Consider the following 57,671-nt stretch of genomic DNA (forward strand, 5'->3'; position numbering starts at 1 on the left):
GACTCTCAACCAAATTCCGGTACAGGTGATGGACAAGACGATCAAACCATGGTCAGTATTCGTACAGTTGACCAGAGTGATAGCATCTATAGTTCGCCCAATCCCGATCAGGTTCCATTGCCGCCCGTTGCCTCCAGCCAACCTGCGCCCGATCCTGACAAAGCGGATCTTTCTTTATCCATAGCTGGCAGCAATCTCGTATCGAAACCGGGGATACCAGTAAGCTTTACCATCTGTGTTGGCAATGCGGGTGGATTAGCGGCATCGAATGTTGTTGTTCGTGATACGTTGCGCGGTATGACGTTCAATGCGTCACCTACCGGAATGAGCGTAGTAAGCAGTGGGAGCGGTTATTCAATTATTGAAGGAACAATTGCCTCACTGGCTAGCAACAACGTAGCACGGCTAATTTTTACGGCTACGGCCACCGCACCAGGCTATATTAGTAACGCTGTACAACTATGGGCGACAGATACGCCTGATCCTGATTCAAAGCCGGGTAACGTAACGCCGACTGCTAATAATCTGAATGGCGAAGACGATGTTGCCTGGATTGGCATTCGGGTAATACCATAAAACAGGCGAATCTAAACGTGCTTTATAGATTCAAATGGCCATTGTTTTCTAATCGCTGCCGACGCTACAAACGCGCCAATACCGAGGCCAATCACAACAAGGCCAGACAGCATAAAGGGTGTACCTGTTGAAAAGAAGACGAACAACCAAACGCTGATTGCCAACAGCACAGGCAATGGGTACAAAGGCATTTGGAACGGAAAGGCGTCAGCCGACCGCCGGCGATGAAGCAATAGCAAGCCAATTGCCTGTCCTACAAACTGCACAACAATTCGCATGGCCAAAATCGCCGTAATTACGTCGCCCAGTCGGAATAATAAACTGAATACAAATCCCAGGCCGCCCAGGAACAGGAGTGATACGTAGGGGAATTGCCGGGTCGGGTGCAACCGGGCGAAGATTCGAAAGAATTGTCCATCTACAGCTGCTGCGTAAGGTACGCGCGAATAGCCTAACAGGACGGCAAATAGCGAGGAGAACGCCACCAGTAAAATTAGAATGGTAGCCAGCTTTGCCGCCTGCGGACCGTAAAGCGTTTCAACGAATGTGCTGACAATGAACTCGCTGTTTTGAGCGATCTGCCAGGGGACTACGCTCACTACGCTGATATTCATCAACAGGTACAGCCCGGCAATGCCTACGATGGAAATAAACATGCTGGCGGGAATGTTACGTGTCGGTTGTTTTATTTCACCGCCCAAGTGACAGACATTATAATAGCCCAGATAGCAATAAATCGTTTTAACCGATGCCTGCCCTAAACTGGCCGCTACGAGTCCACTACCCGCCGAGTTGACTGACTGAATTGTTTCTGTTATTGGAATCCGGGCATTGCTTAATCCGCCGATAATAATCCAGCCTAAGGTTAGTAGTACGGCTCCCCACATTAGCAGGCCAATCTTCCCTATAGAATCAATTTTTCTATACAGTAACGCAATGATTATCAGAACCACTCCTCCCGATATGGCTTTCCGTTGCCATTCTTCCAAAGGCATTAGGTACGAAGCGTACTGGGCAAACCCAATAGCACCGGAGGCCATCACTAAAGGTGCCTGAATAAGCGTTTGCCAAACATACAGGAAGGATAATAATCTACCCCAGCGTTGTTCGCCGTACGAGATTTTCAGAAAGTTATAGCTACCTCCTGCCTGCGGGAAAGCGGCTCCCAGCTCTGCCCATATGAATGCATCAATCAGTGATACGACGGCACCAAGTATCCAGGCCCACAGAAATTGCCCTCCGCCCAAGGTTTTGATGACCAACGGTAGCACAACAAACGGCCCAATACCGACCATATCGATCATGTTCAGCGCAGTACCTTGCAAAAGCGTCAGTTGCCGGGGAAGAGCAGTTGACGACGTATCGGTAAGGTGATCAGAAGAGGGCTTGGTGCTCAATGGCGTACGGGAAAGGCGCGCAAGGCGTAAACTAATTATTTCTCAAAGGTTAGAAATAGTTTAAAAGTTCGGTTTCAAATGCGTATTAGACAATAAAACCCCAGCTTTTACAGAGAAAGCTGGGGTTTTACGCGCATTCGATACGTAGTGATTAGTTCATTAACTGATCGAATGTCAGGCTAACGTAATACATGGAGCCAACACTCGGATTACCCCACGACTGCGTATAAAGTTTACCGAGCAGGTTTGTCCCACCAATTTTAAGAATAGACTTTATCCCTGAAAGTTTTTTACTGACTTGTGCGTCGAGCGTACTATAGGCTGGAATAATGGTCTGCTGCCGCGCTGTAGCTTCCGTATTGGCAAAACTGGCTTCCCACAAGAAGGAATCCTGAGCGCGATAAACGACGTTGAACCCAAAACCTGACCGTGCTACGTTGCGGCTTCCAAACGTAATATTGTACCGATATTTGGGTGTGTTGAAGAACGTAACAAAACCCGCTGGAAGCTGATCCCGGTCGATCAGGTAATTCGATGATACGTTAGCGCCGACGGAAAAATTACCAGGAAGCAAATAATCAAGCCCAACTGCCCAACCTGCGTTTTTTACCTGTGCCGTAGAATTGACCGGGTAAGAAAAGACAGTACGTGTTGAACCGCTCACCAACTGAAGTGCCGATACAGGGTTACTGAGCGACACCGGCGAAGCTCCCTGAACCACAACCTGGCTACCCAGAAAATTCAGGAATCGGTTATAGTAGTAATAGGCGTCGATAAATAACTTATTGCCCAACAAGCCTTTATAGCCTACTTCATAGGTCTCGACACGCTCAGGATCGTAGCCCGGATCGACGGTTGGTTTCAGGAGCGCAATTGCCTGTGGCAGAGCTGCCTGCCCGCCCTGTTGTAAAGCCGCGCCAAATGCCTGTACAGATTGCAATGTATAGGTTGGATTGGTGCTGAAATTATACCGTTGCTTGAATAAAGGCAGTCCACCAATTAAACGGGCGGTTGGCGTGTTCAGGTCAATGTACTGATCCTGCGTTGTTGGAATACGGAAACCGCGCTGAAACGAAGCCCTGAAATTATGCACTTTAGCCAGCGTTAGTACCGCCGATAAGCGTGGACTTATCTGTGCCTTGAAGTTCTGGTTCTTGTCATAACGTAACGACCCCGTCAGCTTCAATATGTCAGCAATTGTTTTCGATGCCTGGGCATACGCACCATATTCATCAACATTGAATTCTTTTCCGTTTTCATCGCGAGCAAAGAGCGTGCCTTCTGAATTCAACGCATATCGCCGGACGTTACCGCCAACGAGTAGCTCCACAATTTTGGGGTCGATCACCTTACTGAAATTATACATAGCTTCAGCATGGTAGAGATTGGTCTTATCTAAGAAACGAGCTCCAACCCCGTTCGCATTTCCCGGAATAGGGCGCCCTGCTACGTCGTTCAGTGCATTCTGAAATTCAGCTGATCCCGGCAAAAATCGCCCCTGATCAGCAACTGTGCGTGCTGCATTCAATAAATTGCTTTGCTGGCTGGTGACGAAAGCCTGAGCGGCTGCCAGCGCTGCAGCTGGTGCTTGACCAGTGCCAAGAGCCTGTAAGTAAGCACCTGCGTATCCCTGGAATGCGTTCAAACCATAATTCCCGAAAAAGGCTGGAAACCATTTGGCTGCACTACCGCTCCAGGCTTCATTGATTCCCTGTCCGAGTATGGCCGTAGCGTACGCATCGCCCGAACGTTCCTGCGTAGTGTACGCCCGCACGAAAAAGTTAGAACCACGTAGCTCAAGTTTATACTGACCTAGTTTGAACCCTTTAATGTAATAGCGGTCAGCGCCAGTATAAACGGTCGTTCCGGTTCCCCAGTTTGCCTGTAAAATAGCCTCTACGTTATCGTTTATCCGATAATGCAGTGCACCGTTCAGTTTCAGGTTTGTCGCGTCGTAGTTTACCAGATCACTCTCCTGATAACCGGTTCGGGAGATATTCAGATTGGGGATGATGTTATTGAAAATTTGCTGTGGAGTCAGCCCGGTGAGTTGGGGTAGGGTTCTGTTGCCGGCCTGTGGAATTTGCGTAGTGGCAATAGCGCCTAATAAAGCCGACGTACCGTTTGCACCAGTTCCGGGCTGCCCATTTCCGAAAAGGTTAGAATACAGATTTGCACTGGCATCGCCGTAAATATTGATACCATCGTAGCCCGGATTATTGGACCGATTGCCAGATTCAAGATTGAATCCATTCGAAAAACTCTGGTCGCGGTAATCGGTTGCCTGCCAGTCTTTAGCTGTCAGGTAAGAAACGCCAACCTTAAATGCAAAACGGTTATTAAAGGCCTTTGCATAGCGGAAAGCCGCATCGTAAAAAGGCGTAGTAGCTGTCGACCGATTACTGGCGTTCATTACTCCGGCTTTCGCATAGGCGCTCAAACCCTGGTACTGGAACGGGCTTTTCGAGGTCATAAGTAACAAGCCATTAATTGCATTAGGGCCGTACAGAGCCGATGCCGCACCCGGCAATAGTTCAACACTTTCCAGGTCCAGTTCCGAAACGCCGGCAATATTTCCTACCGAGAAATTCAGTCCCGGAGCCTGGTTGTCCATGCCATCCAGCATCTGCACGACCCGCGTATTACCATTAGATCCGAAGCCTCGAACGTTAACCGATTTGAAAGTAAGGCTCTGCGTACTTAAATCAACACCTTTGATGTTCTGCAAAGCATCGTAAAAGCTGGCGGATGGGGTTGCCTGGAAAGAGCGAATGTCCAGACGTTCAACCGATACGGGTGACTTCAGGACACTTTCTTCAACGCGCGATGCGGCCACGACAATTTCCTGACCAAGAATAGCCTGTTCTTTCAGACTTACGTTTAGATCGGTACGGTCAGCGTTGATGACAAATTCCTGCGATTGGTAACCCACCGCTGATACAGCAACCGTAAAAGGCGTTGGCGTACTGGTTGTGAACGAAAAATTACCCTGCTGATTAGTGATTGTTCCAACAACCTTGCCTTTGACGGCTATACTAATACCAGCCAGTGGTTCTTTGTTAGCTTCGTCTGTCACTTTACCAGCAATACGCGTCTGAGCTATGGCTGCTACGCTTAGCAGACAAACCAAAAGCATCGAAAACGTTAAATAGGTAGTCAGTTTGTTCATAAAGAATAAGAAAAAGTGAATAGGTTAACCTTAAACTGCTTTGACGTTAAACATACGTAGAAGTACTCTTTTTGTACAAATTTTTCTTGACATTGATAAAAATTAATTTTTGGTCTACATACATAATTTATAATTACTTGGCATAAATAGTATAATATTAGTCGTACTGACTTCTGTATCAGACAACTTTCTCCATCGATTTCTTATACATATATGACAAACGAATCAAATCAGGATCGCCGGAATTTCCTGAAAACTTCTGGCTTACTCACTGGTGGAGCTATCTTAGGTAGTCTGCCGTTTGCTTCGCAAGCTTCTAATCAACCTAGTTATGGTTACCATTTTTCGGCAAACGATACAATTAAAGTGGCACTTATCGGATGCGGTGGACGCGGTAAGGGCGCAGCTCAACAGGCGCTTAGTACGAAGCAAAATATTAAAATCGTCGCGCTGGCGGATGCTTACCGTGATCGCTTAGACGATGCCTACAAAGTCTTAACGGAGCGGGGGTTGAAAGCGGCTGATGGATCGCCAAAAGTAGATATTCCAGAAGATCACAAATTCGTTGGTTTCGATGCGTACAAACAGGCTATTGCACTGGCCGACGTAGTGATTCTAGCGTCTCCGCCGGGATTCCGCCCCAGCCATTTCGAAGAGGCCGTTCGGCAAAACAAACATGTTTTCATGGAAAAACCCGTTGCTACGGATGCCCCCGGAATTCGGCGCGTATTAGCGGCTGCGGAGGAAGCCAAAAAGAAGAAATTGAACGTAGTGGCCGGTTTACAAAGGCGTTACCAGCCTAGTTACCGCGAGATGGTCAAGCGTATTCAGGACGGCGCGCTGGGCGATATTGTTGGCGGACAGGTTTACTGGGTAAGTGGAGGAGTCTGGCATAAGCCTCGTCAGGCGAATCAGACTGAAATGGACTACCAGATGCGGAACTGGTACTATTTCAACTGGCTTTGTGGCGATCATATTACCGAGCAGCATGTACACAATATCGACGTAGCAAACTGGGTGAAAAATAGTTATCCGGTCTCCTGTCAGGGAACCGGCGGGCGTCAGGTACGTAACGGAAAAGATGATGGCGAGATTTTCGACCACCACATTGTTGATTTTGTGTATGCCGATGGTACGACCATTAACAGCCAGTGCCGCCATTACGAAGGAACGTATAGCCGCGTAGACGAGATGTTCCTGGGTACCAAAGGTAAAGTGGAAGGTATGGAGAAGAAGAGTAGTGCCTTGATGGGTTATAATGGTCAGCCTATTTTTTCCTACACAGCTAAGCCCACTGATAATCCGTATCAGATTGAACATGACGAATTATTTGCTGCGATTGCGAAAGGAGAATACAAGTTTGCCGACGCCGAGCGAACGGCGAAGAGTACTATGACATCCATAATGGGCCGTATGGCTACGTATTCTGGAAAAATGGTGAAATGGGACGAAGCATTGAATTCGCAAATCGATCTCTTCCCCGATAAACTAGCCTGGGATGCTATGCCTAAAAGTTTGCCTGATAAAGATGGCTTCTATCCAATTGCGATTCCGGGCAAGACAATAACTGTGTAAATTTCAGCCAGCTGATTTGTACTAGTAAAACGGGGCCGATTGCCATTTGTGTAATCGGCCCCGTTTGTTTTCTAAAATGAGCAATTTGTTACCCGGAAAACGATGGACCAGATGTCGGCTTTTGACCATACCGGCTATGCTGAAAACTTTCGTGAGCGCATCTGCATGGTATCCGTCCAATGCCAGTACAGTTGCCCGAACAAAGTGGCGCATACCCAAACCTGAACGTGGGTTCATAATGTGTGAGTAGCGACGGCCTTTGTATTCGAGAAAACGATACGTATCGCCCGAGGTAGTTATGGCTGCGTTCTTGAGCAGAACGGTTGTTGTATCAGCGTCGCCTGGCTGACCTGAACCAATCGCTACCCGCCAGCCAGGAGCGTTCGGAGGAGCATCTCCGGCCAGAATATCACCGCCAATATCGATAAGAGCAGAGTGGATTCCACAACGCTTTAACACACGTAATGCTTCGTCGATAGCATACCCCTGACCAATACCGCCAACATCCAGCCGCGTTCCGGACTTAAGCAAACGTACCGAATACGTTGCGCTGTCCAGTTCCATGTGTCGGTAGCCTACTGTACGTCTGGCGCTGCTACGTTCCTTGCTGGTTGGAAATTCCTTACGTCTGACAGCTCGACGCCATAATAACGACAACTGACCAATTGTTGGATCAAAGCGTCCGTTTGATAAACGGGCAATCGTTTTCGCTTTTTGTAGAACATCAAATAATTCGGGCGTAACCAGTACCCATTTCCCTGAGCCCGCTGTTGCTGATAACCGGTTTATTTCAGAGCCGTCCAGATAATCACTCATAATCTGGTTCAGGTAGTCCATCCGGGCAGAAACGGCTGCGTTGGCGCGTTGGGCAACAAGGCTATCGGGGGCGTAAAATATTACGTTAAATTGTGTACCCATCAGTCCCCGGTGGAACGAAAAACGCGACAAATTGGGTTGCGCAGGAACTGCGGTTCCTACCACAACCAGACTAAACAGAAAGCAAAAAGTCAGACGGACATTCAAGACATACGAATGGTTACTATCAAGAACAAATATATACTGCTGGCAGCCGGTTTCTGGCTATCGGGCATCGCCTTAATGGGGCTGGGTGCTTACGGAAAAAGTCATCAATGGGAAACAACGGGTACGCTGCTGTCAGTTGGCATTGCAGCCCAGGCCATTGGCTTTGGTTTTCTGGGATTTGCCATCATGCAGGCCGTTTTTAAAAAAATAAAACAAAATAGTTCGCTACGTTATCCCATTGGCAACGTAGTAGATTTGACACAGTAGCACAAGTGCGGATCGCGCAGATCAAATCCCCGAGAATTCTGCTTTTGTTTTTTCAATCTGCGATACTTTATTCCGCAAAGACATATCGGCCAGCACCAGCGCGGCCATTGCTTCAACAATCGGGACCGCGCGCGGTACTACGCAGGGATCGTGCCGACCTTTGCCCGACACGATTACAGGCTGGCCGTGAATATCGACACTATCCTGATCCTGCATAATAGTAGCGACTGGTTTGAAGGCGGTACGAAAATAAATATCTTCGCCATTGCTGATGCCGCCCTGGATACCACCCGATTGATTCGTTTTTGTACGGACACGCCCCTCTGCATCTGTATAAAATTCGTCGTTGTGCTGAGAACCGTAAAGTTCAGCCCCCGCAAAACCGCTACCGTATTCAAACCCCTTCACTGCATTGATACTTAGCATAGCTTTGCCCAGTTCAGCGTGGAGCTTATCAAATACCGGTTCGCCCCAGCCGGCAGGTACGCCCGTAATGACGCAATCAACGACACCTCCAATAGAATCACCCTGTTTACGCGTCTCGTCGATATACTGAAACATCTTTTCGGCCGTTTCCGGATCAGGGCAACGTACCGGGTTTTGTTCAGAAAGCGCCAGATTTAGTTGCTGATACGTTTTGTCAAGTTTAAGCTTTCCAACCTGCGATACATACGCCTGAATCTGAACGCCTTGTTGAGCCAGTAAAAGTTTTGCAATAGCTCCGGCAGCAACCCGGGCGGCTGTTTCACGAGCCGATGATCGCCCACCCCCCCGATAATCACGAGAACCGTATTTGCTATGATACGTGTAATCAGCGTGCGACGGCCGGAACTGCTCGGCTATATGACCGTAATCTTTGCTACGTTGGTCAGTGTTACGAATAAGCAGGGCAATGGGCGTTCCTTGTGTTTGGCCTTCAAACACCCCTGACAAAATTTCAAACTCATCTGCTTCGCGTCGCTGCGTTGTAATCCGCGACTGGCCAGGTTTACGCCGATCTAATTCGTGCTGAATAAAATCGGTATCGAACGAAAGTCCGGCTGGGCATCCGTCGATAACCACACCAATGGCCGGACCATGCGATTCGCCAAAAGTAGAAATCTTAAATAAGGTTCCGTATGTACTGCTCATGGCGCAAATTTCGCGTTTTATCCGTTATGTTCTGCGGGGATATGCGCTGATCTATTTTTTAATAAAAACAAAGATCATTCCTAATAGCATAACTACGATTAAAACGTTAGCTATGGATCGAATTAGCGTAGAAACGTTGATTGGTTGCTGGGTACTGTCAGTCGATTCAAGTCCTGCATAAAGTGAGCGACCGACCGGAGATGCGAATGAGCTTTCTTTATTAATGTCAGCTGCTTCTGTCGGTGAGAGTGCTTTATCGGTTTTGGGCTCATGTTTGCCTCCTACCTGCAATTGTAGACGTGGTCGAATCGTGTCATAACGCGCTTGATGTGGATCAAAATAGATCCATTGAAAACGGTCTGCTAACGAAATTCGTCCATTCTGTTGTGGAACGACAAAGTAGGTAAAGGACTTACGTCCAACTACCTGATTTCCAATATGGCTTAGAATATGACGCTCCTCGGGAGGAAATATATTCATTGTCGTTTCCTCATTTGTAATAGACGGAGCTGGAAGCGCAGCAATATTGCCTTCGCCCGCTATCGTAAATGTGTATCGAACACTTTGCCCTGCGCCAACACGTGACCGCTCCAGTCGCTCTTCCAGGCGGAATGAGCCGACGGGTATGCGTCCACGCAAGGCATGTGCTGGTAATGGTTTGACTGTAACTGTAAGAGGCTTACTGGTAAATACAATTTTTTCGGGTTGAGCGGACGGTGGGCCAATGATCGGACGGGATCGGTTCAGTTGTAGCGAAACCGCCGGTAAACGTAATGGCTGGTTTGCCAGTGGAAAAAAAACAGACTGGTAGATGCGGTACTCTCTAAACTTCTTACCGCTGATTACAACCGGTGTCGGCTTCAATTCGTTGATATTCAAGCTTTCTTCCCAAGCATTAGTTGGGCGGATTTTTTTTACAATCCCCTGCAGCTGCTTGTCAAGTGCTGTAAAATTGAGGACATACGGATAGTTGTCGGCGATAAAGAACGATAGCGTAATAGCTACACTTTCGCCTGTATAAATGATCGCCTTTGAGGCTTGGAGCGATAGAAAAGCGGCTCCCCCCAGTGGAACATCTGTTCTGTTTTGTACTATAGCGCCTGAGGCCGATCCTGACGGCGATGATCGAACAACGAGTGTAGTTCCTTCCGAATAAACAACTTCACCGTCAACAGTTATACTAAAAGGTGACAACCGAAAACTGCCCGGTGCCTGTGCCTGATAACTTTGCGTAATTACTTGACTGATAATCGTTTTTTCATTTACTTCGGTCTGGGTTGCACTGGTAACAATACCTTTTTTGGTGAATCCCGGAATGTCCGGAAAAGTAATAGTAGGGCGAGTTTCGCTGTTAGGAATGATTATAGAAATAGTAAAGGGCCGTTCAATCAAAAAATCACTTTGACCCAACTCGATAACTGGTGAATTATCAGGCGCTTGGGCAAACGAGGCAATTATCGCGTAAAAATATAGTACAAGAAATTTACGGAATATTTCAAGGAACATTGCTAATTTTGAGCAACAAATTTTTGAATAAGTCGTTACGGGTATAGAACGAACCAGTCAACCTCTTTCGGTATCCATATGCTTCTTTAACCCAAAATTAATTGCTATGCTCTCAATGCTCGAGTATATTAAGACCATACTTCAGAAGGTGAGTTTTGACAAAGGTTTATTCGAAAAAGAACTAACCAAAGCTATCAAATTACTCATCCCTAAAGAAATTAAACAGCTTAAACGCTGGTGTTACGCTCAATTCGGTAAAATATACCGGGTTGTCTTGAACCGCTGTTTTACACGGGTGCCTCGTTTGCGCTTTACATGACGCCATATTTTTCTTGTTTTATCAGCAGCCCCGGCCAAAAGCCGGGGTTTTGTTATCACAAGCTAAGGCTTGTCAATTGGGTACCCTAATGTATCACAAGGTTACTTTCTGCTTCATCTCCGGAATTTCGACGTGCTGAAAACCAGCCTCCTGTAAGTGGTGTCGCCAAATCACCTGTTTGTCGTATTCGCCATGAACCAGAAACACTGTTTTAACCTGCGATGGATTCTGACAGCTCAGAAAAGAAAGCATTTCGCGGTAATCGCCATGAGCGGAAAAAGAATCCATGATTTCGACCCGAGCCAGAACGGGATATCGATCCCCAAAAATTGTCACTTCCTTATCACCACGTTTTAAGGCTCCTCCCAGGCTACTGGGTGATGCGTAACCAACCAGCAAAATTGTCGTATTGGGCTTGGTAATGTTATTTTTGATATGATGTTTGATACGTCCCGCTTCGGCCATTCCCGACGGTGCAATAATGATGCAGGGCTCGTCGAGAGTATTAATGGCTTTGGAGTCGGCTACGTCCGCTACGTAGTGCAGATTCGGGAAACCAAAAGCATCGCCATCCTTTTTGATATAAGCAAGAATATCGGGGTTGAAGTCTTCCTCATGGTTGCGCATAATGGACGTCGCTTTCACCGACATAGGGCTGTCAATATAAACGGGCAACCTGGGAAGTCTGCCTTCGCTCGATAATTGATCGAGGGCGTAAATCAGCTCCTGAGTACGGTCGACGGCAAAGGCAGGTATGATAAGTTTTCCGCGGCCTTCGACACAGGTCTGCTGAACGATACGTAGCAAATGGGCTTTCATATCGGGCTCTGCTTCGTGAAGACGATCGCCATAAGTAGATTCGCAGATAATGTAATCGGCTTGTGGGAACGGATCAGGTGCACGCAAAATTTTATCATCTGGTCGCCCGATATCGCCACTAAAAAAAAGCTGTTTTTCGATTCCGTTCTCCCGGATAGTGAGACTGACGGCTGCGCTGCCAAGCAAATGGCCAGCATCGGTCAGGAGCCCGGTTACTTCGTCGGAAATAATAAACGGTTTATGATATTCAACAGGCCGCATTTGATCCAGCGCGCGTTGCACGTCAGCCTCGTCGTATAGTGTTTCGAGTTCTGGATCGCCCCGACGTTTCCGACGTTCGTTTACCCGTTCCAGATCGCGTACCTGAATCCGGGCGCTATCCATGAGCATCACTTCACATAAGTCGATGGTAGCCGATGTCGTATAGATTGGGCCTTTGAACCCTTGACGCACCAGACGGGGAAGCAGGCCTGTATGGTCGATGTGCGCATGAGAAAGTACCATGTAGTCAACCTGCGCAGGATCAAAGCCGAACTGCTGGTTTAGCTCGTCCGTGTTAATTCCCTGAAACAGACCGCAATCCAGAAGAATCTGTGTGCCGCTGGCCGTAGTGAGTAGGTGTTTGCTGCCCGTTACGGTTCGGGCCGCGCCGAAAAATTGAATCGTCATTGTTTAAATTGCACCGGCTAACCGGTAGGTTTCGTTGATTAAGGGATTTCGTTCATATACGCTTCTTTTCTGACCCTGCACTACGTCAGGAAGTCACAGAACGCATGACAATGCTTAGGCCAATATTGAGGAACGTTCATGACATCGCCAAACGGTTCTGGTCGCTACGTCTGGTGAAAACCATAGCCGTGACCTTATTGATTTTTCTAGGCCTGGATTTTTTATTTCCCTGCTCCGTAAATGTACCGTACGCCACCATAATCACAGCCCGCGATAGCTCTATTCTACACGCGTTTTTAAGCCGGGACGATAAATGGCGGATGTACGCCGAACTATCCGAAATTACGCCCACACTCCGCGAAGCCATTCTGTTTAAAGAAGATAAATATTTTCTCTATCATCCTGGGTTCAATCCGGTTGCCATGATACGTGCTGCCGCCCGCAATGTACTGACAGGCCGACGAACATCCGGCGCTTCGACCATTACGATGCAGACGGTCCGATTGCTGGAGCCACGTGAGCGGACGTATCAGAGCAAACTGATCGAACTGTTCCGGGCTATGCAACTGGAACTTCATTATTCTAAAGAAGAGATTCTGCAATTATATCTGAATCTGATTCCTTACGGTGGAAACATCGAAGGGTTGAAGTCGGCTTCACTGCTTTATTTTGGTAAACCCCCGGCGTTACTGAGTTTAGCTGAACTCACTACGTTAACAATCATTCCTAATCGTCCTTCCAGTCTGCGATTGGGTACGCAAAATACACTCGTTGTAAAGGAGCGTAATAAGTGGCTCAATCGCTTTCTAAAAAGTAAGCTGTTTGATGAGGTAGCCATTACTGATGCACTACATGAACCACTTAGAGCCTATCGGCGGGATGCGCCCCAACTGGCTCCGCATCTGTCGCGTCGGCTACGTGCCGAGATCCCAAATCAGCCCATCATTCACTCGACGCTCAATCCATCTGTACAGGCGACAGCTGAGCGTCTGGTTCAACAGTATGCTAACCGGATTCGCGCTTACAATATCCACAATGCTGCTGTGTTGATTGTGGATAACCAGTCGCACAACGTAGTGGCTTATGTTGGCTCTGCCGATTTTACCAATACATTAGACGGCGGTCAGGTCGACGGTGTCCGCGCAGTTCGGTCGCCGGGTAGTGCGCTGAAACCTCTTCTTTACGGATTGGCTTTCGATGCCGGAGTTATTACGCCCAAAACGAAGCTTAACGACGTACCAACGAACTTTAGCGGCTACGAGCCGGATAATTACGACCGAAGATTCAATGGCCCCGTTACGGCTGAATTTGCACTGGCTAACTCGCTCAATATTCCGGCGGTAGCTCTATTGAAAGAAATCAGTACCCCAACTCTTGTAGCAACACTTCGAAAGGCCGGATTTACGTCGATAAAAAAGCAGGCAAAAGAACTGGGGCTTTCTATGATTCTGGGCGGCTGTGGGGTTACGCTGGAAGAGATGACCCGGCTCTATACTAGTTTAGCCAATGCAGGACGGTTAGAGCCATTACATCTTCAAGCTATACCGGAATCTGAACGTAGCGTTGATAAAGTTAATCTTCTCTCGTCCGAAGCTACCTATCTCGTTACGCATACGCTCACACAAATTACCCGGCCTGATCTGCCTAATAATTTTGATAATAGTTATCACTTGCCACGTATCGCATGGAAAACAGGGACCTCTTATGGACGCCGTGATGCGTGGAGTATCGGGTATAATCCGCGTTATACAATTGGCGTATGGGTCGGCAACTTTTCAGGTACAGGTGCCGCCGAATTGAGCGGAGCAAACACCGCTACGCCTTTACTTTTCCAGCTGTTCAACGTACTGGATTATAATTCGTCAACGAACTGGTTTCCGAAACCCGGCTCAGACTCCAGACTTTCGATGAGGCTTATTTGCCCCGAAACAGGCGATGTTCCCGGCGAATTTTGTACGCATCCAGTGACCGATTATTGCATCATGGGCGTTTCGCGATATCATCGCTGCCAGCACCAAAAAGCCGTTTTTACGAACGTAGCAGAAACAATCTCTTACTGTGCACATTGTCGGCCAGACAGTGGAGCCGTAAGCCGGACGTATCCGAACGTAGCGCCAGAACTTATAACTTTTTATCAAAACCGTCACGTACCGTTTAAGACGGTTCCTCCTCATAATCCTGCCTGCGAACGAGTATTCGGAGGTCAGGATGCAAGCGGAACAGCTCCGCTAATAACCAGCCTGAACGACGGAAGTGAGTATTTTATCAATGCGAAACAACCTGCCGAAATGCAATTGACCTGTCAGGCAGCCAGTGACGTTCAAACAGTATTCTGGTATCTGAATGATAAACTGTATCGGCGGGCCAAAGCGAGCGACATCGTATTTTTTAAACCGAGGCCGGGCACTCTAAAAATTTCGTGTGCAGACGATAAAGGACGTAGTAAAGATATCCATCTGCTTATCAGAAATGAATAAACAGTACGCTGGTTTGCTGCAAATGACGGACCTTTGTTCGTCAAAACCATTACTTACTTCATGAAATATTTATTCACACTACTTATCGCTTTACTACTCACAACAACGGCTTTTGCTCAGCAATCAGTCGATCCTACACAGGACCCAACGGCGCTGGGCATTGCGTTTTTTAAGTCATTGCTTGATGAAGATAGTACTACGTTAGGGAAGTTGATTACCAATGATTTTAGCTTCGTTCGGGCCGATGGAGAAACGATTGACGGCGATGCACTGACGCAGGAAATGGGCGACGAATTTGTGGTCGGAACGGCCGCTGTTTCAGACATTGAAACGCGTCAGTACAATAGCGATGCTGCCGTAATGACGGGTATCTGGAAAGCGAACGGTTCCCTTCAGGGGCAGGCTTTCGACACAACAGTCGCGTTTTCGGTCGTATCGGTTAAGGTAACAGGCTCCTGGAAGATTGTTAACGTACAGTTTACTGCCGCGCAATAGTAACCGTTTAGTAAGTCGTTGGTTGAAATTCTCGCTTGCTGAGCAATTTTGAATTGATTTGTTCGTCACTCTTCGGCTTTCTCTTCCATTTCTATGCGAACCCGTGCACGTATACCTCTGGCGCTGCTTCCTTTATTTCTTGTTCAGTGTTCCCGACTGTCATTCAACGAGGTAGCGGTCGTCGGCCGCAATTTCGACGACGAGGTGCAACAAACACAAAATCTGACCTTTACGTTAAACAAGAACGTCGGACCGGCCAGTCAGCTTAACGAATGGGACTCGACGCAATACGTTCGTTTCATACCGGCGGTACGTGGAAAATTTAAGTGGACAGCCCCGAATGAATTAGTATTTTCGCCGGCACAAGCGTTTGACCCAGCCACCGACTACCGCGCCGAGCTGACAGACGATTTACTCAAGCGTTCAAATAACAAAAAGCTTAAAGTTTCGGGCGATGATATTGCTTTTCATACGCCCTATCTGCAATTAACCAGCGTTGAAGATTGGTGGACGCGCTCGCGCGAAACGGGGCAGCCCGTTGCAAAAACCCGGTTGAATTTTAACTATCCCGTTACGTCGGCCAGCGTAACAGAAAAGCTGTCCTTGTCGACAGAGGGGAAAGTCCTCACCGCGCAAACGTCGCCGAGCGAAGCCCAGAACGTTGTTACGTTAACCTTACCGAATGCGCCAGCGTTGAAGAATGAACAACCTTTGACCATAAAGATTGGAGAAGGGCTAAAAGTGCCAAACACAGCTTACATAAGTAAGGAAGCGATCGAGGAAACCAGTACGCTACCATCGCGCTATTCGATCGAAGTTACTGACGTGCAAACCAGTTTCGAAAGTAGCCGCAACGGTGGAGACGGGGCTTCCCGACCGCAGGGCGTAGTTAGGGTAGTTACTACGCAGGAGCTGCAACCCGCCGATCTGAAGACGTATTATACCATTCAGCCAGAGGTTGAAAGCACAGCTGAACTGACAGAAAATGGCTTTATCATTCGCGGGGATTTCAACGAAACGGATACGTACGTAGTGACGCTTACCGATCAAATCCGGGGCATATTGGGAACTAAGCTGCAAGAATCAGTAACGCGCGATCTGTTCTTCGGGAAAATGCCGGCGAGTATTCAGTTTGCCAGTAAAAAAGCACTTTATCTTTCCTCAAAAGGGGCGCGGAATATCGGGCTGGCTATCGTCAACGTACCAAAAGTTCAGGTTAAGATTGCGAAGGTGTACGAAAATAATATCCTGCATTACCTACGCTCGAATCGTTACGAAGAGTATAAGGAAAATGCGAATGGCGAATGGGGCCCTTCCGGTACGTTCAGCTATGGCAGCGATGAGTCGGGAGAGCTTAGCGACGTATTGGTCAACAAAACGATTGAAACGGCGGATCTGCCTAAAGTGAAAGGCGTATCGGCCTTAAATCTGGCCCTGCCGAATCAGGATAATAATTTCCGGGAGCATCCACTCCGGGGTGTCTATCTGGTCTCCGTCGATTCGAAAGACGAAGCGTATTTACAGGCTAATCAGTTAGTTTCTGTGTCGGACATTGGGTTGGTTACGCGCCAGACAAAGGACGAGGTGCTGGTTTGGGCCAATTCTATTCAGACTGCTGAGCCATTACAGGGAATTGACGTTACGTTGGTCAGCAGCAATAACCAATCGGTTTATTCGCTCAAAACAGATGGAACTGGCTTTGTGAAATTTGATAAAGTGAGAGAAAAAGCACCTGGATTCAAGATCGCTCTCGTAACAGCACGTACAGACGATGATTTTAACTTTCTTTTCCTGCCTGATACACAAGTCGAAACGTCGCGTTTTGAGGTAGAAGGTAAACGAGATAATGAATCGGGTTTTGATGCGTTTGTGTACGGCGACCGTGATATTTATCGCCCTGGTGAAACGATTCATTTTAATACCATTATCCGTTCTCAAATCGGACAGAGTGCAAGCGCATCGGCGGATCACCCGATCGAAATTCCGGTCTTGATACGTATCCTAACACCGAACGGACGCGAGTTTCGATCATTTCGCAAAACCACCAATGCGCAAGGGGCCGTAGTAACAGACGTAACACTTAATCCTGCCGCTGTAACAGGAACGTATACCATTGAAGTACTAAATGCAAATAACGTACTGCTTACGTCTCAGGCAATTAGCGTTGAGGAATTTATTCCTGATCGAATAAAAGTGGACTTATTCACGGACAAAACCAGCTACAAATCGGGCGAGACAGTTACCCTTTCGGCCACAGCTTTGAATTTATTTGGGCCGCCAGCGTCTGATCGGGCTTATGAAATGGAGCTTCAGCTAAAACGGAAAGTGTTTGCACCTAAAGGATTCAGCGATTATGATTTTTCGATTCCTTCCGGGCAAGACAAAAGTGAGCCAGGCAAACAGGGCGATGCCTTCCCGAAAGAACTCAGACAAGGACGTACTAATGCGAACGGGCAGGCAACAGAACGATTCCCGATATCGGCTCTTTACCAGGACATTGGTTTGCTGGAAGCCAAACTTTTTATAACAGTATTTGACGAAAACGGCCGTCCGGTTAATCGGCTTCGCCGGTTCGACGTACTGACGCAGAATACATTTTTCGGAATACGTTTGCCCGATCGTTACGTTGCTACAAATGCTCCTGTTGCAGTTGATTTACTAGCACTTGACCCATCAGGTACCTTACGGGCTTCCGCTTCGGCATTGGCTGAAGTTGTTCGGTATGAGTATCAAACGGTTATCGAGAAGCGCAACGATGGCGGAAATCAGCTTAAATACACGACCAGGCGACGCGAAAAACCAGTTTACAGCAATGCGTTACTCTTTAAAGATGGAAAGGCAGGTATACGCTACGTTCCAACCGTTTCGGGTGAATACGAAATTCGGGTTCGTCGGCCCAATGCAACGGGTTATTCTGCAACGGGTTTCTATGCGTATGGCTATGGGAATACGTCGGCCTCATCGTTTGAAGTGAGCCAGGAAGGACAGGTACTAATGACCCTTGATAAGCCGACGTATCAATCTGGCGACAAAGCCAAGGTACTGATTAAGGCACCCTTTGATGGCAAACTGCTCCTGACCGTCGAGCGAAACCGGGTATTGGAACATCATTGGCTCACAACAAACAATAAATCAGCGGAATGGAGTTTTTCGGTTAATGGCGAGCATTTGCCGAATGTCTACGTAACGGCGACGCTTATTCGATCTATCGACAACCGAAATGGGGAGCAAACCAACCTGCCATTAACGGTTGCGCACGGATTCGCGCCGGTACCAGTGCAGGATGCAGACACTAAACTGCCTGTTGCGATTACGGCCGTCCCGCAATCGCGTTCGAAAACGAAACAAACGATTCGGGTAAAAACAGCAGGTAACGCCCAGGTAACCATCGCGGTTGTCGATGAGGGAATTCTGCAACTTAAGAATTTTAAAACCCCTGATCCACACGGCTTTTTTTACCAAAAACGAGCCCTCGAAGTAGGAAGTCATGATTTGTATGCCCTCCTTTATCCCGAACTATCGTTAAAATCCGTCTCAAGCACTGGCGGGGACGGCTATGATCTGGAACGGCGGGTGAATCCGTTGAGCAATGGTCGGGTAAAGTTAGTGGCGCTGTGGAGTGGAATTTTGAACACAGGCTCTAATGGCGAAGCCGAATTTACGATCGATATACCGCAGTTTTCAGGTGATTTACGGATAATGGCAGTGGCTTATAAAGACAAGGCGTTTGGTTCGGCCAATAGCAATACAAAAGTGGCCGACCCGATTGTTATCAGCACTGGCGTGCCGCGTTTTCTATCACCTGGCGACCGGCTCGATCTGCCAGTTAATCTCAGCAATACAACCAGGCAGTTGGCAAACGTAACGGCTCAACTGAATCTCTCTGGCCCTTTATCGGCCGACAGTTTAACCACGCAGAAACTCACTATACAGCCTGGCCGGGAAAGTCGCGCTACGTTCCATCTGTCAGCAAAACAGGCAATTGGCGTTGGTTCTATCACCGTAACGGTCAAAGGACTAAATGAAACATTTACGGAGAAAACAGACGTAACGGTTCGTCCGGCGGCTTCGTTACAAAAAACAGTGTTGGCTGGTGCGGTGGCTGCTGGGAAAACACAAACATTACAATTGGCTGGAAACTTTCTTCCGGGTACAGCACGGGCAAGCGTTACGTTAAGTCGGTCGCCCGTGATCCAATATGGTAGGGAGTTATCCTATCTGTTAGGGTATCCACACGGATGCATAGAACAGACAATTTCGAAAGCCTTTCCGCAGATTTACTTTGCCGATTTAACGAAGCAGTTGTCGACTAATACATACTTCGTTCGCGCTGGTGAGAGTGATTTGAACCCTACTACCAACGTCCGGCAGGCGATACAGACCGTTGAAGGCTTACAGGTTCAGAACGGAGGTTTTACGATGTGGCCAGGTATGATTACAGCAGCGGCTGGCGCGAGGTCAGGCCGGTCAGATGTAGACGAATGGGCGACCGCTTATGCCGTTCATTTTTTGACGGAAGCGCAGGAAGCAGGCTATGAAGTTCGTCCGTCCGTCCTTAGTTCGGCCATTGATTTTCTGACTTCGTTTACCAATAATCCGGCTACTGAAAACGACGTTACGTTTGATGAAGCCGGTGGCCGAACGGCGCGCAAAGTAGCCAGTCGTACCAGTATTTATTCGCTTTACGTACTGTCGGTTGCTGGAAAACCGAACCGATCGGCGATGAACTATTATAAACAAAATGTCGGCTTGCTAACGCCGGATAGCCGTTATCTGCTCGCGGCAGCCTTCTTCCGAATTGGTGATACGCGCAGTTTTTCGGCTCTGCTACCAAAGCGATTTACTGACAACACAATCCAGCGCCAAACGGGAGGAAGTTATGCCTCTCCGCTACGCAATCTGGCTCTCGTGCTCGATGCTCTGGTCGATACGGATCGCGGTAACTTACAGATTCCTGCATTGGCAAGGCAGCTATCGGATGCCTTGAAACAGAATACCTATCTTAATACGCAGGAAGCCGCTTTCTCATTCCTGGCACTGGGCAAATTGGCTCGTCAAACGGCAAACAGCACTGCTACTGCTACGTTAACGGCGTCAGGTAAATCGCTGGGGAGTATGACGAACTCAATCTTAAATCTAAATCGCGTTCCGACAAATGTACCGCTTAAATTACAGGTTAATGGCACCGGTAATGTGTATTACTTTGCTCAGAGTGAGGGCGTTCCTGCAAATGGAAAAATTTCAGATGAGGATAATGGTCTACGTGTGCGACGTACCTATCTGACTCGCGATGGCCTGCCTGTAAACGGAATTAGACAGAACGATCTAGTTGTGGTGAAAATCACGGTTGCCAGCACAAACGGACTAAACGTAGAAAACGTAGTAATAACGGACCTGCTCCCGGCCGGTCTGGAAGTCGAAAATCCGCGGTTAACAGAACCACGGGATATGCCTTGGATTAAGAACCCCTCAATTCCGGAGCACTTCGATCTGCGCGACGACCGGATGAATTTTTACACGAAGGCTACAGGCACCGAACAAACCTTCTATTATCTGGCGCGAGCCGTATCCAAAGGTCGTTTTATCGTTGGTCCAGTTTCGGCCGATGCCATGTACAATGGCGAGTATCGAAGCTATAATGGGGCTGGCGCTATTACAATTCGTTAGTAAACGGTTCTACTGACCGGGTACGTGATTCTACGCTGATTGTAGAACGAAATGCCAACATTTGCTCCATTTCGTTGGTTATACGTATCAAAACCTACACTGGTACGTTTTTTGAACTGTTTTACTCAATGATGCTATAAATATTACAACGTTATGAAAAGGAAAATATGGGTAGTGGCGGCCTTCCTGGCTGCTACTGTTGGTTTATCATCCTGTGCGTCGACCGAACGATGGCTTTATGGCAATTCACAGAATAGCCGGGAAGATATGGTGCAGAGAGATCGTACAAGCGATGACCGGGACTCTCGGGACCGGGATAATAATAGAAATGATAGAAACGAAGGAAGTATATTCAGTCGTAGAAATCGGGATCGCAATGACGATCAGCGGATGAGCCGTAACAGCTACCGCGACGAAAATTCATATAGTACGTATCGCAACCCTTACAGTAATTCGTATCGCTCATCTGATGATCGCTATGAGTCTGACCGGCCAAACCGTATGTCAGGCAGCGATTCGTACAATAATCGTTACAGCGACCGTGGCTACGATAATCGGGATTCGTACAATGATCGCTATGATGACCGACGGAACAACGACCGGTATTCCTACAACGATCGTAATAATGATAGCGACCGGGACCGTGATCGCTATGATAACCGCGATTCTTACCGGAGTCGGTCAGACTATGATAGCCGGAATAATGATCGCCAGTCGGACGATCGCTACAATGACCGGCGCAATAATGACCGGTATTCTTACAATGATCGCTATGATGATCGGTCAAACGGCGGGCGTAATTCCGATCGTGACCGCGATTATGATAATCGGGATAATCGAAATTCATATAATGATCGGGACAATAACCGCGACAACCGTCGATACGACGACCGGGATCGGAACAACTCATCTGATCGCGATAACGACCGGGATAGTCGTCGGAATGACGATCGGCGAATGGATGACCGCGACAACCGCCGGAATGATGACCGGGATCGGGACAATCGCAACGACTATAACAGCCGCGACAACCGGTCGAATGATCGGGATAATGACCGATCGAACAACCAATCTTCAGACCGTGACCGTCGTGATTTAGGCGATCGGATTTCGGATCAGATGGACAAAGTCGACAAGCAACTCGAAGAGGCCAAGGCTGAAGTTAAAAACGAAAGTCGCAAAGACCGTAAGAAACGTGAGGATCGCGTTAAAGATTTGGAAGACAAACGGGATCAGTTGCGTGAGTCTTATATCAAAGTGCAACGTTCAACGTCTGACGACTGGGATAAAGTGAAGAAAGAAGCCAACAAAACAGTCGACGATATTGGCGATTGGTTTGAAAAAATGGCCGATAAAGTTGACAAGAAATAGTAATCTTGTTAGCGCAACATGCAGAAGGGCTGATTCACTGAATCAGCCCTTCTGCTTTGTAGAGCAATCTAATGGTAAACAGTATTGATCAATCTATATTTGCGATATGGCATTAATTAAATCTGTTCGGGGAGTTTCCCCTCAATTCGGCGAAAACTGCTGGTTTGCCGATAATGCTACCATTGTCGGAGATGTAACAATGGGACGCGATTGTACGGTCTGGTTCAACGCAGTAATACGTGGCGATGTTAATTCCATTAAAATCGGTGACCGGACAAATATTCAGGATGGCGCAGTAATTCATTGTACGTATCAACGCTTTAAAACCACTATCGGAAATTACGTATCCATAGCTCACAACGCTGTGGTTCATGGGTGCACCCTTGAGGATAACGTACTGATTGGTATGGGCGCTATTGTGATGGATGGAGCCGTTATCGGCGCGGGAAGCATTATCGCTGCCGGGGCTATTGTTACTCAGAATACAACCGTTCCTCCCGGCTCTATTTATGCGGGCAATCCAGCTCGTTTTCTTAAAACGGTCTCACCAGAACAGGCGGAAATATTTAAGCGGACAGCCAACAATTACGTTATGTACGCAGATTGGTTCAAGGAATAAGATATGGACGATTTTCTGATTTATCTACGCTTAGGTTTTGATCACATTACCGACCCCGGCGGTTACGACCATATTCTGTTTGTTATCGCTCTGTGTGCTATTTACACACCTGGGCAGTGGCGGCAAGTTTTAATCCTGGTAACGGCTTTTACCATTGGTCATTCTATTACGTTGGCTTTAGCTACGCTGCAACTTATTCATTACAAAACCGCCCTGATTGAGCTACTTATTCCGATTACTATTCTTATTACAGCGGTCGTTAATTTCTTCTTCCAGGAGCCTAAGTCAAGAGGGGCAAAAACGGTCACTCAACGGAGTCGCTATGTTCTGGCCTTACTTTTTGGCTTAATTCATGGAATGGGCTTTTCAAATTACCTGCGTAGCCTGTTAGGCCGGGAAGCTAGCATTGTGAAGCCGTTGCTAGCGTTCAACCTTGGTCTTGAGCTCGGGCAACTGGTAATTGTCGGTATTATACTTACGCTGACCTATATTATCCTGAACGTAGCGCGAAGTAGCCGGTTGCGTTGGACGCTGGTAATTTCGGGGATTGTAGCCGGTATGGCTTTGTCACTTATTATTGAGAACGAGTATCTAGGCGAATTGATGAAGTGAAGACATTGTAACCACGTAGCGACTGAATTCTGCTCTACGTCAAGAGCATACCGTAGCTTTTTTGTACTTTTGTTACACTTATCAACAACTATAATTGAATACATGCAAAAGATAATTTTGCTGATAGCTGGTTTGGCCATTTCAGTTACCTCCGTTTTGGGACAGACTGCTACGCCTACCCAACGGGCCAATACACGTTTTGAGCAACTAGGGGCCCAGATGCCAACGCCCAATACGTTCCGGACGGCGTCAGGTGCGCCCGGTAAAGATTACTTCCAGAACCGCGCTGACTATGATATCAAAGCTACGCTCGATGATGCGAATCAAAAAATAACGGCTTCTGAAATCATTACGTATCATAATAACTCGTCGGACGTTTTGCCATTCCTGTGGCTCCAGTTAGATCAGAATTTATTTAAACCGGATGCTATCGGTAAATCAACGCAGACCAATAGCATTGATTCTCACCAAGGCGCAAGCCTCCGCCAACTTGATCCGAATGCTTCGATTCAGGGCAAAGATTATGGTCAGAAAATAACGGCAGTACGTGATCAATCTGGTAAGCCAATCAAATACACAATTAACCAGACCATGATGCGAATCGATTTGCCACAGCCCGTAGCACCCGGCAAATCCGTTACGTTCTCGGTCGACTGGAATTTCAAGATCGTCGATGTAAAAAGCGTAGGCGCTCGGGGTGGATATGAATATTTCCCGAAAGACGGCAACTATATATATGAAATTGCTCAATGGTTCCCAAGACTTTGTGCGTATAATGACGTAACGGGATGGCAGAACAAGCAATTTCTTGGGCGGGGAGAGTTTACATTGATCTTCGGTAATTATAAAGTCGCACTTACTGTACCTAATGATCACATTGTTGGCGCAACTGGCGAATTACAAAATCCAGCTCAGATTCTGACCGCTACGCAACAGAAACGGTGGAATGAAGCTAAAAATCGGGGTGATAAGTCCGGTGAAAACCCAGTAGTGATCGTAACGCAGGCGGAAGCCGAAGCGGCTGAAAAGGGCAAGCCAGCCGGTACTAAAACCTGGGTTTTTAAAGCAGATAACGTACGGGATTTTTCATTTGCCAGCAGCCGTAAATTCATCTGGGATGCGCTGCAGCCTACTATCGAAGGAAAACGAGTTTGGGCTATGTCGCTCTATCCTAAAGAAGCCAATCCGCTTTGGGGACAATACTCGACCCGTCTGGTCGCTCATACATTACGTTCCTATTCTCGTCGGACCATTGCTTATCCCTATCCTGTAGCGTATTCGGTTCATGGACCTGTGGGCGGCATGGAATATCCGATGATCAGCTTCAACGGCGCCCGGCCTGAACCCGACGGTACGTATTCGGTCAGTACTAAAAATTTTCTGATTGCCGTGGTAATTCATGAAGTAGGACACAACTTTTTTCCGATGATTGTGAACTCCGACGAACGTCAGTGGTCGTGGATGGATGAAGGATTGAACAGCTTTCTGGAGGGGTTAGCCTGCCTGGAATGGGATGCTGATTATCCGGCTACTGGTATAGATCCACAGCATATTGTACCCTATATGCAGCTTGATTCGACGCAACAAGTGCCTATTATGAGCAGTTCGGATAATATTCCCGGCAACACGTTCGGTCCGAATGCTTACACTAAACCGGCTACGGGCCTGAACATTTTGCGAGAAACCATAATGGGCCGTGAGCTGTTCGACTATGCTTTCAAAGAATACGCGCGTCGGTGGGCGTTCAAAAGTCCTGAACCAGCCGATTTTTTCCGTACCATGGAGGATGCCTCAGGCGTTGATCTGGACTGGTTTTGGAAAGGATGGTTCTACGGTGTACAGCCGGTTGACCAGTCACTAGTAAAAGTGGATTGGTTCCAGGTAAATTCGCTAAATCCCGACGTAACAAAGGCCGAAGCCCGAACGGAAGCGCAACGTAGAATGAACACTATTAGTAAGCAGCGAGATGCGCTCAGTAAAGACCAGACTGTGGTAGCGCAGGATAGCACTATGAAAGATTTTTATAATCGCTACGATCCTTACGCCGTTACGTCTGAAGACCGGAAGAGATACCAGGATTACGTAGCATCGCTAAGTGCCGAAGAGCGGCTACTCGCTGAGGCAGGGACAAACTTTTATACGCTTTCATTAAAAAATAAGGGCGGGCTGCCTATGCCCGTCATTGTACGGATGGAATTTGAAGATGGAACAGATTCAATTGCGCGTTTCCCCGCCGAAATATGGCGATTCAACGATGTTTCTATTCAGAAAGTAATAGCAACGAGCAAGAAGGTGAAGCAATGGACACTTGATCCATTCTACGAAATTGCCGATATCAACACCAGCGACAACTCATTTCCACCCATAACGCAGCCTACGCGGTTTCAGTTATTCCGGCAACGGCAGCGGGGAGCGGAGCCAAATCCTATGCAGCAACAGCGTCAGCAGGCACCCGCCAGACAAGGAACTGGTCGAAATTAAAGGCTACCTATTTTAACGCACAACCTACAAACTATGAGAACTATATTCATGCTGGTCGGTTTATCCCTGGGCTCGTTCAATCTGATGGCTCAGACCCCGGCTGCTACTCAAAATGCGAATACGCGTTTTGAACAACTAGGGCCAATGCTGCCCACACCCAATACGTTCCGAACAGCAGCGGGGGCGCCTGGTAAAGATTATTTTCAGAATCGTGCAGATTATGACATCAAAGTAGAGCTTGATGATGCGAATCAAAAAATTATTGGTACGGAAATCGTTACGTATCATAACAATTCAACGGATGAATTACCCTTTATCTGGCTCCAGCTTGATCAGAATTATTTTGCGAAAGGTTCAACGGGAAGCGTAACGCGGACAGGCGATTCGCCCGCCAGAGGTATGAGTATGAATGACCTCGTCAACTTGAATTCGCCCGCCCGAACCAACCTGGATCCAAAAAAAGATTATGGTTACAAGATTACGGCTGTAAAGGATGCCAAATCAGGCAAGCCTATCAAATACACCGTCAATCAGACCATGATGCGAATCGATTTACCAGCGGTTTTAAAGCCGGGTGGTAGCTATTCGTTTAATATTGACTGGAACTATTTCATTACTGAATATTATGGACGTAGTGGAATGGAATTTTTCCCCAAAGACGGCAACTACAATTACTTCATTGCTCACTGGTTCCCACGCTTATGCGCTTACAACGACGTCAACGGCTGGCAGAATAAGCAGTTTTTAGGTCAAGGGGAGTTCACACTTATTTTTGGTAATTACAAAGTAGCCATTACGGTGCCTAGTGATCATGTAGTCGGCGCAACGGGTGAGTGCCAGAATTATAAACAAGTATTAACGGCTACGCAACAAAAACGCATGGCACAGGCCGCTACGTCGAAAACGCCTGTTTTGATTGTTACGCAAGCCGAGGCCGAGGCTGCTGAGAAAGTTAAACCGGGAGCCGCAAATGGTAAGAAAACTTGGGTGTATAATGCCCAGAACGTACGGGATTTTGCTTTTGCCAGCAGCCGTAAATTCATTTGGGATGCTATGCAGACAGATGTGTATGGCGATGGCCGAAAAATCTGGAGTATGTCCTTTTATTCAAAGGAAGGTAACCCGCTATGGGGTCAATACTCTACCCGTGTGGTTGAACATACCTTAAAATCCTACGGAAACCGTACGATCAAATATCCATATCCTGTTGCTATCTCCTGTCATGCTACGGCGGGGGGCGGTATGGAATACCCAATGATTTCGTTTAACGGAGGGCGCCCCGAGCCGGATGGTACATATTCCGCTCAGACAAAAGCCGGTATGATCGGGGTTATTATCCACGAAGTAGGACATAATTTCTTTCCAATGATTGTCAACTCTGACGAACGTCAGTGGACCTGGATGGATGAGGGGCTAAATACATTCTGTCAATATCTGGCCGAAAAAGAATGGGATTATAATTTTCCGTCTCGTCGGGGAGAACCACGGGATATTGTTGATTATATGAAGTCAGATAAAGCGGTACTATCACCTATTATGACTTCGTCTGACAATGTGATTAGCTTGGGGCCAAATGCCTATGCAAAACCAGCTACAGCGTTAAATATTCTTCGGGAAACAGTGATGGGTCGCGAGCTGTTCGATTATGCCTTCAAAGAATACGCGCGTCGGTGGGCGTTCAAAAGTCCTGAACCGGCCGATTTTTTCCGTACCATGGAGGATGCCTCAGGCGTTGATCTGGACTGGTTTTGGAAAGGATGGTTCTACGTCGTTGAGCCTGTTGATCAGGATCTTGTAGAGGTAGATTGGTTCCAGATGGATTCTGGCGATCCAACGGTCAGTAAAGCTGCTGCTAAAGCCGAAGCACAACGTCGGGCTGGCACAATCAGTAAACAACGGGATGCCGCAACCCAAGCCGAGACGGTTATCGCCAGAGATTCAACAATGAAGGATTTCTATAATAGTTATGACCCTTATGCGGTTACGGATGAAGATAAGAGAAAATATCAGGCTTATTTGGCAACGTTGGGTGAAGATGAACGTAAGGCGCTTGAATCGTATGGTAGTACCAATTTTTATACAGTATCGCTGAAGAATAAAGGGGGTCTGCCTATGCCAGTTATTATTCATATGCAGTTTGAAGATGGTACGGACTCTGTTGCCCGTTTTCCTGCCGAAATATGGCGATTTAATGATGTGTCCATTAAGAAAGTAATCGCGACGCGCAAGAAAGTCAGCCAGTGGACGCTCGATCCCTTTCAGGAAATAGCTGACATTGATGACGAGAATAACTCGTTCCCACGTGTTGCTCGGCCAACACGCTTTCAGTTGTTTAGACAGAGACAGAGTTCTCAAGGGCCCAACCCTATGCAGCAACGAGCTACATCTTCGCCTGCCAGGCAAGGGAGCAGTAAGAATTAATAGCTAAGGAAGAACATACAATGGATGATTCAGGAAATTCTACACCATTATCCATTGTACATTCTTCATTATGCATTAGTTTTGCAGTCCCATTCGGGATGTAGCGCAGTCCGGTAGCGTGCTTGCATGGGGTGCAAGAGGTCGTGGGTTCGAATCCCGCCTTCCCGACGATTCTTAAGAGACGTAGCAAGCTACGTCTCTTTTTGTTGTCTACCACCTTTTGATGTTGGTACTCTACTGAACGACTTTCCTAATTTGCTTACGCCTGGATTGAGTTAAATTCCAGCAATCATCATACAGCTTCTATAAGTTTCACCCCGTATTGGCGTCTAACCGTCCATATCGTATCTCCAGCGAAGTGTTGGTTTCTATAACGGTTTCTTCAACAAAGCTCCCAACAGTAGCGGATTCTTTACTGTATTACGATGTTTATGAATAAATGTAGATTTGTTCACTTGTGCGATATTTGTATATTGCCACTACTATATCAGTGACTTTCTCTTTTGAGACTAATGCGACTAAGGGTGAATTTTTGCTGGCCGTTAGTCTTACCGGTAATTTACCTTCTGTTTGTGATGATTCACTTACATGGGGTGCCGGTGAGGGCGCAGGGGTTGCCACTGCTTAAACCTGAAATAATCAACGATCATCAAGGGTTACCACAAGCCTTTGTGCCAGCCATTTTGCAGGATCGTGCAGGCTTTATTTGGATGGCTACGCGTGACGGCCTGTGCCGATACGATGGGAATCATTTCAAGGTGTTTCAGCCGTCTACTGATACAAAGCCAGGAATTTCATCTTCCAGCCTCTTCGGTTTGGGCCTTGATCAAAAGGGACATATATGGATACTCAGTGACCATAATGACATTGACATCCTGAACCCTCTTAGGGAAACTTTCACCAATATATCCCATCAGCCCTTTTTTAAGCGAGTGTTGGATAATAAGTCCGATATTATAGATGCGCTGTATATAGATCGCAAGGGTCTTTTGTGGATTAGTTATTTATCCGATAAGATTCTTTGTGTTGATTCTGAAAATCAGCATGTTAATCAATACAAAAGGCCATCCATTCCAGGGTATTTCCCTACCTTCAGTGCTTTTGTCGAGGATAAGCAAGGGCATATGTGGATGTCTAACAAGACAGGCCTTTACCGCCTTGACCAGCGCTTGAATCGTTTTGTACTGTATCCGCTTCCTGCCAATGATATACGCGGAATTAAACTTCGACAAAACGGCGATTTATTGGTCGTTTCCAGCCGCTATATCTTTTTAGTAAAGCCTGAAGCAGGTCTGATTCGATCGGTCTCGATACCTGCTGTTACGAATTCTAAAGCAAAGACCGACTGGCATCACACCAGCATTGTTGTTGACAGCCAGGGAAATGAGTATTTTGATCAACACGAAGCCATACTACGTTTCAACGAAGAGACTGGTGTAACATTACTGGCCCGTTGCATAGAGAAAGCAAAATTCCGTAGTCTGTTCATTGATCGCTCTGACGTTCTTTGGGCAGGGACAGACAAGTCTGGTGTGCTGAAATACAATCTCAGAGCAAATTTGTTTCGGGCCATTCCTTATCAACGTGATTTTTACCACGATTTATTAATTCAAACTCTGGGAATCACAAAGATTCCGATTCCTAACGGAGCGGTTCCTTACAATTTTCGATATACGTTCGATAAAGCAGGAAAAATGTGGTTCAATATGGGTACAAATCTGGTGTACCAAATTGATCTGCATACAAAACAGGTGGTGCCTATTCCTTTTCCGGAACCACCTTTGCTACGTTATGCCTGGACTGATCCTGTTGATCCTATGGCTACAGATCCTGACGGGCAAATCTGGGTTGTTACAGATTCGATGGCGATGTATTATGAAAGTAGTAAATGGCATCCTTTTCATTTTCCAATTCGCGCTAAAGCACAAGGCCAAAGGAATAGATCGAGTCAGAGCTATGGCGTAAAAGGGTACATACTTCAGCTTACAGTAGACGAACGTGCTTTATGGATTGCAACCCGCACGGATGGTCTTTATCGAGTTGACCGGTCGAACGGTGACATTAAGAACTACACGCACGAACTTAACGATGATACCAGTCTTAGTAGCAATGAATTACTGTGTCTGTTTGATGACCCGGCAGATAAAAACATTCTGTGGATTGGTACATTCGGCAGTGGCTTATGCCGGTTAGATAAGCGGACAGGTATGTGCCGACGATTTACTACGCAAAATGGATTACCCAATAATGTAGTGTACGCGGCAATTCCCGATCAGCAGGGGCTGCTTTGGATTGCTACTAACCAGGGCATTTGCCGTATGGACCGGCAGACATTTAAAACTCGCATTTATACCCACGAAGACGGTCTGCTCGCCGACGAGTTCAATCGCTTTCATTATTTGCATCTGCCTGATAATCAAATTCTACTGGGTGGTTTAGAAGGGATTACCTCCTTTTATCCACATCAATTACATGAAGATACGTATCAACCCGCTGTTCAAATCACCGATATACAGATTAACAATCGGTCCATTCAGGCTGACGATTTGACAGATTCACTACCTGCGCAGGCGATGGATCATTTGGAACTGAACTATGATCAGAACTTCATTACAATTGCTTTTGCTGCAATGCAGTACAATCGGCAAAGTAAAATCAAGTATCGCTATCTATTGACTGGTGTTAACAGGGATTGGGTTGAAATTAGCCACCCGACAGCAGAATATACCGATCTGCGCTGGGGCAATTACAAATTGTTGCTTAATGCATCAAATACTTCTGGCATATGGAGTAAGCATGTTCGAGAGCTTACCTTAATTATTAAGCCTCCCTGGTGGGCCACCTGGTGGGCCGTTCTACTTTATGTGTTCGTTGGCCTAGGAGTTTGTTACGTATTGATACGTTCGTATCTGAGCGAACAGGAATCGAAACAACTTAAGTCTATTGATGCCATTAAAAAGCGTTTTTATACAAACATCACACATGAATTCAGAACTCCGCTGACTTTAATTCTTGCCCCTGTTGAGCAGCTGATGCTTCGTACGCATGATATAGCCGTTCAGCAGCAATTAGAAATAATTAACCAAAATGCAAACCAGTTATTAGGATTGGTTAATCAGTTACTGGAGCTATCGAAAGCGGAGGCTCATGTTCTGACATTGCGGGAAAGCCAGGGCGATTTAGTTGAATTTTTAAACCGTGTAGTACAATCATTTGAGCCGAAAGCTACGGCGAAAGGAATTCAGGTTCTTTTTCGTACTGAATGTAAAGAGGCTTACTATTGGTTTGATACTGAAAAGCTTGAACGTATAGTATATAATCTACTTGCAAACGCATTGAAATTTACACCTTCGGGCGGGCGGGTTACAATGAATTTAATGATTGATAGCCGTCATGAACTCATCAGTACCAATGCAGGCCTTGGAATAACGTCATCCATACGCCTGGAGATTTCGGATAATGGTATCGGAATTGCTGCGAATAAACTTTCTCATATTTTCAATCTATTTTATCAAATTGACAATACCAGTATTGACCAGCAAGATGGTGCAGGTATTGGATTAGCGCTTGTAAAAGAGTTAGTCGAGATTCAGCAAGGTACTATTCAGGTAGTAAGCAAGGTGAGTATAGGCACTACGTTTATCATTGATCTTCCTTATCGCCATGCCATTGCTGTATCAGCACAAGCACAGCCTGGATTAGTACATACCATAGAGACGGAACCTGTTCAGGATACGGATGTTCAGGAACCTCATTCTGATGAATCCCCAATTCTATTAGTTGTAGAAGATAACGTAGCGTTGAGCAACTTCATAGTTGATAATTTACCAGATCACTATAATGTTTATAGAGCCTCGGATGGTGGTGAAGGCTTAGAAAAAGCGCTTCAGATAGGGCCAGATCTAATAATCAGCGATGTGATGATGCCTGTAATGGATGGCTATACATTATGCAACCGGCTAAAGAAAGACCCACGTACCAGTCACATTCCTGTTATTCTATTAACTGCTAAAGTATCGATAGAGAATAGATTGCAGGGACTTTCTTCAGGCGCTGATGATTATATTGCTAAACCGTTCCATGTTCAAGAGTTACAATTGCGGATACGTAATTTACTGGAACAGCGTAAACAACTAAGGGATTGGGTACTGACGAACATAACCAATCCTGATTCTTCATCAGTTTCTGGCCCCGTTACTGAGCCCCTTATAGAAAAACTTTGTCAGATTGTTGAGCATCACCTTGATGACGCTACATTCGGCGTTGAGGAGTTGATTCTGGAAAGCGGTATGAGCCGTATGAATCTGCATCGTAAATTGAAAGCTCTGGTCAGCTTATCTACGGGAGAATTTATTCGTAATTATCGTCTTAAACGAGCTGCACAAATGTTACGGCAAGGGCATTCGGTAGCCGAAACGGCTTACCGGGTAGGTTTCGAAGACCCATCTTATTTTGCCCGTTCTTTTCGTAAGCTCTATCAATTGACACCTTCTGCTTTTGCGAAAGGCCACTAGGGAGATGTATCTGGTGTACGGATGATTTCCAATTATACTGACTGATTGGGTATTTAAAAAAAGCCTGTTAAAGACTTTATTTTGGTATTTGGTACATATGTACCTGTTTTTGATATAAAAGTACCAGTCTTTTTCAAGGCGATAGGCGGAACTTTGGAGTCAATTTATCACAAACAAATCACGCCCACTATGCAGACGAATTATCTTCCAGTTTACAAGTTCTAATTCGTTTCCTGAAAATTCAGCTTAGCAATTCGTTAAGCTTTCCTCATTTTGTAATCACTTATCAACTCTTTTCTTCGACCTATGCAGACGATTTTTACGGAAAAACATAATAATTTTAACATATGTAACAGTTTTAATGGAATAGATAATTTTGATACTATCTATAATCGATACGCTACTAAAGTTTATCAGAAGTGCCTATCGATGACAAAGGACCCTGAGGTTGCGAAGGATTTTACGCAGGACATATTCATTAAGGTCTTTTGTAAATTAGATACGTTTCAAAATCGATCTGCCTTTTTAACTTGGTTATATAGTATCTCTCATAATTATTGCCTTGACCAGCTACGGATAAGTAAACGTATGAATACTGAACCGCTGGTGGAGAATTACACGCAGGAAATAATAGAGCCCGACCAGTCAGATAACTTCCTTGCTCAATGGCATGCATTAGAAAAAGCGATGAATAAAATTCCTGTCGAGGAGGCAAAGTTGTTGCGACTTAAGCATGAACAGGGCATGTCGGTTAAGTCAATTGGTGAGCAGTATCAGATTTCTGAAAGTGCGGTTAAAATGCGGCTAAAACGTAGTCGTGATAAAGTATATCAGCTATACAATAAGCAATTGCATTGCAATAACTAGCTGATAAGCAGTAATTTCCAGAAATTATTTGACCAGCTATACTTATTAAATACCTACATCTATGAGCGATTGGGGCTGACGGCACATAGTTAGTTCTTTTTAACACAAAAATCCTGCTGAGTCAGCAGGATTTTTGTGTTAAAAGCAGTCTGAGATGCTTACGCAATTACTGGATCACTTTCAACCAAGCTGTTTTTCAGCAAATATTCAGCAATTTGTACAGCATTGGTTGCAGCCCCTTTTCTCAAATTATCAGCTACAATCCACATATTTAGGGTATTATGTTGACTTTCGTCACGACGAATACGCCCCACAAATACGTCATCTTTTCCATGAGCGGTTAGCGGCATAGGATAAACCTTATTTTTCGGATCATCCTGTACTACAACGCCTTCAGCGTTAGTTAAAATGGTGACGACATCACTAAGCTCAAAATCATTTTCAAACTCAACATTGACCGCTTCAGAATGACCACCAATGGTTGGAATGCGTACCGTTGTAGCTGTTACCTGAATCGATTCATCACCCATAATTTTCTTGGTTTCATTAACCATCTTCATTTCCTCTTTTGTATAACCATTATCGAGGAAAACATCAATGTGCGGCAACACATTTAGATCGATTGGATGCGGATACACTTTCGTCGATTCGTTATCCCCATTACGCTCGGCAAAAAGTTGATCAACAGCTGCTTTACCCGTCCCTGTTACAGACTGATATGTAGAAACGACGACACGCTTGATTTTGTAGCGATCATGCAGAGGTTTCAGTGCAACAACCATCTGAATGGTCGAGCAGTTAGGATTAGCAATAATCTTATCCTCGGCTGTTAGTACATCAGCGTTCACTTCAGGGACAACCAGTTTTTTGGTCGGGTCCATACGCCAGGCCGATGAATTATCAACAACAACAATACCTGCTTCCGCAAATTTTGGAGCTAAGGCTAACGACGTACTGCCACCCGCCGAGAAAATGGCAATGGCAGGTTTAGCAGCAATGGCATCCTCAAAGCTAACAACCGTGTACGGTTTACCTTTAAACTCCACCTGTTTACCAACCGAACGCTCGGATGCAACAGGAATGAGTTCAGTTACCGGAAAATTACGTTCTTCCAGCACCTTTAGGATTTCGCCACCGACAAGGCCTGTGGCGCCAACGACTGCGATTTTCATTTTAGCTAATGCGGTATAAACCCGCTTTTATTAAGTTAATAAATGCGGATACGTATCCGCGTTCCAATTTGGAGTGCAAAAATACGGCAAAACTTTGACGCACAGTTAATTTATTATGAAAAAAGCCAGACCTGATCTGGCGTTATACAGGCTTCCAACGATACGTCTGTCGGCTCAATTTCTTCGATTTGTTTAACAGGATCAAACAGGGACAATCCTATTTTTAAACAATCTGCACGGCATTCGCTCAAAAATCGGTCATAAAAACCTCCACCGTAGCCAACTCTGTGACCTACTTGGTCGAAAGCTAGTAAAGGAACTAGCACTATATCGATATCGACAGTTGCCACTGGTAACTGATCGCTGGTTGCCGGCTCAGGAATACCCCAGTGATTCTCAATAAGCGTAGTTTGCTGAACTAAAGAGTAATGATGTAACGTGTGCGTTGCAACATTTGTAACGGGCACTGCAATTCGTAAATCAGCGTAATTGTCCCAAAGGCTACTAATGATTATCCACGTATCGATTTCATTCTGACGTTTAATTGGTAGGAATGTATGAACCGTAGTGGGTGCGTTAGATAAATCTTTTTTTCTTAAAAAATCGAGAAAACGCCAGGCTATGAGTTGGCTACGTCGCTTTACCTCACTAGCAGTCAACGCTTTCCGTTTTGCTAAATATTCATGCCGTAGCTGCGTTTTATTCATTGAACGTAACGTCAGTATTACTCAAGGCAAAGCTGCATTCGGTAATCAAATGGGTCAAAGACCGACAGCATTTTTTGTAAAAACGTCCGATCGTTCAAGAAAAACGTCAGAAAGTTTTCGCTACGTTCCTGCAAGCCACCGTTTGGGAACAGCTCTTCTTTAACGGCTAATAATTGCCGGACTCCCGTCTCCTGATTGCGTTCTTCCGCCCGGCGCATTTTCTTCTCAAGTCGGGCTACCGCATTAGCAAATCGCTTTGTTTCGGCCAGAACCGCCTTTTCGAGCGTTGGATCAACCATCTGTGCCTTATGCAGAATAGCATCCAGAGCTTTGTTGACGGTCTTGTTCTCGTTATCGAACTTGAGTGAGTGACGGGTATGGTGATCTATAAATTCTCGTTTGAGAGTAAGCGTATCCTGAAAAAGCTCTTCTGGAGTTAAACCTAATTTGCAAATACGTTTGGCGCTTACCGATGGGACATACATAGCAAAATTGCGCGGCATCAGTAGGGGGTATGTTGTCTCAAAATGCTCGAATACACCCTTTAGCTGTAGCCAGTAAGGTACTTCCGACGGACCCCCGATGTAGGCTAAATTTGGTAGTATAGTTTCTTGATACAGAGGACGTAGCACTACATTAGGGCTGAATTTCTCAGGGTGATCGTCTAACAGAGCTAACACCTCAGTTTCTGAGAATTTTAGTTTAGTGTGAAGCACCCGGTACGTTCCATCTTCTTTGCGCTCAATACGTTCGCGTAGCTGATCATCTAAGTAAAACAGATTGATGTCGCGGGGCGTAATAACCGTTTTGTAGCCCAGGCTCTCTAATTGCTCGGTTTTCTTCTGGACTAACTCACCCGATTGCTGGTTAATAAGTTCGTCGCGCATGATTGGCGCGAAAATGCGTTTCAAAGCAGCATCGTCGGCATCCAGACAAACCAGGCCTTCTGCACCAAACAGTTCATTAACGTAATAACGAGCGGAATCAGCAAGGGTGCCATGCTTTAAATAGGCGTCTTCAAACAGGGTTAATTTCTCAGGAATTTTCTTGAAAAGAGCTTCTAATTCCTGCGGATTCATCCGCCCGACGGCACCTCGTTGTTCAGTTTGCCAGTCATAGTTTCTGCCAAACATGGAGAAATGATTGATCTCGGCAAAATCGTGGTCTTCAGTTGCCATCCAATATACAGGCACGAAGTTATAAGCTGGATAGGCTTCTTTTAACCGTTGGGCCAGCTTGATGGTCGTGATCAGTTTATAAACAATATAAAGCGGACCCGTAAAAATATTCAGTTGATGCCCTGTTGTGACTGTAAACGTATTAGAACGTAGAAGTACCGACAAATCAGGCTTATTAGCAATGGATTGGTACTGTCGTTCCAACGTATCAACAAGAATTTGGCGCTTCGACTCATCAAACGCTTTCTCCTTTATTTGTTCCTGAAAAGCTGCTAACGTAGGAAAGCGGTTGTAAAAAGGCGTAAGCTTATCTTTTTGTGTGATGTAATCGAGAAAGAGTGACGAAAACTGGCCCGTTGAGGCAAGTGACAGGTACTGACAGTCCATGCGGGTTGGGATTTATTCGGCTCAACAACAGAAAAAACCGCAAGGTTCGGAGTTTGATACGCTTGCAGGTTTATAAAATTCAGGAAACTACGTCTCCGTATAAATCGAAGTCTTCAGCACGGTTAATTCTAACGTTAGCAAAATCGCCCAGCCGAACGTACTGACTAGCTGATACCAAAACTTCATTATCAACTTCAGGCGAGTCAGCTTCAGTACGTCCAATAAAATACCCTCCTTCTTTGCGATCAAACAGAACTTTGTACGTATTACCCATTTTCTGCTGATTAAGCTCCTGAGATATACCTTGCTGAAGTTCCATGAGCTCATCGGCCCGTTCCTGCTTTACTTCGGCCGGAATATCATCGGCCATTGAAAAAGAATGCGTGTTTTCTTCGTGGGAGTATGTGAAAACGCCCATCCGATCGAAATGCATTCTTTCAACGAAGTCGTACGTTTCTTCGAACATAGCGTCAGTTTCGCCGGGATGTCCTACAATCAATGTTGTGCGCAACGTAATATCCGGTACTTTCTCCCGAATCGTATAAATCAGAGCTTCCGTTTTCTCACGCGTAATACCCCGTCGCATGATTTTCAACAATTCTGTCGAACCCGTCTGTAACGGCATATCCAGGTAGTTGCAGACGTTTGGCCGATTGCGCATTACGTCTAATACATCCAGCGGGAAGCCAGATGGATATGCGTACTGCAGCCGAATCCAATCAATTCCTTCAACATCGGCAAGCTGATTGATAAGGTCAGCGAGGTTACGCTTTTTATAAAGATCCAGACCGTAATACGTTAGGTCCTGCGCAATTAAGATTAGTTCTTTCGTGCCACGCCGAGCCAATGATTTAGCTTCTGTCAATAAATCCTCAATGGAACGCGATACGTGGTTGCCACGCATAAGCGGAATGGCGCAAAACGAACAGGGGCGGTCGCAACCTTCAGCAATTTTGAGATAAGCGTAATGCGAAGGAGTCGTAAGTAGCCGCTCACCAACCAATTCATGCTTGTAGTCGGCACGTAGCGTTTTTAGTAAACGAGGCATCTCGTTCGTACCAAACCACGCGTCAACAGTCGGTAGTTCAACTTCCAATTCGTCTTTGTATCGGTGTGATAAACAGCCCGTTACATAAACTTTATCAACTACACCTGCATCTTTCGCATCAACGTAGCGCAGAATCGTATTAATGGATTCCTCTTTGGCATTGTCTATAAAGCCGCAAGTATTAATGACAACAATATTCGCGTCATCTTTCTTCGACTCATGCGTTACGTCCATACCATTGCCCTTAAGCTGCGTAAATAGCACCTCCGAATCGACTAGATTTTTCGAGCAACCAAGCGTAACAATATTTATTTTATTTGTTCGTATTCCTTTGGTTTTCATCTAACTAACGCAGGTTTGTACCTGCGATCTTGCTATTCAGAGCGAAACTTCACCACTGTAGTGAATGGTTCGCATTATTTAAAATACCGCCTGATGCGAAATTTCGACTCTTATGTCTGATCGACGGTTTTTTGTTACGTTAACAGGAAATATATTATTCTGGCTATCAGATAGATTCGCATATAAGCCTTTAGGCTCCTGTATAATTATGGAGTATCTGCCGATAGGCAGGCTTACGCAAAACTTTCCATTTTTGTCAGATTTGACAGTTTTAACAGGTTTTGCTTCCCGAACAGATGTAATAAAGCCACTTTCTCCTTGTTCAACCTGACTTATATTCAACAAAGGAAATACCAGCACTTCCCGTTCGATGGGCTGGCCTTTACGGGCTGGCTTATCGGGACCAGGCATAAAATTTCCCTGTTTCAGGATCACTGTCCCACATATTCCCTGCGCAGGTATGTTCTTTGCCGCCTTCTTACGAACGGGTTTCTGAGCATATCCTAAACTGGCGATAAACAGGCATAAAGTGCTTAGCCACAGGAATTTGCCATGCCTTTTAAATAAACGCGTTATCATTTCTTAAAAAACGAATCAACAAATTCCATCTTATTAAATGTTTGCAGATCGTCTATTTTTTCGCCAACACCAATATACTTAACCGGAATCTTGAATTGGTCTGAGATGCCAATAACAACGCCACCTTTTGCCGTACCATCTAACTTGGTAATAGCCAGTGAGGTCACTTCGGTTGCTTTGGTAAACTCAGTAGCTTGGATAAACGCATTCTGACCTGTTGAACCATCAAGCACAAGCAATACTTCGTGAGGAGCATCGGGAGTGAATTTTTGCATCACCCGTTTTATTTTGGTCAGCTCATTCATCAGATTAACTTTCGTATGGAGCCGTCCAGCGGTATCGATAATTACTACATCAGCGCTGGTTTCAGCGGCTCTCTTTACCGCGTCGAAGGCAACTGCTGATGGGTCAGTATTCATCCCATGTGAGATGACCGGCACGCCTACGCGATCGCCCCAAAGCTTGAGCTGGTCAACGGCGGCTGCCCGGAACGTATCACCAGCTCCCAGTACAACTTTGTTACCCCGCTTATGAAACTGGGCAGCAAGCTTACCAATCGTCGTTGTTTTGCCTACGCCATTAACGCCCACAACCATAATTACGTATGGTTTTTTGTTAGCCGGCAACGCAAAATCATCGCCTACATCAGTTGTATTATTATCAGATAGCAGGGCAGCAATTTCTTCACGTAGAATACGGTCCAGCTCATCTGTACCCATGTATTTATCGCGGGCAACTCGCTCTTCAATCCGTTTGATGATTTTAACGGTTGTTTCGACACCTACGTCTGACGAAACCAAAACATTTTCCAGTTCGTCCAGAACTTCTTCGTCGACGATCGATTTGCCGACGACCGCTCGGCCGAGTTTAGAAAAGAAATTATCTTTTGTTTTCTCCAAGCCCTTGTCGAGCGTTTCTTTCTTTTCTTTCGAGAAAAAACCGAATAAAGCCATGTGAAGAGTTAGTGAATGTGGCCAGTTAGTGAATATGCTACGTTTGGTTTACAGAAAACCCCTGATTAACAGACTCACTAACAGACCTAACCGATTTTTGATAAAAAAAAGTCCCACAAACCGATTAAGGCTGTGGGACTTATGCTTTTACACAGAAAGTTGATGGCATCAAAGCTTAAGCTTTCAGCGCAGCCTGTACTTCATCAACCGGGACCATTTCTTCTTTGAAGGTGTAAGCGCCAGTTTTAGGCGACTTAACGGCTTTGATAATCTTCGCAAACGATTTACCGTTGTCCTTCGTTTTCAGGGTTGCAACTACCTTTTTAGCCATTGTTTATATAATCGTTAGTAGTCATGCGTTAATCGATAGCAATTTAATAGCTATTGACTAACAACTATTGACTGATTATTTAATTTCTTTATGAAGCGTTACTTTCTTCAGGAACGGGTTATACTTCTTCCGTTCGATACGAGCCGGCGTGTTCTTCCGGTTTTTCGTGGTGATGTACCGGGACATGCCGGGAACACCGCTGTCTTTTTGCTCGGTGCACTCCAGAATAACCTGGATTCTATTGGCGCCTTTCTTTGCCATTGCTAAAGTCTGTTTTCTCGATAAGGAGCGCAAAGGTACGCAAAATGTTTTATTTAGCAAACTGTGTATCAGTAAAAAGTAATGATTTTTGAGGTTGTTACGTTGGAAATAAAAAAGAAGCGTTGACTTTCGCCTTCCGGTTTCGACCTTTGGTGTTCCGATGACTACGCAAACAATTCAATACGAATACGCACCCGGCCATTTCCGGGCATCAGAACCTGGACTGTACCGGCCCGATATGCTGGCTGAGGGAGAAATGATTCTGAATATGGGCCCTCAGCACCCATCTACTCACGGAGTACTACGTCTTGAGGTTGTTACTGATGGCGAAATTATTGTCGATGTAGTACCGCATTTGGGCTATTTACACCGGTGTTTTGAGAAGCACGCGCAAATGCTCCCGTTTAATCAGACGATTCCGTTTGTAGATCGACTCGATTATTTGGCTGCTATGAATTCTGAACACGCGTTTGTTATGGGCGTGGAGCGAATGCTTGGTATTCAGGATGACATTCCAAAACGTACTGAATACATTCGTGTGCTGGTGGCTGAACTAAATCGTATTGCAGCTCACTTTGTTGGAATCGGTACGTATGCTCTTGACATTGGTGCCTATACGCCTTTTTTGTGGCTTATGCGCGACCGTGAACACATTCAGCGTTTGCTGGAATGGGTCAGTGGGGCACGTATGCTTTACAATTACATTTGGGTTGGCGGATTATTTTATGACCTTCCGGTGGGCTTTGAAGAGCGCTGTCGAGAATTTATTACGTACCTGAAACCTAAACTGGTTGAATTACAGCAACTGGTTATCGAAAACGAGATTTTTGTAAAACGTACTGCGAATGTTGGCGTACTACCGCTGTCTGTAGCTATTGACTACGGCTGTACAGGCCCAATGCTACGTGGTTCGGGCCTGCGGTATGATCTTCGACGGGTGGATGGTTACTCTGTTTATCCCGAGCTTGACTTTGAAATACCCATCGGACAAGGGCAGATGGGTACTGTAGGCGACTGTTGGGATCGTAATAATGTTCGTGTACTGGAATGCCATGAGTCAATTCACATTGTCGAGCAATGTCTGGATCAACTTACAGGTAATTATCGCCGTACGCGCGATTACGATCCTCAGGCTGTAGTTCCTAAGAAAATCCGGCCGAAGGCAATGGATTTCTATGCTCGGGCGGAGAGTGCAAAAGGGGAGCTTGGCTTTTTTTTTCGCACTGATGGTAAGTCTGACGTACCGGTACGTTGCAAGGCACGGTCATGTTGTTTTCACAATTTGTCAGTTATAGGCGAAATCAGTCAGGGTGCTATGCTAGCCGATTTAGTAGCTATTATTGGCTCTATTGACGTAGTGATGGGAGAAGTAGATCGGTAATTATTCCAATACCAGAATATCGGGCGTATTTCGCCCTAGACCGTCATAATCAAGTCCGTAGCCCAAAACAAATTTATTTTCAATCTCGAAGCCTACGTAGTGCAAGTCAATGGGTTCTTGTAGGGCTGCTGGCTTGTACAGCAACGTAGCAATGGCTACCGACGTAGGGTTGTGAGTCTGAAGCTGGTTGTATATGTCGTGGAGCGTTTTACCCGTATCGACAATATCTTCAATCACAATTAAGTCCCGACCAGTTATGGACTCCGTCAGCCCCAGGATTTCTTTCAACTGACCGGTCGACTCCGTGCCTTTGTAAGAGGAAACACGAAGAAACGTGATTTCGCAGGGAATTGTTAAATGTTTAGCAAGGTCAGCGGCAAACAAGAACGCGCCATTTAAAACAACTACCAATAACGGCTGCTTACCAGCGTACTCCTGATTAATTTGTTTGGCTAACTCCTGAATCCGCGCCTGAATGGCGTCGGCTTCAATAAGCGGGACGAAGTTTTTGTCTCTGATTGTAATCATTTTGGCATCTTCAGGGTGTCAAAGATACGCCGTCAAGAGTCTAGCGGACAAAAAATTACGTGAAAAATACGCATTGGCAAACGGTCTGCTCTCGGTTTGCGTTGATATACTACTACAAGCACTTTTTAACAAATGAAGAACATATTGTTGACGGTATGGCTGATTGGATTGGCTTCTATAGCACAAGCTCAGCTTTACGATCCGTCGGCTTTTGATAAAAAATATGATGGTCTTCTGAAACATCCTGGCGTTCAAATTGAGTCGGCAGAGGCTATCAATTTGATGTATAATTACAAGTTTTACGATGCCGACAAGGAGTTTCGATGGCTACGGGTCCGGTATCCCAAGCACCCAATGCCTTATTTTTTAATGGGCTTGGCAGAATGGTGGAAGATTGTTCCCAACACGGACGTAACGGATTACGACGACCGTTGCCTGGCGCTTATGGATACGACCATTACGTTAGGTGAAAAACTTTACGATGAAAGCGACAACAAGCTTGAACCCGCCTTTTTTCTGGCCGCTGCCTATGCCTTTAAAAGCCGATTGTATTCTGAGCGGAAAAAATGGACGAAAGCCACTTTTGCGGGTAAAAATGCCCTCAAATATTTCGAGAAATGCAAAGGAAATGCCGATTTCAGCCCTGAATTGCTCTTTGGTGATGGAATGTATGACTTCTATGCGCAGTGGATACCAGAAAATTATCCATTGCTAAAGCCGATTCTGATGTTTTTTCCCAAAGGGAACAAAACTAGAGGTATTAAAGAACTGGAAAAGACAGCAAATACCGCTTTTTACACCCGTGTGGAAGCCCGTTATTTTCTGGTTCAGATTTACAGTATGGAAAATCAGTACGATAAAGCGTATGAAATGTCGAAATACATGCATGAGCAATATCCTGATAATCCATTCTTTGAGCGTTATTACGCTCGTTCAGCCTTTGTTACGGGTCGTTTGAACGAAGCTGAACGTATTTCTAAAGATATGCTGGCTAAGATAGAGCGGAGCCAGTCGGGTTATGAAGGCGTAAGCGGACGGACAGCGGCCTATATACTTGCTTACACCAATCACTTGTTCTATAAGAATCTGCCGGAAGCGAAGAAGTACTATCAGCTATCCGTCGATTTTGCCAAGCAAACCAATGCCACAAATGCGGGCTATTATTGGTCTTCCGTGCTGGGTTTAGCGAAAATAGCTACTGAAGAAAAAAACTACGATCTCGCTCAAACCTACTTCAAGGAAGTTATGGACAAAGCAGACCGGAAATCCAGCCAGTATAAAGAGGCAAAAAAAGCACTGGATGACGCGAAAAAAACACGCAGAGAGGAACGCCGGAAGCGGAAATAAAGCGATATAAAAAGAAGAATAGCCCAGGAATAAAGCTGACTAAATATAGCTATTCCTGGGCTATTATTCTTTCTATAACAATCAGGGGATGGGTAGTACCTTGCTTTCTTTAAACGTAGACATGATTACCATCGTCTGCGTGTTAGCCACTTCATCAATCTCGTTAATGACGTCAAGCATCAACGCCTGATACGTTGATATATCTTTGGAAATCACTTTCAATAAAAAGTCGCCCGAGCCTGTGATGTGATGGCATTCAATGATTTCAGGAATCTCGTTTATCCTATCCACAAACGACATAGTCGTATCTTTTTTGTGTCCTACGAGCGTAACCATTACAAACGTAGTAACCCCTAAGCCGATTTTCTCCCGGCTCAACTGAGCATGATAGCTCTGGATAATCCCCGACGTTTCCAGTTTTTTTACACGCTCCAGAGTTGGCGCAGGCGAAAGACCAATTTCTTTGGAAAGCTGAGCGTTGGTGATTTTAGCATTAGCCTGTAGTATTTCTAATACGTTGCGATCTATCTGATCTAACTTATGGCTCGACATATATTTATGAAGTGATCTGTTAAAGCTTGATTACAAGAATTTACAAAGTTATCATGTTTTACGATAGAAAATTCTTAAAAAAGTGTGAAATTTCACGAAAGGCAAAACAAACTCTGTGTATTAACGTATTATTCGGCACAATATTTAGTAAATTCTACTAGGTACCAAATTGCTTTATTATTTGTCAAACTTTTTTTAATGAGCGAAAACCTACCAACAGCGCGTTATTCTTACGAACGCACAGGCAATAAGTAACAAGTTGCTTTCAGTACAAGAACGTTATTGGCCGTTATAAGCCTTGATTTCTCTTGAAACAGTAAGGCTTGAAAACGGCCTGATTCATAAAATAACTTTTTCGCGTGTACCGGACTATCTTTATTTTTGTTGATTAATCTGTTTTGTGAATGCGTTCAATTGCGTACTTTTTTTTGGTCCTTACCGCTTTGGGAGGCAATAGTTGCCGCCGGAATGAACCAGTAGTTACTCAACGAACACCCACCCGGCCACCAGTAAGCAGGCCAGTGCCCGCAAAACCAGTTGAGAATAAACCAAATCTTCCGGTTAATACAGCTCCACCCAAGCCGGCCATTCCAACGCCGGCGCCTATTCCGGTCGATACGTTGGAATTTGACGAAATCACTGATTTGACACCACCTCCCCCTAAACGGGAGTTTAGGGCCGTTTGGATTGCCACTATCGATAATTTGGACTGGCCGAGCCGAAAAGGATTACCTGTGGCTGATCAGCAGCGTGAGATTGTCTCGATGTTTGATCAGTATCAGGTAATAGGCCTGAACGCTGTGGTAGTGCAAGTCCGATCAGCGGCCGATGCCTTTTACGCAAAAAGTTCAGAACCGTGGTCAGAGTGGCTTACCGGACAACAGGGCCTGGCGCCGGCACCTTTTTATGATCCATTAGAATTTATGATTGATCAGGCTCACCAGCGCGGTCTGGAGTTTCATGCCTGGTTTAATCTGGATCGGGCAACTTATAGCAAATATTCGAACATAGCGCCAACTAATATCATACATCGAAAACCGGAGTGGATGCTCACCTATGGTGGACGTAAACTGTTCAATCTCGGTATACCAGCTGTTCGATCATACATTGCTGGCATTGTTGCGAACGTAGTGCGCGAGTACGATGTAGACGGTATTCATTTCGACGATTACTTTTATCCGTATGCAGAGGCTGGTCAGACGCTACGGGACGACAGTACGTACCGGGCTTATTCTAACGGTATAAAGAATAAAGGCGATTGGCGACGGGATAATGTAAACAAACTTGTTGCCGAATTACGGGATTCTGTCCGGGCGAACAAGGCCTGGGTGAAGTTTGGGATTAGTCCATTTGGCATCTGGAAAAACCAGGTCAGCGATCCTGAAGGCTCGGCTACCAGGGGTGGGCAGTCATACTACGACATTTACGCTGATACCCGCAAATGGGTACGCGAAGGACTGATCGATTACATTGTTCCACAGCTTTATTTCAGCTCCGAATTTGAGCGTGCCCCTTATAAGACGCTAGTCGATTGGTGGACACGTAACTGTACGAATAGCACTTGTCAATTGTATATTGGCCACGGAGCATATCGAGTTGGGCGTGGCTCTGAACGTGATCCGGGTTGGTGGCGGCCCACTGAATTTTCCGATCAGATGCGATATAATCGTCAGCAGAAGACGGTGTTGGGTAGCGTATTTTTCAGCGCCAGGAACCTGAAAGCTAATCCAATGGCTATCAATGATTCGCTACAAACAAACTTTTACCGGCATCTGGCCCTGGTTCCTACAATGCCCTGGCTGGATAGTATTCCGCCACTACCACCTTATGATTTGAAGGCGGCAGTTACACCTGACGGTGTTGAACTTGTCTGGCAGAAACCATCCGAAGCTCGCGATGGTGATGGAGCTGCTACGTATCTCGTGTATCGGTTTGAAGGACAGCGGCCCCGGATTCGTCTAAATGACCCTCGCTGTATCGTAGCAAAATGTGTAGGCGGATCAACGACACGCTTTCTGGATAAACTAGCCAACCCTAAAAAGAAGTACGTGTACGCCATTACCGCGCTGGATCAGTTGCACAATGAAAGCCGGGAAATAACTGTGAGAGTGCAATGAGAACGTAATGACAGCAACCAGCCACTCCCTTGGATTTTTCCCTCCTGAACAGACTAAGAGTTGCTCGTTTCCATTACGTCACCAACTACGTCATGAACAGTACGTGCATCGGGGAAAAAGCTAACAAGCTTAAGCAAGATGCCTTCTACAACGGCGTCCGGACAAGAAGCTCCGCAGGTAAGCGCTATTGTCACTGGCCGATTTTCAGGAATGAAATTTTCTGTGACAATCTCCTGTTTAGCATGCCCGTCAAAGTGCCGAATTAGTTTATCTGACAGAATTTTTTGCTCTGATTCGATAAAGTACGTAGGAAGTTTAGCCTCACAGAGTTCAACGATATGGGATGTATTTGAGGAATTATAACCGCCGGCCACAATTGCAAAATCAGCCGGATACGTCAGTAATGCATACGTTGCATCCTGATTGTCATTTGTTGCGTAACAGAGCGTATCGCGGGTATTGGCAAAATGATTCTCGACCTCATCGCCCGATAGAGCATATTTTTGAATCATCGCTTGCTTCAAATAATCGGCAATTCCCTGCGTATCAGAGGCCAGCATGGTGGTTTGATTCACGACACCAATACGTTGTAAGTCTCGAGTCGCATCGAATCCTTCAGAATATTGTCCTAAGAACTCCGTATAGAATTGCTCAATTGGTAACTCACCAGTAATATACTTTTCTAGCCGCTGAGCCTGAGACATGTCTTTAACCACAACCGTCGGAGCTGCTTCTTTGCTGTGCGAGAACGTAGCACGGGTCTCTTCGTGGCTGGGCTTTCCGTGTACGACAACGGTATAATTCTTCTGACCAATCTGACTAGCTTTATTCCATACTTTTTCTACAAATGGGCAAGTTGTATCATATTTTGCTACGTCTAGTCCCAGCTTTGCCAGTTGATTTTGAGTTTCTAGCGTTGTTCCAAATGCGGGGATAATAATCACATCTTCGGGATGAAGGTCAGTCCACGGCGTGATTTGACGACCGCTTGTATCCATAATGAACCGTACGCCACGTTCTTGTAAATCAGCGTTGACGTCGGGATTATGAATCATTTCGCTAAGCAAAAATATTCGTTTGCCCGGGTTTTCTGCGATCGCCTTATAAGCAATTTCAACGGCATTTTCGACTCCATAACAAAAACCAAAATGACGGGCAATCAATAACCGCACAGGCCCGAAGTCGAGCATGGTAGGCGTGAAATCCCGCTTTAGTTTATCCCGTTTTCGCCGAAATTCTTTCAGAGGGGTAATTATGCTACTACGGTAATAGTCAGGTATATCGAAAGATTTCATTAGCCCAAAAAGAAGTAACCGAACAAAGCTATTAATAAAGGTTTTATAGCGCTTTCTATTAATAAACAGCCAGCGTAACCGCTTCGTTCGATACAAAGTTAGTTGTTATTCTGAACAGGCAGAGTTTGGGCTGATTCTGAGCATCAGAGCGTTATAGTCCTATAATTCAAGTACCTGACCAAGAATATCGTCTAGATATTCGCGTGAATTAGCTAGTCTGGGTACTTTATGCTGACCGCCTAATTTTCCTCTCTGTTTCATCCAGGCGTAGAACGTACCGGGCTGTACTACGTGAATACGAGGGCGTTTTAACACTAAATCGTTGTATCGTTTGGCGTCGTAGTCAGAATTTATCTGACGTAGTGTTTCGTCTAATATCTGGTTGAACTGTGGCTGGCTGCTGGGCTCATGCGCGAACTCAATGACCCATTCATGGCAACCGCTGGCGCCGTTTCCCATATAAATTGGTCCGGCGGTGTAGTCGGTGATAACGGCGCCTGTAGCCTGGCAGGCACGCGTAATAGCTGTTTCTGCATTTTCAACGATAACCTCTTCACCAAAAGCGTTGATAAAATGCTTCGTTCGGCCACTAACTCTCAGTCGATGAGGATAGAGCGATGTAAAACGAACCGTGTCGCCAACTTTATAACGCCACAGTCCACCGTTCGTCGACACAACGAGGGCATAATTTTTATCTAGTTCAACTTCATCGATGGTCAGAGCTTTGGGAAAAGCCTGATCCGCTTCTGCCATCGGTACAAATTCGTAAAAAATGCCATAATCGAGCATGAGCAGCATTTCTCCCACTCGTTTCAGATCATCCTGAATGGCAAAAAAACCTTCCGATGCATTATACACTTCCTGATAGCGAACCGATTTCGAGGGAAACACCTGTTGCTGAAATAGCTCTCGGTAGGGCTGAAAGTTCACCGCGCCGTGCATCATTACCTCAAAATTCGGCCAGACTTCCAGAATATTTGATTTCCCGGTTCGAGCCAGGATCTTGTCGATTAAAACCAAACCCCAGGTTGGCACACCCAGCATACTTGTTACGTTCTCCTGCGAGGTAATCTCAGCCATTCGCTCCAGTTTCGCTTCCCATTCATCCATCAGAGCCACTTCGATAGAGGGCGTGCGAATGTATTGGGCCCAGCTAGGTAAGTTTTTCATCACGACGGCCGATACATCACCAGCGGCACTGTTTGTGCTATACGGATTTGCGTGGAGACTACCGCCAATAGAAAGGCCTTTTCCCTCAAAAGCCCGACTATCAGGGTTGTTCATGATGTACAGGGCCATCATATCCTTACCCCCCTTGAAATGGCTTTCGTCAAGGGACTCGGTTGTGACCGGAATAAATTTGCTACGTGCGTTGGTGGTGCCCGATGACTTTGAAAACCAGCGAACGGGTGATGGCCAGAGAACCTTATTCTCGCCTTTCATAACACGCTCGATATACGGAAAAAGATCTTCGTAGCTCGATACGGGTACTTGTTGCTGAAAATCGCGAATGCTCTGGATAGATTTGTAGGCGTGCTTCCGTCCCCATTCCGTACGTTTACCGGCACGAATGAGCTGCGTAAAGACCTTGTGTTGCACCACACCAGGGTGTTGCATCATTGCTTCAATACGTGGCAACCGCCTTTGTAAGAGCCATTTTAGTGTGGTGTTAAGCAATGTCATAAAGCCACATGCGCATCACCCAAGCTTGTTGGATTGATTAGTTCTGGAAACTCACGAAAGTAGTAATTAGTTTTTACAAACCGATTGCCCGATCTGGGTAGTCAGTTATTAAACCGTCAACACCCCACATTTTTAAGCGTTTCATATCCTTTTGTTTATTTACCGTCCAGGGGATAACCTGAATACGTTGCGCATGCAAACGGGAAATCTTTTTCTGATTTATGAAACGATAGTAAGGACTGTATATATCCGGCATGAAGCCGAGTTTCTCTACATTTTTCTCTGGGCTACGTAGATTCGTGACTAAAGCCGATAGCCTGATTTTAGGATACTTGTTGGCGTCGATCTGCTGCTTCCAATACTTTAGAACTGTAAAGTCGAAGCTTTGAATAATTACTCGCTCTGGAGATAGTTTTGCCTGAATAACTGCCTGAACTAGATCGCAGAAGGCCGCTGGTTCGGGTTGACTTATATTGTATTCTGAAGGATCGCTTTTAATTTCAATATTGTAGGAAAACGTTGGTAGGTTTTGGGCTTTGCGATACGCTTCGACCTTGTCAATAACTTCACTAAGCAGCGGCTTATAAGCTTTGTGTTTCTGTTGTTCCGGATATTTAGGATTGCCGCCTGAACCTACATCGTATTGTTTGATCTCATCGTAATTCATCTGATATAGTAGCAAACGTTTCTGGGTCCGTTTATCAATCGGTTTCCCATTGGGGCGTATACTAAAGTCTGCACTGAAAAAGAAATCGTGCGAAACAACAACTTGGCTGTCTTTACTGATCACTACGTCCATTTCCAGCGTATTAACCCCCAAATCGATCGCTTTCATAAAAGCTGGAATAGTATTTTCGGGCATTAGACCCCGACAACCTCGATGGCCTTCCAGATCGAAACCGGGTTGAGCAAAGCCGAGACTGGCTATAGAAAGCAACGATACAGCGAGACGCATATAGACTTAAAGATCTGATGTGCAAAAATACTGCTGCTTTTCAAGTAAAATTCTCTATATATCAGCCTCTATAGAATAAGTAAGCTGTATTTGGGAGAAGATGCTAAAAACTCTGGGTAAATGCTTCTCTTACAATACATACACGTTGAATTTGCATTCGGGTTCACTACGTATATTTTTCCATTATGCGTTACGCAAAGGCTGTTATCGTTTCAGTGCTAACTGTTGTACTTATCTGGGCATTAAATCGTCCCTGGGGCGGGATTCCTGCTTTGGGACCCTTGTTAAGTCCATTTGTCGGGTTCTGGCAAAATGCTGAATCAATTAATAATACCGATGAGACTATAACCGTGAAGGGTACACAATCACCTGTTACAGTCGTATTTGATGATATGGCTGTTCCGCACGTGTTCGCCCAGAATGACCATGATCTTTACTTTGCTCAGGGTTACTTGACAGCCCGTGATCGACTTTGGCAAATGGAATTTCAGACACATGCAGCCGCAGGACGTGTTTCCGAACTCGTGGGCGACAAGGCGCTTGAGCTGGACCGGTTCAATCGCCATTTGGGAATGGTCTATGGGGCAGAACAAACACTGAAAGGGATGGAGAGTGATCCCATGACGCGAGAAGCTCTTAAAGCCTACACAGCTGGCGTTAATGCCTGGATCGAACAACTTACCCCCGCACAATATCCCATCGAATATAAATTATTAGGCTACGGTCCAGAGCCATGGACACCACTCAAATGTGCACTTCTACTTAAACAGATGAGCAGCACATTAGCCGGTGGCGCTGATGATTTGTTGATGACGAATATTTTAAGAAAATACGGCAAAGCGATCACCACGGACTTATTCCCGGATTATCCTGTTCATGAAGATCCAATTATCCCGGTCGGCACAAAGTGGGACTTTAAACCGCTACCAGTACCGAATCCGCCTAAAGACAGTGCACTTTCTAATCTGATTGCTCTTTCCGCACCTGGATTTAGTACGCTTCCTAATCGGGCTAATCCAGATATCGGCTCTAACAACTGGGCCGTTGGGGCACAAAAATCAGCCACTGGCCATCCGATTCTGGCGAACGATCCTCACTTAACGCTAAGCTTACCGTCTATCTGGTATCAGATCCAATTAGTTTCGCCAACGGTAAACGCGTATGGAGCCTCATTACCGGGCGCACCCAATATCATTATAGGCTTTAATAAAGATGTGGCCTGGGGAGTTACGAACGTAGCAGCGGATGTGCTCGACTTTTATGCGATTCGTTTTCGGGATGCGTCACGCCGGCAATACTGGCACAATAATCAATGGAAACCTGTCCGACAACGTATTGAAACCATTCGGGTTAAAGGAAAATCCGATGTAATCGATACGGTATATTATACGCATCATGGACCACTGGTTTATGAGCCGGGTGCAAAGCCCTTTCGGCCAACTATTCCGACAGGGTATGCCGCTCGATGGATTGCACATGAGCCGTCGAATGAAATGCGCTGCTTTTATCTGCTGAATCGCGCAAAAAATTTTAGTGATTACCGAAAAGCACTGGCTTACTACGTAGCGCCTGCGCAGAACTTTATCTTCGCTGATAACGAAAATGACATAGCGATTTCGCCCAACGGGCGTTTTCCGCTAAAATGGAAAGATCAGGGTAAATTTCTGCTGGACGGGACTAACCCGTTGAATGACTGGCATGGCTATATTCCTGCTGATCAGAACCCGCTTGTGAAAAACCCTCCCCGCGGTTTTGTTAGTTCTGCAAATCAGTTCTCTACTGATCCGACGTACCCATATTACTTAAATTGGCAGTTTGCTCCCTACGAGCGCGGGCATCGAATCAACCAGCGTCTTGCCGCTATGAGAGGAGCTACTGCTGACAGTCTGCGCCAGCTTCAGAATGATACGTATAATCTTAGAGCTGCTGATGTGTTGCCTGTTATTTTGCCAATTCTGTCAGAAAAGGGACTGAGTCAGGAGCAGCGCAAAGCTTCGCAAATACTTCGGCAATGGCAACGTAACAACGATGCCGGAGAAGTTGGACCAACCATTTTTACAGAATGGATGAACCAGTTCATGAAAGCCGTCTGGTCCGATGAATTCGATGGAGGTGATACGATACCGATGCGGTTTCCATCGTTTGACCGGACACTAACCCTGATGCAACGCGACTCGGGCTCACGTTGGTTTAATAACGTTAAAACACCGGCACGTGAACATTTACCCTATTTATTGAGCCAAAGTTTCCAATCAGCCTGCGATACGCTAACCAAAAAGCATGGTCCTGTTGGAAAGAGCTGGGCCTGGGGTATGCATAAAGGTACAGATATACGTCATCTATTACCCGGAGTCGATGCTTTCAGCGTACTCGATCTCGACGTAGGCGGGGGGAACGTAATCGTGAATGCAACCAATGAACGATCTGGGCCATCGTGGCGAATGGTTGTTGCGTTAGGTCCACAACCGAAAGCATATGGCGTTTATCCCGGCGGGCAGTCAGGTAATCCGGGGAGCCCCTATTACCAAAACATGATTGAAACCTGGAAAAAAGGGCAACTGAACGAATTACTTTACCTACAGTCAGCACAGGAAAAGAATAATCGGATTAGCTGGAAAATGACGTTAAAGTAACGTAGCTGAACAATCATAAACGATCTAACGACGTATCACCAGCTTCCAATAGTATTACTATATGATTCAGATTATTCTTATCGCTATTCTTAGCCTATTAAGCCAGATATTGTTTCCCTGGTGGAGCTTAGCTATTGTTGCTTTTATTATTTGTTACTGGCGTAGTAATAATAGTGGCCAAGCCTTTTTGTATGGTTTTATTGGAACAGCTTTCACATGGATAGGTTACGCCCTGCTTATTCACACACGTACTGATGGCATATTTACCGGTCGTATGGGCGAATTATTATTTAAATCGAATAACATAATGATTCCACTGCTAATAACGGCCGTAATAGGAGGCCTGGTTGGTGGAATGGCAGGACTTTCCGGGTTCTTTGTCTGGCGTACTGTCATAAATCAAATTGAACATCGTGTCTCGTAAATCGTAAATCCCTCTACCTTTGTGGGATAAACTTGTCACTAACCAATCTGTTTCCTGTGAAGAATGCCTCATTAATTCTAAACGTCGTCCTGACAATTGCCGTAGCTATATTATATTACCTACACTTTAAAGACCGCAAGTCCGAAGCGACCCCCGCTATAACCGCCCCCGTCGAAGCAAAAGGAAAAGCTATTGTTTACGTGAATGTGGATTCGCTGCTAACTAAATACGAGTATTTTAAAGATACACAGAAAGTACTTGAAAGCAGACGATTTCAGCTAGAGAACGATTTAGCTGCTAAAGGACGTAACCTCCAAAACAAAGTAGCTTTTTTCCAGCAGCGTGCTGCTACAATGACTCAGGAGCAAGGTCGTGCTACCGAAGCCTCTCTTCAGAAAGAGCAACAGGACATCTTAGCCTATCGTGAACGGGCAGCCCAAAATCTGGCTGTTGAAGAACAGAACAAAAACAAAGAGCTTTACGACCAGATTTACAACTATCTGAAGAAAATAAATGCTCAGAATAAATATGAGTTTGTACTGGGATATACGAAAGGCGGTGGTATTCTATTTGCCGATCCGTCGGCCGACCGGACAAAGACAATTCTTGATGGTTTGAATAAAGAGTACCAGGCTAAGCCGAAAAAATAAAGTACGTTGATTTATGAGCGACGAATAAACCCGGCTCGCTGAACATAGTGTTCGGTAAGCCGGGTTTATTCGTCGCTCTAAACGAAATTCTGCCGGTTATAAAACCTCTTGTTAATTTCAAGTGTTGTTGCTCGTACCAAGCTACTTTCGTACCTCTGTTAGTTCATTTGAAAAGATCGTGCCTGGTAATCAGCGATATAAATATATAACGTAGTACATGGCTTCTGCTTCTATCGTAAAGCAAGTTGATATTCGGAACCGTCGAGCCTCGTTTGAATATACGTTTTTAGAAACGTACACAGCCGGGATTGTTTTGACAGGTACTGAAATTAAATCCATCCGGCAAGGGAAAGTAAACCTGCAGGACGCTTACTGTTTAATCCATAATAACGAGCTCCTCATTCGTCAGATGAGTATTTCGGTATATACCGAAGGGACTCATTATAATCACGAACCTCTCCGCGACCGTAAGCTACTTCTAACTAAACGTGAGATTAAGCGTCTTACCGAGAAACTAAAAGATCAGGGCTTAACAATCGTCCCTGTTAAGCTTTTCACCAATGATCGTGGTTTTGCGAAAATCGAAATTGCATTGGCGAAAGGGAAAAAGCTTTACGACAAGCGAGAGAGTATTAAAGAAAGAGACGTAGAGCGTGATTTACAACGAGAGCGTTATTAGACGTAGCGTTAAGCTTCATCGCTACGAGCGGATTAGCTATTAGTAGACAAAATCTCTCAACTAAATTTTTCTGACCTATTGCCGTTATGTGGATAAGTCTGTAACTTGCTACCGTACAGAGGCATCTACAACGTATATGGGTAGGAAAGTATTAGTCTTAAATCAAGATTACAGTGCCCTGAGCATTTGCTCCGTTCCCAAAGCATTCCTGCTAGTTTATTTAGACAAAGCTGAACTCGTTGCCGAATCTGAGCAGTTCATGCTACGTACCGTCTCCGCCGAGTTTCCGATGCCTTCGGTAATCCGATTACATCGGTACGTGAATCTTCCCTATAAAGGAGTGATGCTTACACGGCAAAATATTTTTAAACGCGACGGTCATCATTGTCAATATTGCGGAACAACTGACGAACTAACACTGGATCATGTGCTTCCAAAATCGAGGGGAGGCAAAACCAGTTGGGATAATCTAGCCACCGCTTGCAAAAGGTGTAATTCCAGAAAAGGCGACTTTACGCCTGATGAAGCTAACATGAGACTCCGCCAGAAACCATTCAAACCTACGTTTCTGGTTTTTTTACGCGAATTTTCCGGATCTATCGAAGAAAGCTGGATGCCTTTTTTAGCTAAAAAAGAAAAGGCTTTTCGATAAATAGGGATAACTAAGATAAAAAAGCAGAAAGGATGAAAGGGAAAGGCGTGTTACTACGTGTCTTCCTCTTTAATCCTTTCTGCTTTTTTATCCTTTCTCGCTCTATTTCAAAGACTTTTGCTAATTCTGAAACTTTTTTTGGAATGCAATTGCTATCTTTGCAGTCCTTTTTTGAAGGCAAAATTTTTATAACCAAAAGTCAGTCCGCCATTGACCTACGGGCTGATGTACTGAGTGGGTCAGGAAACATTTTTTTATGAGCAAAACGCAGCAACGCGAACTACCGGCATTTGATTGGGACCGGGCAGACAACAAAGGGTTTGGAAGTGGCTATTCGGATGCAGAACGCAACCGAATGTTGGAACTCTACGACAACACGTTGTCGGAGGTTAAAGAAAAAGAAGTAGTAATGGGAACCGTCGTTGGGATAACGGATCGGGAAGTATTACTCAACATTGGTTTCAAGTCGGATGGCTTAGTACCTGCTTCTGAATTCCGGGATATGCCGGACCTGAAGATGGGGGATGAAATTGAAGTTTACGTTGAAAATCAAGAGGATCCGAATGGGCAGCTGGTGCTTTCGCGCAAAAAAGCGAAGGTAATCACTGCCTGGCAGAAAATTCAGAAAGCACTTGACGAAGATCTCGTTATCGATGGTTTCGTTAAGCGCCGGACAAAAGGTGGTCTGATTGTTGATATTTATAGTGTCGAAGCGTTCTTGCCAGGTTCGCAAATTGATGTGAAGCCGATCCGTGACTTCGACATCTTCGTTGGCAAGAAAATGGAGGTTAAGGTCGTTAAGATCAATTATGCAAATGACAATGTTGTTGTTTCGCACAAAGTTCTGATCGAGAAAGACCTGGAAGCGCAGCGTGCTCAAATCCTGAACAACCTCGAAAAAGGTCAGGTATTGGAGGGCGTTATCAAAAACATGACCAACTTTGGTGTATTCATCGATCTTGGTGGTGTGGATGGCTTATTGCACATTACCGATATTTCATGGGGACGTATCAGTCATCCGTCAGAAGTGCTACACTTAGATCAAAAAGTGAACGTAGTAGTACTTGACTTTGATGAAGACAAGAAGCGCATCTCGCTGGGCATGAAACAACTTCAAGCTCATCCATGGGATGCTTTGGAAGCTGATATTGAAGTTGGCTCCAAAGTGAAAGGTAAAATCGTTAATGTTGCTGATTATGGCGCGTTCCTCGAGATTATGCCGGGCGTTGAAGGACTGATCCACGTATCAGAAATGTCGTGGTCACAACACCTGCGTAATCCACAGGAATTCCTAAAAGTTGGTGATGAAGTAGAAGCGGTAGTCTTGACGCTTGATCGTAACGACCGCAAGATGTCGTTAGGTATCAAACAACTGACCGAAGATCCCTGGACTCGTCCTGAACTGCGCAACAAATATGCTGTTGGTACAAAACACAAGGGTGTAGTTCGCAACCTGACTAATTTTGGATTGTTCCTAGAATTAGAAGAAGGTATTGATGGGCTGGTTCACGTATCAGATCTGTCATGGACCAAGAAAATTAAACATCCTTCTGATTTCATTAAAGTTGGTGACGAATTGGAAGTGATTGTACTGGAATTAGATGTTGACAACCGTCGTCTGGCTCTGGGACACAAACAACTGGAAGAGAACCCATGGGATACGTTTGAGACTGTATTCGCCGTTGGTACTATTCACCGCTGCACCATTATTAGTAAGAGCGATAAAATGGCCACTCTCGAACTGCCATACGGCATTGAAGGCTTCTCATCGCTGAAAAATCTAGCTAAGGAAGACGGTACATTTGCCGAAGTTGGAGACACGCTTGATTTCAAAGTGACTGA

Annotated in this window: 41 protein-coding genes, 1 tRNA gene and 1 pseudogene (1 of these 43 running past the window's edge); 24 read left to right on the forward strand and 19 right to left on the reverse strand. The window is 45.6% G+C overall.

Features of this window, described 5'->3' with window-relative positions; translation table 11 throughout:
- A pseudogene (locus ACOJS8_RS24910) lies at positions 1-576 on the forward strand (hypothetical protein); the annotation flags it as partial.
- Between the two features lie 11 nt (positions 577-587).
- Here ACOJS8_RS24910 and ACOJS8_RS24915 read toward each other — a convergent pair.
- Entirely contained in the window at positions 588-1,901 is a 1,314-nt protein-coding gene (locus ACOJS8_RS24915; RefSeq protein ID WP_420151333.1) for an APC family permease, read from the reverse strand.
- Positions 1,902-2,124: 223 nt separating this feature from the next.
- On the reverse strand, positions 2,125-5,142 hold the full coding sequence (locus ACOJS8_RS24920) for a TonB-dependent receptor (protein WP_420151273.1): 3,018 nt from the start codon (positions 5,140-5,142) through the stop codon (positions 2,125-2,127).
- Positions 5,143-5,355: 213 nt separating this feature from the next.
- Between ACOJS8_RS24920 and ACOJS8_RS24925 the strand changes: the two genes are divergently transcribed.
- Positions 5,356-6,717 carry a Gfo/Idh/MocA family protein gene (locus tag ACOJS8_RS24925; RefSeq protein WP_420151274.1) on the forward strand — a complete coding sequence of 454 codons (1,362 nt, stop codon included), beginning with the start codon at positions 5,356-5,358 and terminating at the stop codon, positions 6,715-6,717.
- Positions 6,718-6,738: 21 nt separating this feature from the next.
- Here the strand turns inward: ACOJS8_RS24925 and ACOJS8_RS24930 are convergent, their stop codons facing one another.
- Positions 6,739-7,740: an FAD:protein FMN transferase gene (locus ACOJS8_RS24930; protein ID WP_420151275.1), complete on the reverse strand. Its 1,002-nt coding sequence runs from the start codon at positions 7,738-7,740 to the stop codon at positions 6,739-6,741.
- 9 nt (positions 7,741-7,749) lie between these two features.
- Here ACOJS8_RS24930 and ACOJS8_RS24935 point away from each other — a divergent pair, with 9 nt between their 5' ends.
- On the forward strand, positions 7,750-8,007 hold the full coding sequence (locus ACOJS8_RS24935; protein ID WP_420151276.1) for a hypothetical protein: 258 nt from the start codon (positions 7,750-7,752) through the stop codon (positions 8,005-8,007).
- A 21-nt stretch (positions 8,008-8,028) separates the two neighbouring features.
- Here the strand turns inward: ACOJS8_RS24935 and aroC are convergent, their stop codons facing one another.
- Both aroC and ACOJS8_RS24945 read right to left on the reverse strand, forming a co-directional pair.
- On the reverse strand, positions 8,029-9,138 hold the full coding sequence (aroC, locus tag ACOJS8_RS24940; RefSeq protein ID WP_420151277.1) for a chorismate synthase: 1,110 nt from the start codon (positions 9,136-9,138) through the stop codon (positions 8,029-8,031).
- A 51-nt stretch (positions 9,139-9,189) separates the two neighbouring features.
- On the reverse strand, positions 9,190-10,644 hold the full coding sequence (locus ACOJS8_RS24945) for a BatD family protein (protein WP_420151278.1): 1,455 nt from the start codon (positions 10,642-10,644) through the stop codon (positions 9,190-9,192).
- Between the two features lie 106 nt (positions 10,645-10,750).
- Here ACOJS8_RS24945 and ACOJS8_RS24950 point away from each other — a divergent pair, with 106 nt between their 5' ends.
- On the forward strand, positions 10,751-10,963 hold the full coding sequence (locus tag ACOJS8_RS24950; protein ID WP_420151279.1) for a hypothetical protein: 213 nt from the start codon (positions 10,751-10,753) through the stop codon (positions 10,961-10,963).
- Between the two features lie 93 nt (positions 10,964-11,056).
- On the opposite strand, the gene ACOJS8_RS24955 is transcribed toward ACOJS8_RS24950, so the two are convergent.
- Complete coding sequence (locus ACOJS8_RS24955) at positions 11,057-12,451, reverse strand: MBL fold metallo-hydrolase RNA specificity domain-containing protein (protein ID WP_420151280.1); 1,395 nt, start codon at positions 12,449-12,451, stop codon at positions 11,057-11,059.
- Between the two features lie 110 nt (positions 12,452-12,561).
- Between ACOJS8_RS24955 and pbpC the strand changes: the two genes are divergently transcribed.
- From pbpC to ACOJS8_RS25010, 11 genes are all read left to right on the forward strand, one after another.
- The gene (pbpC, locus tag ACOJS8_RS24960) at positions 12,562-14,928 is read left to right on the forward strand and encodes a penicillin-binding protein 1C (protein WP_420151281.1); all 2,367 of its coding nucleotides are present in this window, start codon (positions 12,562-12,564) and stop codon (positions 14,926-14,928) included.
- Between the two features lie 60 nt (positions 14,929-14,988).
- Complete coding sequence (locus tag ACOJS8_RS24965) at positions 14,989-15,423, forward strand: nuclear transport factor 2 family protein (protein WP_420151282.1); 435 nt, start codon at positions 14,989-14,991, stop codon at positions 15,421-15,423.
- A gap of 93 nt (positions 15,424-15,516) precedes the next feature.
- On the forward strand, positions 15,517-21,090 hold the full coding sequence (locus ACOJS8_RS24970; protein ID WP_420151283.1) for an alpha-2-macroglobulin family protein: 5,574 nt from the start codon (positions 15,517-15,519) through the stop codon (positions 21,088-21,090).
- A 153-nt stretch (positions 21,091-21,243) separates the two neighbouring features.
- On the forward strand, positions 21,244-22,461 hold the full coding sequence (locus ACOJS8_RS24975) for a hypothetical protein (RefSeq protein WP_420151284.1): 1,218 nt from the start codon (positions 21,244-21,246) through the stop codon (positions 22,459-22,461).
- 106 nt (positions 22,462-22,567) lie between these two features.
- On the forward strand, positions 22,568-23,080 hold the full coding sequence (locus ACOJS8_RS24980; protein ID WP_420151285.1) for a gamma carbonic anhydrase family protein: 513 nt from the start codon (positions 22,568-22,570) through the stop codon (positions 23,078-23,080).
- A gap of 3 nt (positions 23,081-23,083) precedes the next feature.
- A complete protein-coding gene (locus ACOJS8_RS24985; protein ID WP_420151286.1) occupies positions 23,084-23,692 on the forward strand; it encodes a HupE/UreJ family protein in 609 nt (202 codons plus the stop codon).
- 102 nt (positions 23,693-23,794) lie between these two features.
- The gene (locus ACOJS8_RS24990) at positions 23,795-26,173 is read left to right on the forward strand and encodes a M1 family metallopeptidase (RefSeq protein WP_420151287.1); all 2,379 of its coding nucleotides are present in this window, start codon (positions 23,795-23,797) and stop codon (positions 26,171-26,173) included.
- A 33-nt stretch (positions 26,174-26,206) separates the two neighbouring features.
- Positions 26,207-28,594 carry a M1 family metallopeptidase gene (locus ACOJS8_RS24995; protein ID WP_420151288.1) on the forward strand — a complete coding sequence of 796 codons (2,388 nt, stop codon included), beginning with the start codon at positions 26,207-26,209 and terminating at the stop codon, positions 28,592-28,594.
- 94 nt (positions 28,595-28,688) lie between these two features.
- Positions 28,689-28,762 (forward strand) — tRNA-Pro (locus tag ACOJS8_RS25000).
- A 407-nt stretch (positions 28,763-29,169) separates the two neighbouring features.
- On the forward strand, positions 29,170-33,108 hold the full coding sequence (locus tag ACOJS8_RS25005) for a hybrid sensor histidine kinase/response regulator transcription factor (RefSeq protein WP_420151289.1): 3,939 nt from the start codon (positions 29,170-29,172) through the stop codon (positions 33,106-33,108).
- Between the two features lie 429 nt (positions 33,109-33,537).
- A complete protein-coding gene (locus tag ACOJS8_RS25010; protein ID WP_420151334.1) occupies positions 33,538-33,975 on the forward strand; it encodes an RNA polymerase sigma factor in 438 nt (145 codons plus the stop codon).
- A 158-nt stretch (positions 33,976-34,133) separates the two neighbouring features.
- On the opposite strand, the gene ACOJS8_RS25015 is transcribed toward ACOJS8_RS25010, so the two are convergent.
- The 8 genes from ACOJS8_RS25015 to rpmG form a co-directional block, all read right to left on the reverse strand.
- The gene (locus ACOJS8_RS25015; RefSeq protein WP_420151290.1) at positions 34,134-35,147 is read right to left on the reverse strand and encodes an aspartate-semialdehyde dehydrogenase; all 1,014 of its coding nucleotides are present in this window, start codon (positions 35,145-35,147) and stop codon (positions 34,134-34,136) included.
- Positions 35,148-35,260: 113 nt separating this feature from the next.
- Positions 35,261-35,854 (reverse strand): 5-formyltetrahydrofolate cyclo-ligase, encoded by a 594-nt coding sequence (locus ACOJS8_RS25020; RefSeq protein WP_420151291.1) that lies wholly within the window; start codon positions 35,852-35,854, stop codon positions 35,261-35,263.
- 17 nt (positions 35,855-35,871) lie between these two features.
- The gene (bshC, locus tag ACOJS8_RS25025) at positions 35,872-37,419 is read right to left on the reverse strand and encodes a bacillithiol biosynthesis cysteine-adding enzyme BshC (protein ID WP_420151292.1); all 1,548 of its coding nucleotides are present in this window, start codon (positions 37,417-37,419) and stop codon (positions 35,872-35,874) included.
- 79 nt (positions 37,420-37,498) lie between these two features.
- Positions 37,499-38,809, reverse strand: coding sequence for a 30S ribosomal protein S12 methylthiotransferase RimO (gene rimO, locus ACOJS8_RS25030; RefSeq protein WP_420151293.1), 1,311 nt, complete (start codon positions 38,807-38,809; stop codon positions 37,499-37,501).
- A 78-nt stretch (positions 38,810-38,887) separates the two neighbouring features.
- Positions 38,888-39,388 (reverse strand): hypothetical protein, encoded by a 501-nt coding sequence (locus tag ACOJS8_RS25035; RefSeq protein ID WP_420151294.1) that lies wholly within the window; start codon positions 39,386-39,388, stop codon positions 38,888-38,890.
- Positions 39,385-40,341, reverse strand: a complete 957-nt coding sequence (gene ftsY / locus ACOJS8_RS25040; RefSeq protein WP_420151295.1) for a signal recognition particle-docking protein FtsY — start codon at positions 40,339-40,341, stop codon at positions 39,385-39,387. Before ftsY ends, ACOJS8_RS25035 begins: the two co-directional genes overlap by 4 nt.
- A 175-nt stretch (positions 40,342-40,516) precedes the next feature.
- A complete protein-coding gene (locus ACOJS8_RS25045; protein WP_420151296.1) occupies positions 40,517-40,672 on the reverse strand; it encodes a DUF4295 domain-containing protein in 156 nt (51 codons plus the stop codon).
- 75 nt (positions 40,673-40,747) lie between these two features.
- On the reverse strand, positions 40,748-40,933 hold the full coding sequence (rpmG, locus tag ACOJS8_RS25050) for a 50S ribosomal protein L33 (RefSeq protein WP_012929817.1): 186 nt from the start codon (positions 40,931-40,933) through the stop codon (positions 40,748-40,750).
- A 160-nt stretch (positions 40,934-41,093) separates the two neighbouring features.
- On the opposite strand from rpmG, the gene ACOJS8_RS25055 reads away from it, so the two are divergent.
- Entirely contained in the window at positions 41,094-42,314 is a 1,221-nt protein-coding gene (locus tag ACOJS8_RS25055; protein WP_420151297.1) for an NADH-quinone oxidoreductase subunit D, read from the forward strand.
- On the opposite strand, the gene hpt is transcribed toward ACOJS8_RS25055, so the two are convergent.
- Positions 42,315-42,842 (reverse strand): hypoxanthine phosphoribosyltransferase, encoded by a 528-nt coding sequence (gene hpt / locus ACOJS8_RS25060; protein WP_420151298.1) that lies wholly within the window; start codon positions 42,840-42,842, stop codon positions 42,315-42,317.
- 132 nt (positions 42,843-42,974) lie between these two features.
- On the opposite strand from hpt, the gene ACOJS8_RS25065 reads away from it, so the two are divergent.
- The gene (locus ACOJS8_RS25065; RefSeq protein ID WP_420151299.1) at positions 42,975-44,189 is read left to right on the forward strand and encodes a tetratricopeptide repeat protein; all 1,215 of its coding nucleotides are present in this window, start codon (positions 42,975-42,977) and stop codon (positions 44,187-44,189) included.
- 81 nt (positions 44,190-44,270) lie between these two features.
- Here the strand turns inward: ACOJS8_RS25065 and ACOJS8_RS25070 are convergent, their stop codons facing one another.
- Complete coding sequence (locus ACOJS8_RS25070; protein WP_420151300.1) at positions 44,271-44,741, reverse strand: Lrp/AsnC family transcriptional regulator; 471 nt, start codon at positions 44,739-44,741, stop codon at positions 44,271-44,273.
- A gap of 404 nt (positions 44,742-45,145) precedes the next feature.
- Between ACOJS8_RS25070 and ACOJS8_RS25075 the strand changes: the two genes are divergently transcribed.
- Positions 45,146-46,858, forward strand: coding sequence for a family 10 glycosylhydrolase (locus ACOJS8_RS25075; protein ID WP_420151301.1), 1,713 nt, complete (start codon positions 45,146-45,148; stop codon positions 46,856-46,858).
- Positions 46,859-46,911: 53 nt separating this feature from the next.
- On the opposite strand, the gene ACOJS8_RS25080 is transcribed toward ACOJS8_RS25075, so the two are convergent.
- From ACOJS8_RS25080 to ACOJS8_RS25090, 3 genes are all read right to left on the reverse strand, one after another.
- Positions 46,912-48,153 (reverse strand): 4-hydroxy-3-methylbut-2-enyl diphosphate reductase, encoded by a 1,242-nt coding sequence (locus ACOJS8_RS25080; RefSeq protein ID WP_420151302.1) that lies wholly within the window; start codon positions 48,151-48,153, stop codon positions 46,912-46,914.
- Between the two features lie 159 nt (positions 48,154-48,312).
- Complete coding sequence (locus ACOJS8_RS25085) at positions 48,313-49,836, reverse strand: GH3 auxin-responsive promoter family protein (protein ID WP_420151303.1); 1,524 nt, start codon at positions 49,834-49,836, stop codon at positions 48,313-48,315.
- A 73-nt stretch (positions 49,837-49,909) separates the two neighbouring features.
- Entirely contained in the window at positions 49,910-50,791 is an 882-nt protein-coding gene (locus tag ACOJS8_RS25090; RefSeq protein WP_420151304.1) for a glycerophosphodiester phosphodiesterase family protein, read from the reverse strand.
- A 185-nt stretch (positions 50,792-50,976) separates the two neighbouring features.
- On the opposite strand from ACOJS8_RS25090, the gene ACOJS8_RS25095 reads away from it, so the two are divergent.
- From ACOJS8_RS25095 to rpsA, 6 genes are all read left to right on the forward strand, one after another.
- A complete protein-coding gene (locus ACOJS8_RS25095) occupies positions 50,977-53,424 on the forward strand; it encodes a penicillin acylase family protein (protein WP_420151305.1) in 2,448 nt (815 codons plus the stop codon).
- A gap of 61 nt (positions 53,425-53,485) precedes the next feature.
- On the forward strand, positions 53,486-53,848 hold the full coding sequence (locus ACOJS8_RS25100) for a hypothetical protein (RefSeq protein ID WP_420151306.1): 363 nt from the start codon (positions 53,486-53,488) through the stop codon (positions 53,846-53,848).
- A 56-nt stretch (positions 53,849-53,904) separates the two neighbouring features.
- The gene (locus ACOJS8_RS25105) at positions 53,905-54,498 is read left to right on the forward strand and encodes an OmpH family outer membrane protein (protein ID WP_420151307.1); all 594 of its coding nucleotides are present in this window, start codon (positions 53,905-53,907) and stop codon (positions 54,496-54,498) included.
- Between the two features lie 217 nt (positions 54,499-54,715).
- Entirely contained in the window at positions 54,716-55,177 is a 462-nt protein-coding gene (gene smpB, locus ACOJS8_RS25110) for an SsrA-binding protein SmpB (RefSeq protein ID WP_420151308.1), read from the forward strand.
- Between the two features lie 136 nt (positions 55,178-55,313).
- Positions 55,314-55,829 carry an HNH endonuclease gene (locus ACOJS8_RS25115; RefSeq protein WP_420151309.1) on the forward strand — a complete coding sequence of 172 codons (516 nt, stop codon included), beginning with the start codon at positions 55,314-55,316 and terminating at the stop codon, positions 55,827-55,829.
- Between the two features lie 256 nt (positions 55,830-56,085).
- Positions 56,086-57,671: the 5' portion of a 30S ribosomal protein S1 gene (gene rpsA / locus ACOJS8_RS25120; RefSeq protein WP_420151310.1), read on the forward strand. It continues 202 nt past the right edge of the window; only the first 1,586 of its 1,788 coding nucleotides appear in the window; its start codon is at positions 56,086-56,088; its stop codon lies beyond the right edge, outside the window.

The sequence above is a fragment of the Spirosoma sp. genome (assembly GCF_048594605.1).
In the GTDB taxonomy this organism is placed as follows: domain Bacteria; phylum Bacteroidota; class Bacteroidia; order Cytophagales; family Spirosomataceae; genus Spirosoma.

What these genes read in the sequence shown, in the direction of transcription:
- rpmG (WP_012929817.1), bottom strand. Translation starts at nt 40,933, where the DNA reads ATGGCAAAGAAAGGCGCCAATAGAATCCAGGTTATTCTGGAGTGCACC.
- ACOJS8_RS25045 (WP_420151296.1), bottom strand. Translation starts at nt 40,672, where the DNA reads ATGGCTAAAAAGGTAGTTGCAACCCTGAAAACGAAGGACAACGGTAAA.
- ACOJS8_RS25075 (WP_420151301.1), top strand. Translation starts at nt 45,146, where the DNA reads ATGCGTTCAATTGCGTACTTTTTTTTGGTCCTTACCGCTTTGGGAGGC.
- bshC (WP_420151292.1), bottom strand. Translation starts at nt 37,419, where the DNA reads ATGGACTGTCAGTACCTGTCACTTGCCTCAACGGGCCAGTTTTCGTCA.
- ACOJS8_RS25085 (WP_420151303.1), bottom strand. Translation starts at nt 49,836, where the DNA reads ATGACATTGCTTAACACCACACTAAAATGGCTCTTACAAAGGCGGTTG.
- pbpC (WP_420151281.1), top strand. Translation starts at nt 12,562, where the DNA reads ATGCTTAGGCCAATATTGAGGAACGTTCATGACATCGCCAAACGGTTC.
- ACOJS8_RS25010 (WP_420151334.1), top strand. Translation starts at nt 33,538, where the DNA reads ATGACAAAGGACCCTGAGGTTGCGAAGGATTTTACGCAGGACATATTC.
- ACOJS8_RS24995 (WP_420151288.1), top strand. Translation starts at nt 26,207, where the DNA reads ATGAGAACTATATTCATGCTGGTCGGTTTATCCCTGGGCTCGTTCAAT.
- ACOJS8_RS25015 (WP_420151290.1), bottom strand. Translation starts at nt 35,147, where the DNA reads ATGAAAATCGCAGTCGTTGGCGCCACAGGCCTTGTCGGTGGCGAAATC.
- ACOJS8_RS25115 (WP_420151309.1), top strand. Translation starts at nt 55,314, where the DNA reads ATGGGTAGGAAAGTATTAGTCTTAAATCAAGATTACAGTGCCCTGAGC.
- ACOJS8_RS24935 (WP_420151276.1), top strand. Translation starts at nt 7,750, where the DNA reads ATGGTTACTATCAAGAACAAATATATACTGCTGGCAGCCGGTTTCTGG.
- rimO (WP_420151293.1), bottom strand. Translation starts at nt 38,809, where the DNA reads ATGAAAACCAAAGGAATACGAACAAATAAAATAAATATTGTTACGCTT.
- ACOJS8_RS25005 (WP_420151289.1), top strand. Translation starts at nt 29,170, where the DNA reads ATGATTCACTTACATGGGGTGCCGGTGAGGGCGCAGGGGTTGCCACTG.
- aroC (WP_420151277.1), bottom strand. Translation starts at nt 9,138, where the DNA reads ATGAGCAGTACATACGGAACCTTATTTAAGATTTCTACTTTTGGCGAA.
- ACOJS8_RS24970 (WP_420151283.1), top strand. Translation starts at nt 15,517, where the DNA reads ATGCGAACCCGTGCACGTATACCTCTGGCGCTGCTTCCTTTATTTCTT.
- ACOJS8_RS24985 (WP_420151286.1), top strand. Translation starts at nt 23,084, where the DNA reads ATGGACGATTTTCTGATTTATCTACGCTTAGGTTTTGATCACATTACC.
- hpt (WP_420151298.1), bottom strand. Translation starts at nt 42,842, where the DNA reads ATGATTACAATCAGAGACAAAAACTTCGTCCCGCTTATTGAAGCCGAC.
- ACOJS8_RS24920 (WP_420151273.1), bottom strand. Translation starts at nt 5,142, where the DNA reads ATGAACAAACTGACTACCTATTTAACGTTTTCGATGCTTTTGGTTTGT.
- ACOJS8_RS24975 (WP_420151284.1), top strand. Translation starts at nt 21,244, where the DNA reads ATGAAAAGGAAAATATGGGTAGTGGCGGCCTTCCTGGCTGCTACTGTT.
- ACOJS8_RS25090 (WP_420151304.1), bottom strand. Translation starts at nt 50,791, where the DNA reads ATGCGTCTCGCTGTATCGTTGCTTTCTATAGCCAGTCTCGGCTTTGCT.
- ACOJS8_RS24955 (WP_420151280.1), bottom strand. Translation starts at nt 12,451, where the DNA reads ATGACGATTCAATTTTTCGGCGCGGCCCGAACCGTAACGGGCAGCAAA.
- ACOJS8_RS24925 (WP_420151274.1), top strand. Translation starts at nt 5,356, where the DNA reads ATGACAAACGAATCAAATCAGGATCGCCGGAATTTCCTGAAAACTTCT.
- ACOJS8_RS25035 (WP_420151294.1), bottom strand. Translation starts at nt 39,388, where the DNA reads ATGATAACGCGTTTATTTAAAAGGCATGGCAAATTCCTGTGGCTAAGC.
- ACOJS8_RS25055 (WP_420151297.1), top strand. Translation starts at nt 41,094, where the DNA reads ATGACTACGCAAACAATTCAATACGAATACGCACCCGGCCATTTCCGG.
- smpB (WP_420151308.1), top strand. Translation starts at nt 54,716, where the DNA reads ATGGCTTCTGCTTCTATCGTAAAGCAAGTTGATATTCGGAACCGTCGA.
- ACOJS8_RS24990 (WP_420151287.1), top strand. Translation starts at nt 23,795, where the DNA reads ATGCAAAAGATAATTTTGCTGATAGCTGGTTTGGCCATTTCAGTTACC.
- ACOJS8_RS25065 (WP_420151299.1), top strand. Translation starts at nt 42,975, where the DNA reads ATGAAGAACATATTGTTGACGGTATGGCTGATTGGATTGGCTTCTATA.
- ACOJS8_RS24965 (WP_420151282.1), top strand. Translation starts at nt 14,989, where the DNA reads ATGAAATATTTATTCACACTACTTATCGCTTTACTACTCACAACAACG.
- ACOJS8_RS24980 (WP_420151285.1), top strand. Translation starts at nt 22,568, where the DNA reads ATGGCATTAATTAAATCTGTTCGGGGAGTTTCCCCTCAATTCGGCGAA.
- ACOJS8_RS25020 (WP_420151291.1), bottom strand. Translation starts at nt 35,854, where the DNA reads ATGAATAAAACGCAGCTACGGCATGAATATTTAGCAAAACGGAAAGCG.
- ACOJS8_RS25080 (WP_420151302.1), bottom strand. Translation starts at nt 48,153, where the DNA reads ATGAAATCTTTCGATATACCTGACTATTACCGTAGTAGCATAATTACC.
- ACOJS8_RS24950 (WP_420151279.1), top strand. Translation starts at nt 10,751, where the DNA reads ATGCTCTCAATGCTCGAGTATATTAAGACCATACTTCAGAAGGTGAGT.
- ACOJS8_RS25095 (WP_420151305.1), top strand. Translation starts at nt 50,977, where the DNA reads ATGCGTTACGCAAAGGCTGTTATCGTTTCAGTGCTAACTGTTGTACTT.
- ACOJS8_RS24945 (WP_420151278.1), bottom strand. Translation starts at nt 10,644, where the DNA reads ATGTTCCTTGAAATATTCCGTAAATTTCTTGTACTATATTTTTACGCG.
- ACOJS8_RS25100 (WP_420151306.1), top strand. Translation starts at nt 53,486, where the DNA reads ATGATTCAGATTATTCTTATCGCTATTCTTAGCCTATTAAGCCAGATA.
- ACOJS8_RS25070 (WP_420151300.1), bottom strand. Translation starts at nt 44,741, where the DNA reads ATGTCGAGCCATAAGTTAGATCAGATAGATCGCAACGTATTAGAAATA.
- ftsY (WP_420151295.1), bottom strand. Translation starts at nt 40,341, where the DNA reads ATGGCTTTATTCGGTTTTTTCTCGAAAGAAAAGAAAGAAACGCTCGAC.